Genomic DNA, 55,375 nt, shown 5'->3' on the forward strand with positions numbered 1-55,375 from the left:
CTGCGGTGCGTTCTGACCGGGAATGCCCTGCGGGAAGAAGTGCTGCGCGGCGGGAGACAACTGCTGGGCACCCTGAGCCGGAGGACCCGCCGCCGGACCACCTGCGGCCGGACCACCTGCAGCCGGGCCACTGCCGTAGCCCGAGCCGTGGAAGGACGAACCACCAAAGACCGGCGCACTAGTGCCCTCGGCAGCACCCGGTGCCTGGTCGTCGCTGTCAGCCTTGGCCTTGTCGGTCTCGTCCGGCTCACCCGCCGGCTGTGTCCACGAGCTGCTCGACTCCGTCGCCGGCTGCGCCCAGGAGGGAGCGGGCGGGACCTCCGGCTGCTGACCCCAGGAAGACGGCTGGGGGCTAGCGGGCTGGGACCACGAGTCGCCCGGGAAGTCCGGGGACAGCGCGTCCGGCTTCTCGTCGGCGTCGGCCACGGACTCGGGGTCGTCCGCGGGCACCTGGTTGGGGTCGGGCTGGGTCCAGGAGGGGGTCGGTTGCCACATTCTCCGGACCTCGGCCGCCGCCGCTTCCCGGTCCTTGTGCTGTCCGGAGTTGTGCGAGTCGGTCACGACCTGGATCCCCGATTCTGTGAAAGGGGGCGCGGTGGCCCCCGAGGTTTCTGTATCGATTCCGGAGGTGAGGTCTCCGGGAGACGTCCACTATCCCATGACCGGGTGTCCACACGGCGTCACCACCCGGAGCGTCGGACGACCACCGTCCCAGGCGGTCAGCTGGCGACCAGACCGGCTTCGTAGGCGACGATCGCGGCCTGCACCCGGTTCTTGACGCCGAGGCGGAGCAGTGCGGCGCTGACGTAGGCCTTGACCGTGCCTTCGACCAGGAACAGACGCTGGGCGATCTCCGCATTGGACAGGCCCGCGCCGACCAGGCCGAGCACCTCCAGCTCACGAGGGGTCAGTACGGCGACCTGCTCCTTGGCGGCCGCGGCCCGGGCCATCGCTCCGCCGCCGGCACCGGCGCTCAGCTCGGCGATCACCCGCTGCGCCACCCGGGGCGACAGGTACGCGGCACCTTCCGCGACAGCTTTCAGCCCGGCGATCAGTTCCCGGGGATCGCCGGACTTGAGCAGGAAACCGCTCGCCCCGTCGCCCAGAGCCCGGGCGATGTACGCGTCCTCGGAGAACGTCGTCAGGATCACCACCGCCGTGTCGGGCATCGTGCGCCGGATCTCCGCGCCGGCGGCCAACCCGTCCATCCGCGGCATCCGGATGTCGAGCACGGCCACGTCCGGCCGATGCCGCCGTACCGCCTCGACCGCCTCGATGCCGTCCGCTGCTTCGGCAACGACCTCGATCTCGTCGTCGGTGCCGAGGATCGCCTTGACTCCGGCCCGCACCATCGCCTCGTCGTCAGCCAGCAAAACCCTGATCACGCAGTCATCCAGTCTCTGTGGTCGGAGCAACGGAACCGGTCTGGACGATGCTCTTCGCGACCAGGGCACCATCGGCGAAGCAGAGCCGGTAGGCGTAGTTGATCGAGAATGTCCCGTCCGGACGGTAGTAGCGACAGGTCCAGCCGGCCGGCGGCGTGTACCCGTCGGCGGGTGAGTCGATCATCTGCATCGCGGGGAGGATCTTCTCCACTTCACGCTCGGGCTGCCCGATGGTCAGGCCGTCGTACTGACTGGGACGCAGGATCGAGCTGTAGCCGGCGATCAGGTAATAGCCCAGGGCAACCACACCGACGACCGTACCGAGGATCAGCGGGGCTGCGACGGCGGTGATCAGACCGCGACGGACGCTGCGCCGTACGGTGGCCTGTTCAGCAGCGGCACCGGACACCGGCGGCTCCACCGACTCCGGCTCTGGTCGGCCACCTGCCCGGGGCATCGTCGCCACGACCTCGAAGCCCTCGTTCAAGGGCCCCGCGGTCAGCGTCCCGCCCGCGAGCCGGACCCGCTCACGCAACCCGTCCAGCCCGCGACCCGATGACGGGACGGACGACGGCACCGGCCGCACGGCTCCGGTGTCGACGATCCGCACCCGTACGTCGTCCTCACCTGACGTCACGGTCACCGTCACCGATGCACCCGGCGCGTGCTTGCTCGCGTTCGTCAGCGACTCCTGTACGACGCGGTGCACCGCGCGATCCACCATCGGCGACAACTCGGCGTCGCCCTCCTGGATCAGCCGCACCGAGAGCCCCGACGCGGCCGCCCGGTCGACCAACGTCGGCACGTTCTCGTCCCGTGGGACCAGCGGTGCATCCGTGTCCCGCAGTACGCCGATGACGTCGCCGAGCCGATCGGTCGCCGTACCCGCCATCTCTCGCAGCTCGGACGCGGCCCGGCGATGCTCCTCCGGCAGGGACGGATCCAGCTCGAGCGCGGCGGCCCGCAAGGCAATCAGGCTCAGCTCGTGGCCGACCGAGTCATGCATGTCCTGTGCGATCCGGGAACGCTCCCTGAGCCGCTCCTGGTCGATCGCCATCCGATGCTCGCGCTCGATCCGCTCAGCCCGGTCCCATCCGGCCGAGGTGAGCAACGCCTGCTGCGCGCGGTACCGGCCGATCAGCCACGGCAGCACGACCAGCAGCAGCGCGAGCAGCAGCATCACCAGCCAGGTCAGCACCGCCTCCGTCGCCTGTTCCTCACGGCGCACGATCAGGCTGAGCAGCAGCATCCCGGTCAACGACCAACTGCACACCAGGACGAAGTGTTTGAGTTGCGTCTCCCGCCGCCCGGCCAGATAGCTCAGCAGCGAGATCGCTGGAACCAGGGCGACCTGCACGCCGTGCGACGTACCGAGAGCGAAGGCGAGAATCACGATCTCCGCCCAGGCCACCACCGTGAACGCAAGCAGCGGCCACGCCCGGCGCAGGAAGACGCCGGCGAACAGTACGGCGACACAGGCCGCCCGCACCCAGTACGGATCGCCGCGGGCACCACTCTCTGCGAGCACGAGGAAGCTCAGCCCGGCCCAGAGGCCGACGTCTCCCACGCGTCGCCAGTTCATGCCCCAGACGCTACACAGTCGCGCCGACAGCGCCGTACTGCCGAAAGTCAGGTCTTCAGTTGCCTTCGGCATCGACGAGCTCGAACGGCACGATCGACAGGTTCGGCACCGTCTCGCCGCGCAACTGGGCCAGCAACAGGTCGACCGCGCGCTTGCCCATCTCCCGCTGATTCTGCCGGACATGCAGGTACGGCGGTCCTCCGATCGAGTCGCCCGGAGAGTCGAAACAGGCGACCAGGTGCTCGCCGTTCAGCGCCCGGTCGACCATCCGGGCCAGGTTGTACTCACAGGCGATGTACGCCGTCACATCCGGCACGCGCTCACGGAACGCCCGGATCACGTCGACATCCGCCCGGATGCTCTCGGTCGTCGTCGATCCGGGAAGCGTGCTGCGCAACTCGGTCAGCTCATAGGCCTGACCGCGACCCTCGAAGGCGGCCCGGAACCCCTCCAACCGGTCCTCGATCGACGACGTGTTCACCGGCGGCGGGGAGACGAACGCGATGTGCCGATGCCCTCGATCGAGCAGCCGGGACGTCAGCGCCCGCGACGCCGCCACGTTGTCCGTGTGCACCGCCGCCACCGGGATGCCCGACAGGTGACGGTCGACGAGGACCACCGGGTACCCGTCCAGCACCTGCCGCAGCAGGCTCGCGTTGTAGAAGTCGCCGTGCACCGGGAAGACGATCAGCCCGTCCACCTCACCGGTCGCCACCAGCGAGTCCACGGCCTTCTCCTCATCGGCTTGCCGGCCGTGCGTCCGCCGTACGACGAGATGAGCGCCGTACTCCGCGCATCGCTCCTCGATCGCGTTGAGCAGATCCAGCCCGTACGCCTCGGACATGTCCGGTACGACGAACGCCACCGACCGGGCCTCGTTCTTCGGCCGCTGCACCCGACCCTTGAGCGGGACGGTGACCCCGGTGAGGTCGGGCAGGTTCCGTACGACGAATGTGCCCTTGCCGCGGATCCGCTCGACCAGGCCGGCCTCCCGCAGTACCTCGAGCGCCCGCTTGGACGTGATCCGGCTGACCTCGAACTGGGTCGCGAGCTCCATCTCCGAGGGCACCCGATCGCCGGGCCGGAGAGCACCGCGGCGGATCTGCTCGAGCACATGCGTGCTGAGCTGCTCGTACAGCAGGCCTGTTGACATACCAACATCATCCCGCACTTGTCGGTGGACGATGGAAACGTGGGTCCTGGAGGTGATCGAACATGCGGATCGACGGGAAACTCGCGGTCGTCACCGGAGCCGCGGTCGGCATCGGCCGGGCGATCGCGCAACGGCTGGCGGCAGAGGGCGCCGAGGTGGTGGTCGCCGACATCGACGCGTCCGGCGGGATGCAGACCTGCGACTCGATCGGCGCCAAGGCACGCCTCGTCGAGATCGACCTGCGCGACGACGATGCGGTCGTGGACCTGATGGCATGTCAACCACAGATCCTGGTCAACAACGCCGGCGGCGGGCCCTCGCTCCGGCCCTGTTTCCCGGAGGCATCGGTCGAGCGCTGGTCGGCGTCACTCGACCTCAATCTGCGGGCGCCGATGCTGACCACCCAACTCGCTCTCGCGGCCATGCGACAGGCCGGCGGTGGGGCGATCGTGAACGTCGGATCGACCGCAGGGTTGGGATTCGGGCCACATGTGTCACCGGAGTACAGCGCCGCCAAGGCCGCGCTGGTCCGATTCACCACGACGCTCGCTCCGCTCGTCGCCAGTCATGGAGTTCGGGTCAATTGCGTGGTGCCCGACTGGGTCGCCACCGAGCGCGGCCTCCGGGAGCGCGAGGAGCTGCCCGAGGCCGAACGCGGCCCCTCATTGGTCTCCCTCGAAGACCTGACCGACGCCGTCGTTCGCTTCGTCGAGGACGACAACCTGACCGGCCGGATCCTCCTCCTGGATCGCGACGAACGGCCCTTCTTCCTGAACTGAACGCGGTTGAGGCCGCTTGGCACGCCTGTCGACGTATTGGATGCTCCCCCGGGGTGCTGCGATGGCGCGCAAGTTGCTGCGGAGCGTCTTCATGAAAGGGCTCGCGCTGGTGATCTGCGAGGCGGTCGAGGCTGGGCGGGCCGCGGGTGACGAGGAGTGGATCCGGGCGGAGATCGTCCGGCAGCTCGCGGGTGACGGGCAGGCGGTGATCGACCGCTTCCTGACCGGTACGTCGACGCACGCCGTACGTCGAGCGCAGGAAATGCACGACACGGGTGCCTACCTGGACGATCTCGGTGTGTCGGCTGAGATGACGCGCGCGACCGAACGAAGCCTGCGCCGGTACGTGGAAAAGTCCGCCTCAGTTCCTGGTTAGTTCCTGGTCCGGGACCCGGCTGGCTGACAGCATTCCGACATGACAGCCACTCGCCCGCCAGTGCCCGCGTTCGCAGCCGTTCCTGTGCTGTCGGTCGCGGCCGTTGTCGCGGTTGTACTCACGGCGCTGTCCGGGCGGTACGGGTATCACCGGGACGAGCTCTACTTCATGGTGGCGGGTCAGAAACTCGATTGGGGGTACGTCGACCAGCCGCCGCTCACGCCATTGCTGGCGCGGATCTCTGTGGAGGTGTTCGGCAATACGCCGATGGGGCTGCGGGTGGTGTCGACGCTGACTTCGGCGATCACGGTGGTCGTCGTGGCGTTGATCGCGCGAGAGTTCGGCAGCTCGCGCCGCGGGCAGGTGCTGGCCGCTGGGTGTGCGGCGGTTTCCGGGTTCTTGCTGGGCGTGGGACATCTGGTGTCGACGGCGACGTACGACCTGCTGGCATGGATGCTGATCTGCCTGTTCGCGGTGAAGCTGCTGCGGACGAGTGACGGGCGCTGGTGGCTGGCGCTCGGTCTGACGGCGGGTATCGCGTTGGAGAACAAGTACCTGGTCGTCCTGCCGGTCGGTGCGCTATTGATCTCCCTGCTGATCGTCGGGCCACGTGGTGTGCTGCGGTCCTGGTGGTTGCTGGCCGGCGTCGCTGTAGCCGGGGTCGTGGCGTTGCCCAATGTGCTGTGGCAGTTCCAGCACGACTGGCCGCAGCTCACTGTCGCCGGCGGCATCAGCGAGGACGACGGCACCGAGAACCGGATCATGTTCATTCCGCTGCAGTTGCTGCAGTTGTCGCCGTTCCTGGTTCCGGTCTGGGTGCTGGGGTTCCGGCGGCTGTGGCGGATGCCTTGGGCCTGGTCGGTGGCGTTGGCGTATCCGCTGCTGTGCGTCGCCGTACTCGCCGTTGGCGGGAAGTCGTACTACGCCCTACCGCTGCTGCTCGTCCTGGTGGCGGCCGGTGCTGAGCGGATGGTGTCGTGGTCGCGCACCACGCTGGCGGTCGGTCTGGGGCTGACGGCGATCACTTCGGCGATCTTCACGTTGCCGGTGCTGCCGGCGTCGGCCGTCGACTTCGTGATCCCGGTCAACAAGGAGCAAGGCGAGCAGATCGGCTGGCCCTTGATGGCTGCCACCGTCACCGCTGAGTGGGACCGGATCCCCGCCGACCAACGCGCGACGGCGACGATCTTCACCGGCAACTACGGCCAGGCCGGGGCTCTTCGGCGTTTCGCCCCTTCGCTACCGGTGTACTCGGGTCACATGAGCTTCGCCGACTGGGAACGTCCGGCCGACACGCAGACCGGCCCGGTGCTGCTCGTCGGGATGGGACGCACCCCGTCGTTCGAGGCATACTTCCGCGACTGCGAACAGGTCGGCACGATCGACAACATCGTCTCCAATGACGAAGACGGCACGATGCTGGTCCGGTGCGACTCCCCCGCCGAGCCGTGGTCCACCCTGTGGCCGAAGCTCCGGCGCTACTACTGACGTTCCGTAAGGTTGCCGGATGCAATCGATGGTCGACATCCCGGCCGGAACCATCGCCCTCCGCGACGACCGCCTCGGCACCCGCTGGCAGGTCGAACTCCCCGCGTTCCGCCTCGCCCGCTACCCGGTCACCGGCGCGGACGACGTACCGCGCACCGGCCTCAGCTGGTACGACGCCATCGCCTTGTGCAACCAGTTGTCCATCGACGCCGACTTGACTCCTGCCTACGTGATCGACGGCTTGGAGGTGACGTGGGACCGGGACTCTTCTGGCTACCGCCTGCCGACCGAGGCCGAGTGGCAGTACGCCTGCACCGCCGGTACGCCGGCCTATCGTTACGGACCACTCGACGACATCGCCTGGTACGCCGACAACTCTGCTGGGCAAGCACAGACAGTCGGACTCAAGGCACCCAACGCGTGGGGACTGCACGACATGCTCGGCAACGTGTGGGAGTGGTGCTGGGACCTCTACGACCCGGCGACGTACGGCTCCTATCGCATCTTCCGCGGCGGCGGCTTCGCCGACCCCGAACGCTCCATCGGCTCCACCGTCCGCCGCCGCTCCCACCCCACCTTCACCATCGAAGACCTGGGTCTCCGGATCGCCCAGTCCTACTAGGGCTTGAGTGCTAGCTTGCCGATCGTTGCCCGTGCCTCCAACTCGGCTAAAGCCTTCGGACCATCCGCCAAGTCATAGACCGTCGGCTCGCCAGGCGGGTAGACCCCAGCCTCGATCAACCTGGACAACTCCGCCATCAGCTCGGCGAACATCTCCGGCGCGTGCTGACTCAGTACGCCGATGTGCAGCCCGATCACGTGCACCTGGTGCTTGAAGTTCAACTCCCAGTTGCTGACCGACGCCTCACCCCCGGCAACGCCGTACACAACGACCTTCCCGGTCACCCGCTTGGCCACCTCGAGACTCTTGGCGAACGTCGCCCCACCCACCGACTCCAGCACGACATCCACACCCCGGTTGTCCGTCAGCCGCAGTACCTCTTCGGTGACGTCCGAGGTCCGGTAGTCGACCACATGATCGGCTCCAAGCCGCCGTACCACGTCATGCTTGTCTCCAGACGCCGTACCGATCACCGTCGCCCCGTAATACTTGGCCAGCCGCACAGCGGCCTGCCCCACCGCACCCGCCGCCGCGTGCACCAACACGACCTCGCCAGCGCTGATTCGCCCCAGTGGTTTGAGCGCCGCCAACGCAGTCGCCCAGTTCAGCACCAACCCAAGCGCCTGCTCATCCCGCCACCCCTCCGGCACCAGCGCCACGCCGTCCGCCGCCATCACCATGTACTCCGCGAACGCCCCAGGCCCCGTCCCAATCACCCGAGCCCCGACCAACCCCGAATCAACATCGTCGCCAACAGCAACAACCTCCCCCGCCCCCTCAAACCCAGCCACATAAGGCACCCGAGGCCCGCCGTCATACGTCCCCCGAGCCTGCATCACATCCGCAAAATTCACCCCAGCCGCCCCCACCTTCACCAACACTTCCCCCACCCCAGCCACCGGCGCGGGCACATCCTCCACCACCCGCATCCCCCGAACCCCCTCCAAACTCCCCTGCACCAACGCCCGCACCACTCACCCCTTATTCGACCCTCATCAAACTTCGACCAGCATCGTACAACAACCCCCACAACCACTAGCGCAGCCCAAACGCCGCGGCCCGCGGTGACGTCGCCGGACCGGCCGCCGGATGCGTCCAGCAGGCGGGCATTCTGACGGCAGACCGCCTCCCCGTCTCCGCGCGAGCCCGAGCCGGAGTCCGGCTCCGGCACTGCCCCCGTCGGCTTCGCACCAACCTGGCGAGTCACCACCGGAGTACTCACACCCGCCAGCTTCCGCAGCGGGGCTCACCCCATCCGCTCACCTCCCCCGACATCAGGTCGCCCGCAACCGAGTCGGCCCGCCCCGCCGCCGCGCCCAACTCGCCGCCGCCCCGAGTCGCCGGCTTTGCGGATGCTCTGGTTCCACAGGCGGCACCTAGATTCCGAAGATCGGTGGGCGCCGACGCTCGCAGCCTTTGCTGGGCGCCTTTCGAGGCAGAGCGTTGCCCACTCAGACAGGGGGTTGCCCACTGAGGCAGGTGTCCAACGAGGCAGGGGGCTTGCCCACTGAGGTCGGGGGTTGCCCACTGAGATTCTGAGCGGGCAACCCCCGACGTGAGTAGGCAACCCCCGAGCCGGGGTTGCACTCGTCAGCCAACCGCCGCGAGGTCGTAGCCGTCGACGTACGTCCCCCAGGCCCAGGAGCTCACCGGCGCAGCGATTCGGCGGCCATGTCACGGCCGACGCCGCACCGGCGGCCAGCTACTAGAGGGACGAGTACTGGAGGGGCGAGGCTTCCAGCTCGATTCGGGTGAACGCCCTCCCCAGTCCGCGGGACCGGCGCAACGCCGACCCCGGGTGGCAAGCCAACCGCGGCGAGCAATCCAAGCCGGAGACCCAACCGCAGCGCACAACCCTGGTCCGGCAAACGAACTGCGGCGCGCAACCCAAGCCGGTCAGCCGACCGCCGGGGGCAACCCAGCCGGACAGCAAGCGAGCACCCCAGCCGGTCGCCCAACCGGAGTGGGCACCCCGAGCCGGAAACCAAACCGCGGCGAGCAACCCAAGCCGGACAGCCAACCGCGGCGGGCAACCCAAGCCGGAGAGCAAACTGTGGTGCCCAGCCCCAGCCGCCGAGCGAAGCGACGGCGCAACACCCGACTGTGGCGCCCAGCCCCAGCCGCCGAGCGGAGCGAAGGCGCCAGGGGGTGCGGGTGGCGGAGCCCCCGCCGCGCGGCAAGCGAAGCGCAGCCGCACAAACGACGAAGGCGACCCGGTCCGCGCTGTCCGCGGACACGAGTCGCCTATCGCCTTCGTGGACGATACTGGGATCGAACCAGTGACCTCTTCCGTGTCAGGGAAGCGCGCTACCGCTGCGCCAATCGTCCAAACCTGTACTGAGGGTTTCGAGGTGGAGACGGGATTCGAACCCGTGTACACGGCTTTGCAGGCCGTTGCCTCGCCTCTCGGCCACTCCACCAGTGAGAAGAAAGCTGGCCTGCCGAACCCTCTCCGAGCGGACGACCGGGTTCGAACCGGCGACCTCAACCTTGGCAAGGTTGCGCTCTACCAACTGAGCTACGTCCGCATCGCGACCGGGTTTTTCGTTCCCCCGGCGCGAGAAGAACATTAGCCCATCTCCGCCGGAGTTCAAAAATCGGGGTCCCCCAGAACGTCGACCCACCGTCATCAAACGGTCACCTACGGACGGGCCGATCGCCCTGGATCGCCTTAGCACTAAGGTGTTCTGCGGAAGGAGCACCAATGCGTATCTGGCTGAACGGCACCCTGCAGGACGACCAGGCGGTCGTCTCGCCACTCGATCACGGGCTCACGACGGGCGACGGGGTGTTCGAGACGATCAAGATCGTCGACGGGCGTCCGTTCGCGGTCACCAAGCACCTGGAGCGGCTGGTCCGGTCGGCGGTCGGCCTCGGTCTGCCGGAGCCGGATGTCGCGCAGATCGAGGAAGGCATCGCGGCCGTGGTGAAGGCCGACCCGGACATCCCGTTCGGCCGGCTGCGGATCACGTACACGGGTGGTGTCTCACCGTTGTCATCCGATCGCGGTACGTCGGGTCCGACGATCGTGGTCGCGTCCCAGGCGATCCAGCGCCCCGGCCCGACCTCGGCGATCGTGACGGTCCCCTGGGTCCGTAACGAACGCAGCGCGGTGGCCGGCCTCAAGACAACGTCGTACGCCGAGAACGTCCGCGCCCTCGCCTACGCGAAGGAACGCGGCGGCAGCGAGGCGATCTTCGCCAACACGGTCGGCAATCTCTGTGAGGGCACGGGTTCGAACATCTTCTGCGTGTACGACGGGGAGCTCGTGACGCCGACCCTGGAGTCGGGCGCGCTGGCCGGGGTGACTCGTGCGCTGGTCCTCGCGTGGTTCGGTGCGGTGGAGCGCGACGTACCGCTGGAACGCCTCCACGAGGCCGACGAGATCTTCCTCACATCCACCACCCGCGACGTCCAGGCGATCAACCGCGTCGACGACCGCGACCTGCCCGCCCCCGGTCCGATCACCACCGAGGTCGCCCGGATCTTCGCCACCCGCTCGGCCGAGGACCTGGATCCCTAACCAGTGCGGCGGCCGCGGCCAGACGCGCCGTACCAGCGTAAGAGCCGGGCATGCAGAACAGCTCTCCGCTTACCGCTGCGGAGAGCTGTTCGGAGGCCATCTACTCGCCTGAGGCCTTGCGGCGTTCGCGGTACGCGGCGACGTGCAAGCGGTTGCCGCAGGTGCGGGCGTCGCAGTACCGCTTGGAGCGGTTGCGGGACAGGTCGATCAGGGCGTCGTCGCAGTCCGGGGCCTCGCAGCGGCGGAGGCGTTCGCGTTCGCCGGCCGAGATCACCTGGGCAAGCGCGATCCCGCACTCCACCGTGATCCGGCACGCCAGCGACGCACCATCACGGGAGTAGTGGATGTGCCACGGGTGACCGTCGTGGTTCGTCAACCGCGGCGTCGTCGTACCGCGGGCGACGATCGCGTTGATCATCGCCGCCGCCGACGCATCGGAATCCGTGGTGAAAACCGGCGAGAACAACGGCCGCAGATCACGGACCTCGGCCAGGTCCTTCTCCGTCAGCGTGCCGACCGCGCTGAACTCGCGCTCCTGGACGAACTTCTCCAGATCCTCGAGCGCTTCCATCGTGTCGACCTGGCTGTTCGGCCCGGGCAGCGTGTTCACCAGCCGGACCAGCGTGCCGAGCGCCTGCTCGGTGTCGTGCGAGAAAGTCACAATCACGTCTCCAACGCGACGGGGTCTCCGTCTTGCAGCAAGAGTAGCCCGGTCGGATTAGATCGTCGCTGAATGATGCGCTAAGGTTTCACCCGCAAGGCACCACAAGCAACACCAACAACACCAGAGCGGGCGATTGGCGCAGTGGTAGCGCGCTTCGTTCACACCGAAGAGGTCACTGGTTCGAACCCAGTATCGCCCACGAAGCCGATAGGCGACTCGTGTCCGCAGACAGCGCGGACGGGGTCGCCTTCGTCGTTTGTGCGGCTGCGCTTCGCTTGCCGCGCGGCGGGGGCTCCGCCACCCGCACCCCCTGCGCCTTCGCTTCGCTCGGCGGCTGAGGTGCTCGCCGCTGTCGGGGGCTGCGCCTTCGCTGCGCTCGGCGGCTACGGTCACCCGCCGCTGTTGGGTGTTGCGCCTCGCTTCGCTCCACGGCTGGGGTGCTCGCTGCGGTTTGGTAGCGCCTTCGGTTCGCTTGGCGGATGGGGTTGGTCGCCGCGGTTGGCTTTCCTGCGTGCCCTCATGTGTACGACGGTGTCGGCAGCCCGGTTCAGCACATAAGGCCAACCCCCGTTCACTGACTGCGCTCTCGGGTTGGCGGCTTGGAGGGGTGGGGGCGGTGGGCGATCGGGTGGGCACTTTGGGGTTATCGCGTTGGGGGGTGGGGCGGTTTAGCGTGAAGAGGTTCCGGTGCGGGGAGGTGCCGGGCGGAAAGGGGGACGGATCATGTTGAGGTTTGTTGTACGGCTTGGGGCGGTGCTTGTGTTGGGGGCGGCGTCGGTGCTGGGTGTGGGGGCGATTGCGGGTGCGGATCCGGGTGGGTCGCCGCGGTCGTTCGAGGTGTTGCTTGTGTGTGACAACGGGGAGAGCTATGAGCTCATCCTGAACGGGAATGGTGAGTTCGCGGTCGGGCATGACAGTGCCAGCGACTCGATCATCGTGCCGACGGCGTTCGGGCCGTTCCACGGTGTCCTGACCGATGCCGCTGGCAACGTGGTCGACGAGTTCACTGATCCGGCGGTCGCGAAGGGCAACTCGACCAAGGATCGTGGCACGTCCACCGAGTGCACGTTCGAGTTCGACGAGACGTTCACCGATCCGGTGCTCGGCGTTCTGCATTTCCACGGTGAGGGCACTGCCACGGTCTTCGTGACGCCGGCGAACTGATCGCCGTACCAGCACCGCCGCAGCTACACGAGCCAGGTGCTGTCTCGCATCAGGGTTCGGGTGGCTAGTTCGTTGACTTCGCGCCAGGACTGGATCTTGGTCGGGAGGAGGCGGAAGTAGAGGTACGGGGACTTCAGGGTTCGGGGGTCGAAGCCGGTCTTGGTGGCGAAGGTGTCGCCTTCGGACTCCGTGAGGGCTTCTGGCGGGATCACCGCGGTGGTGGTCGCGGTGATGTGGGTGACGTCTCGGGTGTGGCCGAGGGTCAGGTGGGTGGTGGGGTTCTTCTGGAGGTTCTGGGCGGTCGGGTTGCCGGCCGCGGTGGAGATGAGGAGCGACTCGCCGTTCCAGAGGAAGGACAGGGGCATCAGGTACGGCGTGCCGTCGTCCGACGCGGTCGCGACCCAGAGGTCGACGTCCTCTTCGAGGCGGCGCAGCGTGTCCTGCTTGCGCACGGGCAGAGGGCGGGCCGGCTCTGTCATGGTGAACTCCTCGGGGTGCGGGGGCCTGCAGTGTCACATGTACGGCGGATTGCTCGTCACACCCATGACGGCGTCGGGCCGGAAACGTGACAGGCGGAGAGGGACGTGGTGCAGATGAGTGAACACGACTGGCTGGCGGAGCGGTTCGAGGAGAACCGCGAGCACCTGCGCGCGGTCGCGTTCCGGATCCTAGGCTCCGCACCCGAAGCCGAGGACGCCGTACAGGAGGCCTGGTTCCGGCTCAGCCGGTCCGACGCCGACGCGATCGAGAACCTCGGCGGTTGGCTGACCACGGTGGTCGGTCGGATCTGCCTGGACATGCTGCGGGTACGGCGCGGGCACCCGGAGCAGCCGGTCGGCGACCACTCCCCCGTGCTCGCCGATGTCGACGTACCCGATCCCGAACTCGAAGCGGTGCAGGCGGATTCGGTCGGTCTTGCGCTGCTCGTCGTACTGGAGACGTTGACGCCGGCCGAGCGGCTGGCGTTCGTGCTGCACGACATGTTCGCCGTACCGTTCGACGACATCGCGCCGATCGTGGGCAAGTCGCCGGCCGCCGCGCGACAGTTGGCAAGCCGGGCGCGGCGGCGGGTGCAAGGTACGCCGGAACCGCCCGACACGGACTCGAGTCGGCAGAAGGAGATCGTCACCGCGTTCCTGGTCGCGTCGCGGGGTGGGGACTTCGAGGCGCTGCTGGAGATCCTCGATCCGGAAGTCGTACTGCGCGCCGACGAGGCGGTCGTGGCACGCGGCGCGAACGCGCTGGTGCGTGGCGCGGTGGCCGTCGCCGGGAACTTCTCCGGCCGGGCGCAAGCCGCCAGGCTCACCCTGGTCGACGGTCTGGCCGGCGCGGTCTGGTCGCACCGAGGCGAGCCGCAGGTCGTCTTCAACTTCACCATCACCAACGGCCGCATCACCGCCATCGAACTCCTCGGCAACCCCGACTACCTCGAGGACGTCGACCTGACCCCACTGGAGGCGTGAGAGTCCCGCCGTACGACGGCTCGAGGCGTACGGATCGGGGTCGCCGACGGGTGGGGCTGGTGGTGCGGGTGGGGTGAAAATCACGCTGGGCGGGTCCGGATCGCGACACCCCGGAATCTGGTTTTTGCAGACGCGAAAAGTGCGCTACTGTTCTGCTCTCGCACCGAGCGGAAACACTCCGCCGGAGCGATGCGGACGTAGCTCAGTTGGTAGAGCGCAACCTTGCCAAGGTTGAGGTCGCCGGTTCGAACCCGGTCGTCCGCTCGGAGAGGGTTCGGCAGGCCAGCTTTCTTCTCACTGGTGGAGTGGCCGAGAGGCGAGGCAACGGCCTGCAAAGCCGTGTACACGGGTTCGAATCCCGTCTCCACCTCGAAACCCTCAGTACAGGTTTGGACGATTGGCGCAGCGGTAGCGCGCTTCCCTGACACGGAAGAGGTCACTGGTTCGATCCCAGTATCGTCCACGAAGGCGATAGGCGACTCGTGTCCGCGGACAGCGCGGACCGGGTCGCCTTCGTCGTTTGTGCGGCTGCGCTTCGCTTGCCGCGCGGCGGGGGCTTCGCCACCCGCACCCCCTAACGCCTTCGCTTCGCTCGGCGGCTACGGTCACCCGCCGCTGTCGGGTGTTGCGCCGTCGCTTCGCTCGGCGGCTGGGGCTGGGCACCACAGTTTGCTCTCCGGCTTGGGTTGCTCGCCGCGGTTGGCTGTCCGGCTCGGGTGGCCCACTCCGGTTGGCTGACCGGCTTGGGTTGCTCGCCGCGGTTGGCTGACAGTCCCCCAGCTCGGGGGTTGCCCACTCGGATCGGGGGTTGCCCACTCGAGTCGGGGGTTGCCCACTCGGATTGGGGGTTGCCCACTCGAGTCGGGGGTTGCCCACTCGGGTTGAGGGTTGCCCGCTCAGAATCTCAGTGGGCAACCCCCTGCCTGAGTGGGCAACCCCCTGCCTCGATAGGCGCCCCAGCAAGGGCTGCGACCGTCGGGTCCCGGCGGTCTTCGGAATCTCGGTGCCGCCTGGGGGTTCAGAGCATCCGCAAGCCCGACGACTTGGGGCGTCGGTGGGCGGGAGTTACGGGCTGTTGGGGGTGGCTACCTGCGGGTAATGTCGGGGTATGGGTGTTGATAGGCGGGCCGCTGGGTGGGGGTTGCTGGTTGCGGTGGCTCAGGGGCGGCGGCGGGTTGGGGATGAGCGGTTGACGCGGGCTGTTGGTGGGCGGGTTGTGTTGGTGACGGGGGCGTCGTACGGGATTGGGGAGGCGACAGCAAGAAGGCTGGGGCGGGCTGGGGCTCGGGTTTTGTTGGTGGCTCGGACTGCGGAGCGTCTCGAGGAGGTGGCTGGGGAGATTCGGGCGGCGGGTGGGGAGGCCGACACGTACGCGGTGAACCTGGCTGATCCGGTGGCGGTTGAGGGGTTGGTGCGGGACGTGCTGGCGGAGCACGGGCGGGTTGATGTGCTGGTGAGTAATGCGGGGCGGTCGATTCGGCGGTCGATCGCGGATTCGTATCAGCGGTTTCACGACATCGAGCGGACGAACGCGATCAACTATCTCGGGCCGGCAAGACTCGTGCTCGAGTTGCTGCCGTCGATGCGGGAGCGCGGTTCCGGCCACATCGTGAACGTGTCGACGGCCGGCGTGCGGACACCGCCGATGGCGCGTTGGTCGGCGTACCTGGCGTCGAAGAGCGCGTTCGACGTGTGGTTGCGGTGTGTCGCGCAGGAGATCCGCGGCGATGGGGTAACCGTGTCGACGGTGTACATGGGTCTGGTGCACACGCGGATGAGCGAGCCGACGCCGGTGCTGAACAAGATGCCCGGGCTGACGCCTGAGCAGGCCGCCGATCAGGTGTGTGCGGCGATCGCCGACAGGACGCATAACATCACGCCGCCGATGGTCCGGCCGGCCGAGCTGCTGGGCAACCTGTTTCGGATCCCGACCGATCGGCTATTGGAGCAGTACTTCCGGATCAGCTCCAAGCGCAAACGGACCACAAGAGACGAGGAATCGTGAGGACTCCCCGACCGATCGGACCGATGCGACCGCCCGAGTGGCTGGTGCAGGCGGCGGCCGAGGTCGGCGGTGTGTCGCTCGCGTTGATCAAGTCCGGCGTCTGGCGTCCCGCCCGGCCGTCGCACCTGGTCGGGATCGAGCGGGCGCTGCGCCAGTGGGGTCAGTCGATGGCCGCGCTCGGTGCGATCGCCGCGATCCGGTTCCCGGATCGTCTGGCGGTGATCGACGAGGACGGCGGTACGACGTACGCCGAACTCGACCGCCGGTGCGAACGTATCGCCGCCGCCCTACATGCCGACCACGGGATCGTTGCCGGAAGCAAGGTTGCTGTGCTGTGCCGGAACCATCGCGGCTTCCTGGAGGCGACGCTGTCGGCGTCCCGGGTCGGCGCGGACGTGCTGTTCGTGAACACCGAGTTCGCTCCCCCGCAACTGAAGGCCGTCCTCGAGCGGCACAAGCCGGACCTGCTCATCCACGACGCAGAGTTCAGCCCAGGGGCGGACCTCCCCACCGTGATCGAGCTCGATGAGCTTGCGGACTCGAAAGCACCGGCAGCGCCCAAGCCAGAGACGCCCGGACACATCACGATTCTCACGTCCGGTACGACGGGCACACCGAAGGCGGCGCCTCGAGTGCCGACGGCCGCCGGACTCGCGGGACTGACTGCGAGTGCCCTCAACCGGTTCGGCCTGCGGGCGGGTGAGCCGATGGTGATCTGCCCGCCACTGTTCCACGGACTCGGCCTGCTCACCTCGATGCTCGCCCTGTTCCTAGGATCGCCGCTTGTCCTCCTCCGCCGGTACGACGCCCTCGCCGTACTGACCCAGGTCGAGCAGACCCGCGCCGGCTCGATCGTCGCCGTACCGGTCATGCTTCGCCGCATGCTCGACCTCGGCCCGGCCGAGATCGCGCAACACGACCTCCGCTCGCTCCGCGCGGTGATCTCCGGCGCCTCGACCTTGGGCGCGCCGCTGGCCGAGCGGTTCATCGCGCAATTCGGCCCGGTGCTCTGCGACGCGTACGGCTCCAGCGAGATCGGCATCGCCACGATCGCGACCTCCGCCGATCTGATCGCGGCGCCCGGGACCGTTGGCCGGCCGTGTCTCGGCAGCACGGTCCGGATCCTCGACGACCAGGACCGGCCGGTGCGCGTTGGCGAGACCGGGCGGATCTTCGCCGGCGGCGGGCTCGTGTTCGGCGGCTACTCCGACGGTTCGTCCAAGACGGTCGTGGACGGCCGGATGAGCACCGGCGATCTCGGGCATCTGGACCGGGCCGGGCGGTTGTTCGTCGACGGGCGCGAGGACGACATGATCGTCTCCGGCGGCGAGAACGTGTACCCGGTCGAGGTCGAGGCCTGTCTCGCGAGTCATCCTGCGGTCGCCGAGGCGGCGGTCGTCGGCGTACCGGACGAGGAATTCGGTCAGCGGCTGATCGGGTACGTCGTACTGCGCGAGCCGGCCACCGAGGACGAGCTGCTCGACCACGTCCGGACGAACCTGGCGCGCTACAAGACGCCAAGGCAGATCGTCGTACTCGACGAGTTCCCCCGCAACGCGACCGGCAAGGTACTCCGGAGCAAGCTCACTCCCCCGTGATCACGCGGCCCACGTCAGATCCAGCTTCTGAGGAGTTCGGCGAAGCGGTCCGGGTGTTGCTGGTGTAGGTAGTGGCTGGTGCCCGGCCAGACCTCGATGGTCGAGCCGGGCGCCCACGGGATGGAGCGTGCGAAGGCGGCTGCGTACTCGTTCGAGTAGAGGCTGAGGCAGCGTTTGCCGACCGTCGGGAGGAAGGCGCGAGCCGCCGGCCTCGCGCCGATGCCGCCCGGTGCGAGGTACATCGACTGGTAGAGGTCAGCCAGCACCGGCCCTGGTGTGCGCGCCATCTGCTCCCGGGCATCCAGGTGCAGTGGACTCCCGTACGCGTCGGCGAACGCACGGTCGACGAACTCCACTCCCGACTCGGCCCCACGCGTCCGCAGCTCCTCCAGTACGGCGGGACACCGGTCCATCTCGGCGTCGTCGGCGCCGTACGCCGGATCGATCACGACGATCCGATCGACCAGCGACGGATACCGCACCGCGAGCCAGGCGACGAGTTGCCCGCCCATCGAGTGGCCGACCGCAACAACCGGTTCGGTCAGCCCGGCAGCGAGGTCGTCCACCAGCGCGTCGACGGTGAGATCACGTTCGTCCGTCCGCTCACCATGGCCGGCGAGGTCGGGCGCGAGAACGTCGGCCCATGGCTCCACCAGCTTGATGATCTCGTTCCACGACTGGCGATCCGCGCCCCACCCGTGGACCAGTAGCAACCGGGTCACAGTTCCACAGCCTGCGTGAAGCGACTCATCCGGTCCAGTGCGCCGGCCTCGTCTCCGAAGGACAGTGCCAGCGTCTCGGCACCTGCCTTGATGAGTTCGTGCGCGAGTTCGACGACCGGCTCGATGTCACCGCTCGACCAGTCCAGGCGGGTGCCGACCTTGATCGGGCGAGCAGCCTGGGCCCGAAGCCTGGCGACCGCGGCCGCAAAGCCCAGGCCGTCCAGTCCCAGCCCCTGCCACTCATCTCCGAACCGTGCGGCTCGGCGCAACGCAGGCCCCGTCGTACCACCGATCATGATCGGCAGCGGCGCCCGCAGCTTCGGCTCGAACACACCACCGCGGTCCTCACCCGCGAACAGACCACGGATGATCTCGAGGCTCTCGTCGGTACGGCGGCCGCGCTCGGAGAACGAGGCACCTACGGCGGCGAACTCGGTCTCATCCCATCCGGCACCGATCCCGAGGATGACCCGCTCACCCGAGAGCCGGTGCAAGGTCGCCGCCTGCTTCGCGACGACGTACGGGCTGCGCATCGGCAGCACGAGCACGGACGTGCCGAGCCGGATCCGCGTCGTCCGCGCCGCCAGGAACCCGATCGTCACCAGCGGCTCGTAGACCCCGCCGTACGTCGGGCCGAACTCCCCCGGTGGCAGCAGATGGTCGGGCAACCACGCCGTCCCGAAGCCGAGTTCCTCGGCGGCAATTGCGAGCTCGGTCAGACGCTCCGGGGGCATGGATGCGGACTCATCGGGCAGGACGACTTGCAGCTCAACCATGGACCCGACGCTACAAGGCCGGACTACTCCGGCTGCAATGAGCGCGGTGGGTGGCCGGTGTACGTCGGGATGATGCCCTTCGGAATCGGGCCCTTGATCCGGGTGCCTTCCTGTTGCTGCTCGTGCGCGTGCGCAAGCAGGCCGACCGAGCGGGACAGGATGAACAGCCCGCGGGCGAGCTCGGCGGGCAGGCCGAGCTCGGCGTAGGTGCCGCGGCCGTTGCTGTACGGGGGGATCCTGGTGATCGCGTGTCTCGGGGTGTACTCGCTGTCGGGGTCCGGCTACGAGGTACTGATGGCGCTGCTGATCCGGTGTGGTCGGATTCTTCATGCGGAAGCTGGACTTCCCGATCGCGCCGGTGATCCTCGGCGTCATCCTCGGGCCGACGATGGACGAGCAGTTCCGCCGGGCGCGGACCTGAGCCACTCACCAAACCCCACGCTGAGCCGCAGTGGGGCTCCGGCTGAGCGTGGGCAGCCCGGGCGGAGCGTGCTTGGTGAGTGGGGCAGGTCCACGATGATGGGAGAGTAGGGCTGTGAAGATCCTGGTCGGTTATGTGCCAACTCCCGAGGGCGAGGCCGCGCTGGCGGCCGCGGCTACCGAGGCGGAGCTGCGCGGCGCGTCCGTGCTGCTGCTCAACACCAGTCGCGGCGACGCCTACATCGACGCCCGCTACGCCAACGCCGACGAGCTGGCCGCCGCCGAGGCCGCCCTGCGCGAGCGCGGGGTCGAGGTAACGGTCCAGCAGGCGGTCTCCAGCGGCGACGTGGCCGGCGAACTCCTGAAAGCGGCCGCCGCCGAGGACGTCACGCTGATCGTCCTCGGCCTCCGCCGCCGCAGCCCGGTCGGCAAACTCATCCTCGGCAGCACCGCCCAACGAGTCCTCCTCGAGTCCCCCGTCCCGGTCCTCGCCGTGAAGGCCCCAGCGACCCGGGAGTGATTTGGCGGACGCCCAGGCCATCACAATCGGCGCGCCTCGGCCCGCGCCCCCGTGGGGCGCCGCGTCCGGCGCGGTTGTGATGGGCTGGGCGTCCGCTAAACCCAGGTGAGGGACTGGGTCGGGCCGCCTAAACTGGTCTGGTTATGCCTGATGCCCGGACCGAGTCGTCGAGTCCCACCCCAGCCACCGGTCCCGCCCAGGACCCCGCGCGCCGTCGGCGCCCCCGCCGCCGCAAACCGTCCTCCGGTACGCCGGGCGCTCAAAGCGATCGTGGTACGACGGGTGCCGCCCAAACCAGCCCTGGTACGACGGACGCCGTACCGGATGGACCGACGCTGGCCGAGGTGTTGCCTCGGCTCGACGGCTTGATGGTGCACGACCGGGAACAGCTCGGGCGGCGGTTGGAGCGGGTTCGAGGGACGCAGGACGCCCGGAAGCGGGGTCAGGCGCTGCTCAGTGTCGTGGGCGCGATCGAGCAGGCTGAGCGACGGGTGGAGTTGCGCCGGCTCGCCGTACCGGAGATCACCTATCCGGAAGAGCTGCCGGTCAGCCAACTGAAGGACGACATCGCGGACGCGATCCGGGCGCACCAGGTCGTGGTGATCGCGGGTGAGACCGGGTCCGGGAAGACCACGCAGATCCCGAAGATCTGTCTCGAGCTGGGGCGCGGTGTGCAGGGCATGATCGGGCACACGCAGCCGCGGCGGCTGGCGGCGCGGACGGTCGCCGAGCGGATCGCGGAGGAGCTCGGCACCGAGCTGGGCGAGACGATCGGGTTCGCAGTCCGGTTCACCGACAAGGTGAGCGACCGCTCGCTGGTGAAGCTGATGACGGACGGCATCCTGCTCAATGAGCTGCAGCGCGACCGCGACCTGACCCGGTACGACACGCTCATCATCGACGAGGCACACGAGCGCAGCCTCAACATCGACTTCATCCTCGGCTACCTCAAGCAGCTCCTCCCCCGCCGACCCGACCTCAAGGTGATCATCACCTCGGCGACCATCGACCCGGAGCGATTCGCCGAGCACTTCAGCGACAGCCAGGGCAACCCGGCGCCGATCGTCGAGGTGTCCGGCCGGACCTACCCGGTCGAGACCCGGTATCGCCCGATCAACGACCCCGACGACCCGAGCACGATCGATCGCGACCAGACCCAGGCGATCCTGGACGCCGTCGACGAACTCGAGTACGAGGCGTCCGGCGACGTACTGGTGTTCCTCAGCGGTGAACGGGAGATCCGCGACACCGCCGACGCCTTGAACGACAAGTTCGCCCAGCAACGCGGTCGGCCGGGCGCGGTCGAGGTGCTGCCGCTGTACGCGCGGCTCTCGAACGCCGAGCAGCACCGGGTCTTCCAGCCGCACGCCGGTCGCCGGATCGTGCTGGCGACCAACGTCGCGGAGACCTCGCTGACGGTTCCGGGGATCAAGTACGTCATCGACCCCGGTACGGCGCGCATCTCGCGGTACAGCCATCGCACCAAGGTCCAGCACCTGCCGATCGAGCCGGTCTCGCAGGCGAGCGCCAACCAGCGCAAGGGCCGCTGCGGCCGGACCAGCGACGGTATCTGCATCCGGCTGTACTCCGAGGAGCACTTCGAGAGCCGGCCCGAGTTCACCGACCCGGAGATCCTGCGCACGAACCTGGCGTCCGTCATCCTGCAGATGACGGCGATCGGGCTGGGCGACATCGCCGCGTTCCCGTTCATCGACGAGCCGGACAAGCGCAGCATCACCGACGGCCTCCAGCTGCTGACCGAGCTCGGCGCGATCGAGTCCGCCAAGGCAGGTGAGCGGCATCGCCGGCTCACCCCGGTCGGCCGCCAGCTCGCCCAGATCCCGTTGGATCCGCGGCTGGCGCGGATGATCGTCGAGGCGGACAAGCACGCCTGTGTCCGCGAGGTGATGGTGATCGCGGCCGCATTGTCGATCCAGGATCCGCGCGAACGCCCGACCGAGGCCGAGGCGCAGGCACAACAGGCGCACGCCCGGTTCCGCGACCCGAACAGCGACTTCCTCGGGTTCCTGAACCTCTGGAACTACCTGAAGAAACAGCAGAAAGAGCTGTCCGGAAACCAGTTCCGCCGGATGTGCCGCAGCGAATACCTGAACTATCTCCGGGTTCGCGAGTGGCAGGACATCTTCGCCCAGCTCCGCCAGGTCGCCTCGCAGATCGGCGTCACCCTCAACAGCGGCGAGCCGGCCGATCCGCAGAGCGTGCACGTCTCACTGATGTCGGGACTGCTGAGTCATCTCGGTATGAAGGATCCGGCCAACCAGCACCAGTACCTCGGTGCCCGCGGCGCCAAGTTCGCGATCTTCCCCGGCTCCGGGCTGTTCAAGAAGCCGCCGCAGTTCGTGATGGCCGCCGAGCTGGTCGAGACGTCGCGGCTGTGGGCCCGGGTCAACGCGAAGATCGAGCCGGAGTGGGCCGAGGACATCGCCCAGCACCTGATCAAACGCACGTACTCCGAGCCGCACTGGGAACGCAAAGCCGGCGCGGTGATGGCGTACGAGAAGGTCACTCTGTACGGCGTTCCGATCGTTGCCAGGCGCAAGGTGAACTACGGCAAGGTCGACCCCGAGGTGTCGCGCGAACTGTTCATCCGGCATGCCCTGGTCGAGGGCGACTGGGACACCCACCACAAGTTCTTCCACGAGAACCGCAAGCTGATCGAGGAAGTCGAGGAGCTGGAGGAACGCACCCGGCGCCGTGACCTCCTGGTCGACGACGAGACCCTGTTCGCCTTCTACGACGAGCGGATCGGCAGTGAGGTCGTCACCGGCCGCCACTTCGACACCTGGTGGAAGAAGGCCAGGCAACGCGACGCGGATCTGCTCGACTTCGAGCGGTCGCTGGTGGTCCGCGAAGGTGCGGAGGTCAAGGCAGAAGAGTTCCCGCTCACCTGGACGCAGAGCGGGATGACCTTCGACCTGACCTACGCCTTCGAGCCCGGTACTGATGCCGACGGCGTGACTGTGCATCTCCCGCTCCTGGTGCTGAACCAGGTCACCGCCGACGGGTTCGAGTGGAGCGTGCCCGGCTTCCGTGAGGAACTGGTCACCACCCTGATCAAGTCGTTGCCGAAAGCAATCAGGCGGAATATCGTGCCGGCCCCGGACCATGCCCGCCAGGTCCTCCCCCGGCTGGACCCGGCCTCCGGTCCGCTGACCGACGCCCTGGCCCGCGAGCTGCGCAACCTCCGCGATGTGGTCATCGAGCCGGGCGACTGGGACTGGAGCCGGGTGCCCGAGCACCTGCGCATGACGTTCCGGGTGGTTGACGACAAGGGCAAGACCGTGGCCGAGGGCAAGGATTTGGCCAGGCTCAAGGAACGGCTGAAGCCGAGGACGACAGCCGCGATCTCCAAGGTCGCGTCGAAGGCGGTCAGCGGGCTGGAGCGGTCCGGCCTGACCGACTGGACCTTCGGCGACTTGCCGCGCAGCTTCTCCGAGCACCGCAACGGCCTGACGGTCGCCGGCTACCCAGCACTCGTCGACGAGGGCAAGACCGTCGCGATCCGGCTGCAGGAGACCGAACGCGATCAGGCCGCCGCGATGTGGAACGGCACCCGCCGGCTCCTGTTGCTGACGATGCCGTCGGTGATCGACGTGGTCCAGCGGAACCTCACCAATCAGCAGAAGATGACGCTGATGGCCGGCCCGCACCGCAATGTCGGGGAGCTACTCGACGACGCGATCGCCGCGGCCGTCGACCAGCTGATGGCCGCGGCGCACGGCCCGGCGTGGAACCTGACCGCCTTCTCCGTACTGCGCGACGCCGTACGGTCGGAGCTCGCGGACACCGTGCTGACAATCCTGCAGCAGGTCGAGCAGGTGCTGTCACATGCGCGGGCCGTGGATCGGCAGATCTCGCGGGCGTCGAGTCCGGCGCTGCTGGCGACGCTGTCCGACGTACGCGGACAACTGGAAGCTCTCGTGCATCGTGGTTTCATCACCGAGACCGGTGCCCGGCGGCTGCCTGACGTGGTGCGCTACCTGAAGGGCATCGAGCAGCGGTTGGACAAGGTCGGCGCGAACGCGATGCGGGATCGTTCGGGGATGGCGATCATCCAAACGCTCGACGCCGAGTACCAGGCCCGGCTGAACGCCGTACCGACCGGAAAGTACCCGAGCCCGGAGCTGCTCGAGGTCCGCTGGATGCTCGAGGAACTCCGGATCAGCCTCTTCGCCCAAACCCTCGGCACGCCCTACCCGGTCTCGGAAAAGCGCATCCGCAAGGCCCTCGCAACGGCTTGAGTGCGCGCGCGGCTACGGGACGAACGCTCGTTGGGAGCGGCGGCGGAACTCGCGGGGTGAGAGCTGGTGGGCGTTCGCGAAGCAGCGGCTGAAGTAGGACTGGCTGGCGAAGCCGCAGCGGGCGGCGATGGCGGCGACCGGCTCGTTTGTTGCTGCGAGCAACGATGCGGCGTGCTCGAGGCGGAGGTCGGTGACGAAGTCGGTGGGGGTCACGCCGTACGCCGCTCGCATTGATCGGGACAGGTGGGCGGGGCTGACGCCGGCGAGCTCGAGCAGTCTGGGCACGCCGGCTTGGAGGTTGTCCTCGGCGCGCATCGCCGTACAGGCCTTTGCCAGCCAATCCGGTGTTCCCACGCGGACAGTCAGTTCGGCTGGGGAGACCAGCGGGATCAGGTCTATCCAGAACCGCATCAGGTCGTACGGACCCGGCTCGTCCTGGAAGCGTTCCAGCGCGTGTTCGAAGACGGCGATCGCGTCCGGCGCGTGGAAGCCGACGGGGCCCCGCACCGACGCCCAGCTGGCACTCGGGTTGGTCCGGGTCAGGTCGAGGAACCCTTGCCAGGCCGAGCTCGGGAACGCCACGTTCACGAACTCCAGCCCATCGGGTGCCGAGCCGCGGACCGCGTGCCTATCGCTCGGCCGGACCAGAACGACATCGCCGGCCCGCAGTTGCTCAACCCCACTGGTCAGCAAGTGTTCGCCGGCACCGGACACGACGCCCATGAACTCGTGGAAGTCGGCATGCGTGTGCAGCTCGGTGTCGCGGGCACGCGCTGGGATGCGGACCCGAGCAGCGTGAAAGGGCCGGCCGAAGGCATGCGACTCGAACCGCAGTACCTGATTCACATCAACAAGCTACAAGTTCTCGTCAGCTCGTTGCTAGTTGGCCGCTGGGTCCGGACAGCAGCATGAAGACATGTATGAGAGCGATGGATATGTCATCTTCCGCGATGTGATCGACGACCAACTGATCAAGGAAGTGAACGATCATGTCGAATGGCTGCAGGATCGGCATCCCGACGTACGGCCCGAGCAACTCGGGCACATCTACCTGCGCGACGACCCGTTCTGGCTGCGACTGGTGAGTGACGACCGACTGCTCGACATCGCCGAGCGGTTCGTCGGACCGGACATCGCACTGTTCGCGTCGCACTACATCTCCAAGCCGCCGTACTCCGGCCAGCCCGTGCTATGGCATCAGGACGCTGCGTTCTGGCCGCTCGAGCCGATGAAGGTGGTGACGCTGTGGCTGGCGATCGACCACTCGACGCCGGAGAACGGATGCGTGCGGGTGATCCCCGGCAGCCACCGGTCGGAGGTCGCCGGGATGCGCGACAACACGGACGTGGAGAGCGTGCTGGGCAAGGAGATCGCGGTCGAGGTCGACGAGTCGAAGGCCGTCGACATGGTGCTGGCGCCGGGTGATGTCGAGGTGCATCACCCGAACATCGTGCACGGGAGCAACGCGAACACATCGCCGCGGCGGCGCTGCGGCCTGACGATCCGGTACATCCCGACGTCGACCCGGATCACCGATCCGGAGACGCCGTACCCGAGCGCCTTTCAGCTGCGCGGCGAGCCGGGCGTGAACAGCTACCAGCCGCGGCCCCGGTACGACGAAAGCCGGCACTTCCCGTTTTCGGGAAGTGCCGACTGGGGGTGATATCCGGCCCGCCCCGGCCGCGAAGGCCGGGGCGGGCACGGGCAGGCCTACTCGAGGCAGATCCGGAACGGGTGACCCGCGGGGTCGGCGTAGATGCGCCAGCCCCGGGCGTCGTCGGCGGGTGGTGGGTCCAGGGGGTCGAGTGGTTCGGCCCCGAGCGCGGTCACGCTGGCGTGGCCGCTGGAAAGGTCCTCGACGATGAGGTCGAGATGGAGATCCTGCGCGTCGGTGCCGGGCCATGTGGCCGGCACGTACTCCTCCGAGCGCCGGAAGGCCAGCGTCGAGAACCCGAGCGACGAGCCGGGGCCGGTCAGGCTCCGCCAGTCGTCGTCACCGTTCTCGTCGATCTCCAGCCCCAGCAGCGCCGAGTAGAACTGGGCGAGCTCGAGTGGGTCCGGGCAGTCCAGCACCACCGAGCCGAGCCGCCCGGCAGTACTGCCCGGCTGCTCTGCCACCTGCGTCATCTGTCCTCCAACTTCTGTTTCGACTGCCCACCCCTGTCAGGGGCAGGACCGGCCAGGCCCGTCGTGGTCGGAAGGCCCGGCCGCCTACGATGACAGGTCGGACGGACAGTTCGCATCTTTCGACACGCCTTGTTGACAGGTCACCCGATCGCGGGCGGTGAGCAGGAGGGCGTCGTACCGGCTAATCGGTCAGACAGTGGAAGCGGAACGGCGCCGGGCGCTCAGCTTGCGGATCTTCGCCTGGGTCCCGCAGTCGTCCATCGAGCACCAGCGGCGCGACCCGTTCCGGCTGCGGTCGAGGAACAGGAAGCCGCAGCCGCCGTCGGCCACCGGACACGCGCGCAACTGTCGGAGCTCGACGGTTCGCAGCAGTTCGACCGCGGCGGCGACCAGGCGATCGGGGATCATCAGCGCCGGCGACGTACCGACCCGTAGCTCGGCGACGCCCGGGCCCCTGTCCCTCGACACCAGCATCGAGCGGGCGGACGCGGCAGCCCAGCGCAGCATCAGCCGCTCGAATGCCGGCCCCTGTTCGTGCTCGAAGTTCGCCGGCTTCGGGCCTACTCCGGACGCACGCTGGGCGAGCACGGTGTAGGTCGCTTCGCGGATCTCGACGGTCGCGCGCAGGGCTGTCTCGGCCAGGTCGGGCGTGCTCCCCCACACTGCCTCGACAGCAGCCGCCTCGGCCGGGTCGACGATCTCGATCCGGCGGCTCCACGCGAGCAGCGTGGCGGCATCGGGCAGGTAGTCCCGCCCACCGGTTTCACCGGGCACGCGGGGCGCCACTGTGTTCACCAGGTCCAGGGCAGGATGACCACCCACGATCCGGAGTTCGTCGCGAAAACTGTCGGTCATGGGTGAGACGCTACCACCATACGATCCAACACTGGAATCGCAGGTGAAAGATGTCCATCACGTCCCGCCGCGCCAACGCCGCACTGGTGATGCTCGCACTCAGCACGTTCTCGTACGTCACCATCGAAGTGCTGCCGATCGGCCTGCTCACGGTGATGGCCGACGACCTCGGCCGCTCCCGCTCCGAAGTCGGTCTCCTGGTCACCGGGTACGCCGTCATCGTCGTCCTGGCCTCCATCCCGCTGACCCGACTCACTCACCACCTCCCTCGCCGACTCGTACTCGGCAGCACACTGGGTGTCATGGCGGTGGCGACCACGGCCGCTACCGTCGCACCGACGTACGAGGTCCTCTTCGGTGCGCGACTGGTCACCGCGCTGTCGCAGGCACTCTTCTGGTCGATTGCCCCGCCGATCGCGACCAGCCTGTTCCCGCCGGAGGTCCGCGGCCGAGTGGTCGCCCGTCTGGCGATCGGTACGGCGCTCGCACCGGTGCTCGGCATCCCACTCGGTACCTGGCTGGGTGAGCAGGCGGGCTGGCGCGCTCCCTTTGCCTTGATGGCCGGCCTGGGCGCTGCGGCCTCCGTGGGCATCGCATGCCTCCTCCCGGCTGTGGAGGTCCGCAACGGTGCCTCCGGACGCGGCAGCGCTCCGGACGTACGTCGGTACGCCATACTGCTCGTCGCCTCGGCAGTTGGGGTGACTGGCTTTCTGACCTTCAACACCTACGTCACGCCGTTCCTGCTCGACATCACCGGCTTCACCTCCAGTGCACTCGGTCCGATCCTGCTGGCGAGCGGACTGGGCGGCCTGACCGGGACTCTGCTCGTCGGCCGCGTTCTCGACCGTTACCCGTGGGGAGCAGTGGTCGTACCGCTTGCAGTGATTGCTTGCGCACTCGGCGGGCTCTACGTCCTCGGGCAATGGAAGGCGCCCACAGTGCTGCTCATCGCGACCGCAGGCCTGGCCTTGAGCGGGCTGGCCGTCGCACTGCAGAGCAGAACACTGCAGGTGGCTCCCGGCAGCACAGACATGGCATCAGCCGGCAGCAGCTCGGCGTTCAACGTAGGCATCGCTGCAGGGGCCTTCATCGGCGGCGTCCTGATCGCCGGCGCCGGCGTGCGCAGTGTGGCCTTGGTAGGCAGCCTGCTGGCGGCCGTGGCAGCTGTGGTCATGTTGAGCGAGCCGGTGCTGGCTCGGCGTTGGGTGCGGATGGCAGAGTGCGAACATGACCGTCCTGGGCGACAGGTTTGTGAAGAGGCGGCATGACGCGCCACCAGGGTTCTTCGAGGTCGAGGCCGCCGGGCTGCGGTGGCTCGCGGTACCCCGTGGGGTGCCGGTTGCGGAGCCGCTGGACGTCTCCCCCAGCGAGTTGAGCACAGTCAAGCTCGAGCTCGCTCCACCGACCGGTGCCGCGGCTGACGAGTTCGGACGGCGGCTGGCAGTCACTCACGACGCCGGGGCCCGGCACTTCGGCGTACCGCCGGATGACTGGGACACGGACGGTTACATCGGCACGATCGGGCTGCCACATGCCCTGGAGCCGGTGAAGTCGTGGGGCGAGTTCTACGCGAACCTGCGGATCCGGCCCTACCTGCGGTCGGCGTACAACCAGGGCACAATCGACGGCCACCAGTTGCACGTGTTCGAGCAGGTGTGCGTCCGTCTGGAGGCCGGGGTGTACGACGACCCGTCCGAGCAGCCGAGCCGGATCCACGGCGACCTGTGGTCCGGCAACGTGCTCTGGTGCACCAACGGCGTACACCTGATCGATCCGGCCGCGCACGGCGGACACCGCGAGACAGACCTCGCCATGCTCGGCCTCTTCGGCCTGCCACAGCTCGAACGCGTGCTCCGCGCGTACGACGAGGCACATCCACTCGCCGACGGGTGGCGCGACCGGGTCGGGCTGCACCGGCTGCACCCGCTGCTGACCCACGTGGTGCTGTTCGGCGAGAGCTACGTGCCGCAGGCGATCGCGATGGCCCACAAGTACAGCTAGAGAAGTTTGGTTGGGACCCTAGCTCTGGAGCACGCGGTCGAGCAGCCAGGCTGTGGTCTCGTCCAGATCCTGCTCGGCGACCGTGAGGTGCGTGGCATCCGTATCCGGGGTGTCACGCACCTCCACGCGGTACACGTACCGGTCGGGCTGTGGACGACCGGAACCGAGTCGCGCGGGGTCGAGGGCCTGCAGGGCCGCCTCGAGCCGGTCCGCGTCGGGCTGGCCGGTGGTGTCGAGCTCGCCGTGGGCCATCAGGCCGGCGAAACCTCCGCTGCGGGTTACTTTGACGATCAACCGTGCCTCCTTCGGGGCCACCATTGCGTGCCGTGCAACGAATGTCCAGAGTCGTGCGACACGCCGGAAAAATCGATCAGGTTCGCGCGTCCATCACCCGGCGTACCGGCGCCTTGTGCCACGTTGGAACGGCCCGGATCCCGGTCCGGACGGCGAACCAGCAGGTCGGCGCGGGATTTCGTGGTCCCGGCGGCAGGTTTCGGTGCCGGAGTGGGCTGTTCACAGAGCGTGGCAGGCGGCGACAATCAGCGACACGTGTTCGTGGTCACCCCTTCCACAAGGCCTCAGATCGGCTACAGTTATCGCGTTGCACTTTTGGACTCCCACTGACTTTCGCTGTGCTGCATGGCCGGTTCTGTCTTCTGGGGCCTTTCGGCGACACGTGGCTCATGAGGTGTGGGTCGCGGTTTGTTACAAGCCATCAAGGAGATAGACACAAATGGCTGTCGGTACTGTCAAGTGGTTCAACGCTGACAAGGGCTTCGGCTTCATCACCCCGGATGACGGTGGCGCGGACGTGTTCGCGCACTACTCGGCCATCCAGACCTCGGGCTTCCGCTCGCTGGACGAGAACCAGCGCGTCGAGTTCGAGATCACCCAGGGCCAGAAGGGCCTGCAGGCGGAGAACATCCGCCCGATCTGATCACTTCAGATCACCCTTCTCGAAACTGAGACGAAGGGGCCGTACACCGATCGGTGTGCGGCCCCTTCGCCGTTTACCGACGGGTACCGTCAGAAACATGACCGAACCTGAGGCTCGGTACGACCGCGACGGTGAGGACGAGGCGAAGAAGCTCGACCGGCACTGGAACGAGCTGCTGCAGGAGCTCAGGCTGGCCCAGACCGGCACCCAGATCCTGTTCGCGTTCCTGCTCAGCATCGCGTTCCAGGCGAAGTTCCAGGAGGCGGACACGTTCACCCACGACGTGTACGCCGGGACCCTGATCGCCTCCGCCCTCGCCGTCGGCCTGTTCCTCGCGCCGGTGTCGTTCCACCGGCTGGTCTACCGGCAGAAGCTGCGCGACCGGATGCTGCCGATCGCCGGTCACATGACCTCGGCAGGACTCGTCTTCCTGATCATCGCGATGGCCGGTGGTGTCCAGCTCGCGCTCGACGTCGTACTGCCCCGGTCGCTCGCCATCGTCATCGCCGCACTGGTCCTGGCCTGGTTCGCCGTCTTCTGGTACGTCATCCCGGCCTGGGTCCGCGCTAACTCCAACGAGGAATGACCTCGGCCGCCACCTTCTCGAGGACTTCCTCGGAGCCGGCGTATACGCCCTCGGCGCGGGGCCAGTGCGTGATCACATCGGTGAAGCCGAGCTCGGCCGCGCGTCCCACCACGTCCTCGAAGGCGTCCACGCTGCTCAGCGAGAAGCGCGCCGAGTCCAGCGCGAGGTAGCGGTCGAACGGCCGGCCCTCTAGTACGTCGTCCAACCGCCGGCTCAGGTCGACCACCGTCGCGAACCACGTGTCGAAGTCGGGTGACTTCACCCCGGTCGTCACCCAGCCGGCGCCGTACTTGGTTGCCAGTCTCAGCGACCGCGGCCCGTTCGCGGCCATGATGAACGGCACCCGCGGCTGCTGCACACACCCTGGCAACGTCCGCCCGTTGCGCGTCTCGAAGTACTCACCCTTGAAGTCGACCCGATCCGTGGTGAGCAGCTTGTCCAGCAGTATGACGAACTCGGAGAACCGATCCACCTTCTGCCGCGGGCTCAGGTCGTCGCCGCCCTGGATCGTGGTGTCGATCCCACCGCCCGACCCGAGACCGCAGAGGAACCGGCCGTCCGAGACGTCGTCCAGCGCCAGGATGTCCCGGGTCAGTGCCAGCGGGTGACGGAAGTTCGGCGAGATGACGAAGCTGCCCAGCTTGATCGTCGACGTCACCAGCGCCGCCGCGGTCAGCGTCGGCGTCGTCCCGTACCACGGTGAGTCCTGCAGGCCGCTCCAGGTCAGGTGGTCGTACGTCCAGGCGTGATCGAAGCCGAGCTCCTCCGCCCGCCGCCACCGCGGCGCTGCCTCGCTCCAGCGGTACTCCGGAAGGATCGTGATACCGAATCGCATGGCCGCACCCTAAGCCGAGTGTGGCCGAAACCACGATTGTTGCGTTTTGCCACGAACTTCGACACGGTCTTAAGGCAGTCCCCCTACCAAATCGAAACGGAGGCGCGCCGAAGCGAGGCGTGATTCACCTGTGGCGATCGACATCGACAGCCCGGCAGAGAACACGAACCACGACCATGCAGAACACCCCGCAATCGCAGCACCCCCACCGCCCGGCAGCCGAAGTCGCGGCTCCGGCCTCGACCGCGTCGTCTTCGGCGTCACCGCGGTCATCGCCCTGGCCTTCGTCGCCTGGGGCTTCGCCGACGCCACCGGTCTCGGTACGGCGTCCACCTCGGCCCTGACCTGGGTCGAGACCAACACCGGCTGGCTGTTCGTCCTGCTGGCCTCCGGCTTCGTCGTCTACGTGATCTGGCTGGCGGCCAGCAAGTACGGGCGGATCCCGCTCGGCGCCGACGACGAACAGCCCGAGTTCAAGACCGTGTCCTGGGTGGCGATGATGTTCAGCGCCGGCATGGGCATCGGCCTGATGTTCTACGGCGTCAGCGAACCGCTGAGCCACTTCACCAGTCCCCCGCCCGGTACCGTCGAGGCCGGTTCGTCCGCAGCCCTCGAGACCGCGATGGCGACGACACTGTTCCACTGGACCCTGCACCCGTGGGCGATCTACGCCGTCGTCGGCATAGCCATTGCCTACGGCACCTTCCGGCGCGGGCGGTCGCAGTTGATCAGTTCCGCGTTCGCTCCGCTGCTCGGCCGCCGTACCGAAGGACCGATCGGCAAGGTCATCGACAGCCTCGCGATCTTCGCGACGCTGTTCGGCTCGGCCGCGTCGCTCGGGCTGGGCGCACTCCAGATCGGCTCCGGCGTACAGATCCTGGGCTGGCTCGACAAGACCGGTAACGCAGTGCTCGTCGGCGTGATCGCCGTACTGACTGCCGCGTTCGTCGCGTCGGCGGTGTCCGGGGTCGCGAAGGGCATCCAGTGGCTGTCCAACATCAACATGGTGCTGGCCGTCGTACTGGCGCTCTTCGTCTTCGTCGCCGGGCCGACCGTGCTGATCCTCAACCTGGTCCCGACCGCGATCGGCGACTACTTCCGCGATCTGTCCGAGATGGCGGCGCGGACCGAGGCCAGCGGCGGCGACGCGATGGCGAAGTGGCTGTCCGGCTGGACCGTCTTCTACTGGGCCTGGTGGATCTCCTGGACGCCGTTCGTCGGGATGTTCATCGCGCGGATCAGCCGCGGCCGGACCATCCGGCAGTTCGTCACCGGCGTCCTGCTGGTGCCGTCGCTGGTCAGCCTGGTCTGGTTCTGCATCTTCGGCGGTACGGCGATCGACCTGCAGCGCAACGGGGTCGACATCGCCGGACAGGCCACCACCGAAGGCCAGCTGTTCGGGATGCTGGATCACATCCCGCTCACGGCGGTGACGACGATCGTGGTCGTCCTCCTGGTCGCGATCTTCTTCGTGTCCGGGGCCGACGCCGCGTCGATCGTGATGGGCACGCTGTCCGAGCGTGGCGCGATCGAGCCGAGGAAGCCGGTGGTGATCTTCTGGGGCGTGCTCACCGGAGCCGTCGCGGCGGTGATGCTGCTGGTCGGCGGTGGCGGGGCCAAGGCACTCCAGGGCCTGCAGAACCTGACCATCGCGGCCGCACTCCCGTTCGCGGTGGTGATGGTCGGGCTGGCGGTCGCGCTGGCCAAGGATCTGCGGACGGATCCCCTGATGCTGCGGCATGCGATCGGCTCGGAGGCGGTCGAGGCTGCGGTGATCGAGGGCGTCAGCAACCACGGCGACGACTTCTCCCTGGTCGTCGCCGGCAACGGGCACGACGCGCGGACCGAGATCCCTGAGTCGCCGCAGCCGAGGGGTGAGGTGCCACCGCCGAAGCCCGGGCTCTGATGGGCTAGGAATAAATTGAGGGTTCAACTACATTGGAAGGAGCATGACTTCCGAGAAGGTGAGGCCCTCGATGACCGGGCAGATGCCGGTTCTTTACCTCAGCCATGGCGCACCGCCGCTGGCCGACGACCGTCTGTGGACGGCCGAGCTGGCGGCGGTGTCCGCCGGGATGACACGCCCGACCGCGATCCTGATCGTGTCGGCGCACTGGGAGGCCGCACCGCTCACCCTCGGCGCGACCGAGACCGTGCCGCTGCTCTACGACTTCTGGGGCTTCCCGGAGCGCTACTACCAGGTGACGTACGCCGCTCCAGGCGCACCGCAGCTCGCCGAGCAGGTCCGCAAGCTGCTGCACTCCCCCGCCACTCCCGTGTACGACGACCCGCAACGCGGGCTGGATCACGGTGCGTACGTACCGCTGAAGGAGATGTACCCGGAAGCGGACATCCCCGTCCTCCAGGTGTCGATGCCATCTCTGGACCCGGCCGAGCTGTTCCGGATCGGTCAGAAGCTGGCACCGCTCCGCGACCAGGGCGTCCTGATCGTCGGCAGCGGCTTCACCACCCACAACCTCCGTGAGATGAACCTGGGTGCAGCAGCCGACGCACCCGCGCCGGCCTGGTCGATCGAGTTCGACGAGTGGACCAAGCGGATGCTCGAGGCCCAGGATGTCGACTCCCTCATCGACTTCCTCCACAAGGCCCCGGCCGCCACCATCGCCCACCCGCGGACCGAGCACTTCGCTCCGCTCTTCGTCACCCTCGGCGCGTCCGAGGACAAGCTCCGCTCGGCCGACACCGTGGTCGACGGCTTCTGGTACGGCCTGTCCAAACGCTCCTGGAAGATCGGCTGACGCCCTCCGTCCGACCGGTTGCCCCTGGCAATCGTTAGGCTTCCCGGCCATGGCTGGGTTCGAGGTTGTCAGGTGAGCGGACGCGTCATCTACGCGGTCAAAGAGCCCGAGGCGCCGGGTGGGGGTCTCCGGGTCATCGCACGCCACGTCGAACTGCTCCTCGACGCCGGCATCGAGGCGGCGATCTGGTGTCGCACCCCCGGCTACCGGATCCCGTGGTTCGCGAACTCGCTGCCCATGGTGTCGGGTGACCACCTCGACCTCACCGCGGAAGACCTGCTGGTGGTGCCGGAGCTGTATCTCCTGCCGGGAGTCGACCCGGCACCCGGCGCGCGGAAGGTCATCTTCAACCAGAACCACTTCCTGACCTTCTGGTCCTGGCGCGACACCGAGGGCTACCCGGGCTGGGACCCGGAGCCGCACGTCTGGGCAGTGTCCCGGGAGAGCATGGATGTGCTGGCCAGAGTGCACCTGCATCTGCCGCTCAGCCACATCCCCAACCCCGTGGACGGTGAACTCTTCCGGCCCGGACCGCGCGACGTACGACGCATCGCATGGATGCCACGCCGCCGTCCACTGGAGGCAACGATCGTGGAGCGAATCCTGCGCAACGACCCGCGGACCAAGGACGTCGAGCTCCTGTCACTCTCGGGTCTGAGCGAGGAGCAGGTCGCCGACGCGCTCGGGCAGACCTCGGTCTTCATCGCGCTGGGCATCTCGGAAGGGTTCGGGCTACCCGTCGCCGAGGCGTTGTCAGCCGGCTGCCTCGTCGTCGGCTACCCGGCCGGCGGCGGCGTCGAACTGTTCGAGGCGCCTGGTGCTTGGGCGATCCCGGACGCGCGACCTCACCTCCTGGCCGACCGAGCCCTGGCTTTGGCCGACGTTCCGGCAGACGACCCGCTTCGACTTGCTGCGAGGGAATGGATCGGCGCACGCTACAACGCCGACATCACCCGGCAGGCGTTGGTAGCAGCGGTTACCGCAGCCCGCACCCAACCCGGCGAAGCCACTACCGCCACCCATCCCACCGTCTGGCCCGACAACCCCCACGGCCCATCCGCCGAACGCGCCCACCCCTGGACGCCTCACGAATCTGCGGTGACGCGGCGCCCGGGGGTGTAGGTGCGATTCAGCGGGGTGGGGTGGGGAAGGTGGCGAGGGTGCTGGCGCCGATGCTGCCCAGCCAGACCTTTCCGTCGCGTTCGCGGACCCCGGTGGGCATGTGGAAGTCGGGGTGGTGCGCGCGGAGGTCGTGGATCAGTGTGCCGTTGTCGTCGTACGCCTGGATCTCGATCACGTCGGCCGGCTTCGGCTTCAGCGCCTCGGGCAGGTTCCAGACGATCGTCCGCAGGAACGGCTGCTTCGGCAGCAGGAAGTCCAGCAACGCATTCCGTGGCGAGCCGATGGTCACCCAGATGAGGCCGTCGGAACCCCGGGCGATGTTGTCCGGCAGACCCGGGATCGCGGCGACCAGCTCCGGCTCGGCGCCATCGGTCGTGAGGTCGAGCTTGTAGAGGCCGTACGTCGCGCTCTCGGCCCAGAAGAGGGTACGACGGTCTCCGCTCAGCGCGACGCCATTCGGGAAGGCCCGGTCCGTGGCCAGTCGCGTCAATTCACCATCCGGGGTCAGCCGGTACACGCTCCCGGTCGCGGAATGCTCGAGCAGATCCGCCATCCACTCATCGATGCCGAACCGCGTCGACGAGTCGGTGAAGTAGATCGTCCCGTCCGGCGTCACGTCCGCGTTGTTGCAGAACCGCATCGGCCGGCCTTCGACCTCGGACAGCAGGGTCGTGACCCGCCCGTCCTTGTCGAGTGTCAGCAGCCCGCGATTGGCGTCGCAGATCAGCACCTTCCCGTCCGGCAACCACTCCAGCCCGAGCGGCCGCCCACCCGTGTCGGCGAGCGTCGTGATCGTCTTCCCGTCCGCACTGACGCGCAGGATGCGTCCGTCGTAGAGCCCGGTGAGCACACTGCCGTCATCGTCGATCAGCGTGTCCTCAGGCCCCTCCCCCGGCAACGCGACAGTCTCAACGTCGATGCGCGTGGGTTCCCGGCGAGGCGGCGCAGGCGGAGGCGTCCAACGGACCGGAGCAATCCTCGATCTCATGCCGCCGACCCTAGCGCTCCCCTTCCGGGCCGACCACTTCAACTGAGTCGTTCAGCTACGACCGCACGCAGACCACATCGGTGCCGGTGAGCGAGAGCACCGTGAAGCCCATGCTGGTCAGCTCTGCGCGCAGGGCCGACGGCGTGAGATGGCGGCGGTAGGGCAGCTCGCCCCGGTAGCAGATACCCGTCGCTGGGTCGTACCGAAAACCGTCGCCGTACACCCGATCCGGGTCGTACAACGCGGTCGAAATCAGGTAGTGGCCGGCCGGTCTGAGCCGATCACGTACGCCGCGAAACAACGCCGCCCGGTCCTCGTCGAGAACGATGTTCTGAAGGCAGTAGCTGTCGAGGACAAGGTCATACCGCTTCTCGACGGCCTCCGGCCACCGACACACATCCTGTACGGCGAAGTTCACCCGGAGCCCACGCTCGTGTGCAAACCGGCGAGCCAGCTCGATCGCCTCCGGGATCAGGTCCACCGCGTCGACCCGCAGACCCCGTTCGGCGAGGAAACATGCGGCCGGGCCGGTGCCGCACCCGTACTCGAGCACATCGCCGAGCTGACCGAGCTCGGGAAGCACCCGTTCGAGGAACGCCCGGTTCGGGAACTCGTCGAACCCGCCACTGTGCTCGGGCGCGAAGACATCACTCCACTGGGTTTTGTGCTCGCGCGCCACCTGCCGATACACGGCCTCAGGCTCAACCTCGTAGTAGCGCATCTAGCCGGCCGATCCTGGGTAGATGCCGGGGACGGCGGACGGCGGTGGGGTGTAGTTCGGGACGTTTCCGCTTGTCGCGCCGAGGAGGCGGCGGGTGAGGGCGTCGCGGGATGACAGGAGCTCGGCTACCGCTGTCCGTAGGTGGTCGGCTGACGGGACGACTCCCGACTCCGCGGCCAGCAGCACGGTTCGCCGTACCAGCTCCTTCATGAAGGAGGCCGTCGTACCTTCCGTCTGCGTAACGACCTCGTCGACGACAGCTGGCGGAAGGTTCAGACTCGGGCCGTAAAGGTCCAGCAGGCGAGCGCGACCGACGGCGTCCGGTAGGGGCACCTCGACCGCGAGGTCGACGCGGCCGGGGCGCTGCATGAGGGCCGGTTCCAGGAGGTCGGCGCGGTTCGTGGTGAGCAGGAATGCCACGTCAGCGTCCTCCGCCAGGCCGTCCATCTCGTTGAGGACCTGGAACAGCAACGGGTTCTCCATCCCGTGCGAGTAGTCGCGAGCCTCTGCCACCAGGTCGCAGTCCTCCAGCACCACCAGCGCCGGCTGCAGCAACCGCGCCAGCGCACACGCCTGCGAGATGAACCCGATGCTCGTCCCCGCCAGCAGTACGACGGTGAACGACGGCAGCCGCGACAGCAGGTATCGCACCGTGTGCGTCTTGCCCGTCCCAGGCGGACCGTAGAGCAGCACCCCACGACGCAGGTGCTGGCCGGCATCGAGCAGCGTCTGCCGGTGGTCGGCAATCCCGATCACCTCACGCTCAACCCGCTCGAGAACGCCTTCCGGCAGTACGACGTCCGCACGCCCGATCCCCGGTCGCGGATGCAACCGGAACGGCCCCACTCCCTGCCCGAACTCGTGTCCCTCGAACGACACCACCTTCCCGCGGAAGATGTTGTGCTCCCGGATCAACTCGGGCAGCGCATCCAGGAAGCTGTCGGCCTTGGTGGTCGCCAGCACCTCCAGGTCGACGCGCATCCGGCCGTACTGCGGATTCGCCGCGCGCAGCAGAGCGACGTACCGATCCTCACCCCGGACACCGAGGTAGAACCCGAACGCGACGCAGTCCATCTCCTCGTCAACGTCGATCTGCAGCCGCTGATAGTCGACCGCCCCGATGCCGAACCGGTCGTACTGCGCGAGTTCGAGGAGCTCACCGAGCGAGTGGTGACCGCGATTCGACCCGGCCAGCCCGACCACCTCGTAGGAGTCGAACCACGCCTCGACCGCGAGCCGGACGTTCGGCAGGTCGTACGACGGGAAGCTCGACGCGACCACCGGCAGCTGATCGGGTTCGACGCCGAGATGATCGCGCAGCCGGTCCTGCAGGCTCTCCCGGCCGCCGGCCGGCCGATGCTGCTGCATCCGCTCCAGGAACCCGGTGAACAGTCGCGCGAACTCGTCGATCTCGGCCTCGTTCGGCATCCCGCCGTACCCCCTCGGTGTTCGGATACCGGCCCGATCCGGAGGCTCCTCCGAAACGGCCGATAGGATATCCACCATGACAGATTCCGAGTCCACCGACCGTCCGTACGCCGCCTTCCCGGTGCGGATCGGCCTCCAGATTCAGCCCCAGCATGCCCAGTACGCCGATATCCGGCGGACCGTCGCAGCGGCCGAGGAGATCGGCGTCGACGTCGCCTTCAACTGGGATCACTTCTATCCGTTGAGCGGTGAGCCCGAGGGCCTGCACTTCGAGTGCTGGACCATGCTCGCCGCCTGGGCCGAGGCGACCGAGCGGATCGAGTTCGGCGCCCTGGTCACCTGCAACTCCTACCGCAACCCCGACCTGCTCGCCGACATGGCCCGCACGGTCGACCACATCAGCGACGGCCGGCTGATCTTCGGCATCGGCTCCGGCTGGTTCGAGAAGGACTACGACGAGTACGGCTACGAGTTCGGTACGGCGGGCGGCCGGCTGGACGCGCTCGGCGAGGCGCTGCCGCGGATCGAGCAGCGGTGGGCCAAGCTCAACCCGAAGCCGACCCGCGACATCCCGGTGCTGATCGGCGGCGGCGGCGAGAAGAAGACGCTGAAGCTGGTCGCCCAGCACGCGAACATCTGGCACGGGTTCGGCGATGCGGAGACGATCGCGCACAAGCACGCCGTACTGGACGAGCACTGCAAGACGATCGGCCGCGACCCGGGCGAGATCGAGCGCTCGGCCGGCGTCGGCACGAAGCGGCCGGAGGAGATCGGCAAGGCGCTGTACGACGTCGGCACCCGGCTGTTCACCATCCACGCCTCCGGCCCGGACTACGACCTGAGCCTGCTGCGTGAGTGGGTCGCCTGGCGCGACGAGCTCAACGCCCGCTGACCGCTCGTTGCGTCCGAAGAATTGAGGGCTACAGCCCACAGTTCTTCGGACGCAACGGTGTCTGGGTAGGATTTCCGGCATGTCTACGTTGCCTGCTGACGGTTCGGTGCGGCCCATCACCCGCTGGGGTGAGGACGTCATGCACCGGGTCAACAAGCCTGTGACCGAGTTCGGCGACGAGTTGCAGAAGCTCGTCGCCGACATGGTCGCGACCATGAACGCGGCCGAAGGTGTCGGCCTGGCCGCGAACCAGGTCGGCGTGGACCTGCAGCTGTTCGTGTTCGACTGCCCGGACAAGGACGGCAACCGGGTCCAGGGCGTCGTCTGCAACCCGGTGATCGAGCTCCCCGAAGGCAAGGACCGCCGCCTCGACGAGGGCGACGAGGGCTGCCTGTCGCTGCCCGGCGCGTTCACCAAGTGCGCCCGTCCCGACTTCGCCCGGGTGACCGGCGTCGACCAGCACGGCGAGCCGGTCGCCTTCGAAGGCACCGGCCTGCTGGCGCGCTGCTTGCAGCACGAGACCGACCACACCCAGGGCACAGTCTTCGGCGATCGCCTCTCCCGCAAGTACCGCAAGCGCCTCTTCGGCGAGGCCGAGGAGCTGGCCTCCGACTACCCGGCCGACTGGCCCGTCTCCCCGATGGTCGAGCACGAAGACCACCACGAGGAGACCCGGGCGACCTGAGGTCTACCAGCGGGCCTTCGGCAGGTCCGCGAGAATCGCCTCGACAGACTCCGCCGGCGACTGGCTGCTCGTATCCAGCCACAACCCCCGGCGCGGAGTCCTGTCCAGGTAGACCTGAAACGCACTGACAGCGTCCGTCAGACTGCCGGTCTCCTGCCAGTCGCGGTAGGAGTTGTTGCCACCGCGCCCCAACTCCCGCTCGACCACGGACTCGACGGTCGGCGCCAGCACGACGAGGTAGGTCTCGACGTCGTGGAGCTTCCCGAACCACCGCTCGAGGTGGTGCTCGAGGATGATGTCACTGCAGACGAAGTCGAATCCGGCGTCGGCGTAATGCTGGGCGATCAGCGCGGAGGCGTCGTACCGAAGTTCCAACTGACGCACGGCCTCGGGTGACGGGTCGGGCGTCATGATCTCAGCACCGGCGACGACCCCGCGAAAGAAGACGTCACCGTCCAACGTCGCCGCGGGCGGACCTAGCCTGGCGGCCAGCAGCGGCGCGATCGTCGACTTTCCGGCGGCCTGCATCCCGGTGACGAGCACAACCTTCGGCATGCGCCCATCACATCACCCGCGTCCACCGGTTTTCTTGCTCCAGGCCGCGGCCGTCATCGAGTAGATGGTGGCGTCGAACAGTACGCCGTCCTCCTCCAGCTCCGCCTCGTGGTCAAAGCTCATGCCGAGCCGGCGCATCACGCCGATGCTGCGCAGGTTCGGAGTATCCGTGACGGAGATGACGCGCGGGAGCCCCATCGTCGCGAAGCCGTGCTCCAGCCAGGACGACGCCGCCTCGGTCGCGTAGCCGTGACCCCAATACGCGCGGGCCAGCCGCCAGCCGATCTCGAAATCCGGGTACCACGGGGTGAACTGCAACCCGCACGCCCCCATGAACGCTCCATCGGTGCGACGCTCGATCGCCAGGAACCCGGTGCCGTCGGTCGCGTACCGCTTGTTGACACCCGACGCGATCCGGTCGGACTCCTCCCGGCTCAGCGGCACGCCGCCGAGGTACCGCATCACCTCGGGATCCGTGTTCAGCGCGGCCCACGGCTCCAGGTCCTCGTCACGGAACGGGCGCAGTACCAGGCGTTCCGTCGTACGCATGTCTCCCCCTAAACGACAGGTCGCGTGGCGTAGAAGGCCACTGCTGCCGAGGATGCCACGTTGAGGGAGTCGACGCCGCCTGCCATCGGGATGCGCACGGTCAGGTCTGCCTTTTCGAGCACGTGCGGTTTGAGCCCGTGCCCTTCCGTGCCGAAGATCAGCGCCAGCCGCTCGTCCCGCCGCGCGGCCAGGTCATCGAGCGTGATCGAGTCGTCGGTGAGCGCGAACGCCGCGGCCACGAAGCCTTGCTCCTGCAGAGTTTCGAGGTCGCCCGGCCAGGACTGGAGGCGGGTCCACGGCACCTGGAAGACCGTGCCCATCGACACCTTGATCGACCGCCGGTAGAGCGGATCCGCGCAGGTCGGCGTCACCAGGACCAGCTCGACACCCATCGCCGCGGCCGCCCGGAACCCGGCACCGACATTCGTGTGATCCACGATGTCGTCGAAGATCGCGATCCGCCGTACGTCTTGCTCGAGCAATTCGTGAAGCGGGACCGCGGGCTGACGCTTGTACGACGCCAGCGCGCCGCGGTGCACGTGGAAGCCGGTGACCTGCTCGGCCAGTTCCTCGGAAACGACGTACACGGGCGCTTCGGGCCATTTCGCGAGGACGTCGTTCAATGACTCCAGCCACCGTGGCGCGAGCAGGAACGACCGCGGTTCGTATCCGGCGTCCGCGGCCCGGCGGATCACTTTGTCGCCCTCGGCAATGAACAGCCCGTGCTCCTCCTCCAGGAGGCGGCGCAGGCTCACCTCCCGCAGCTGGACGTAGTCCGCCAGCCGCTGGTCGGCCGGATCGTCCAGCGGGACGAGCGGACTCATGTCGATCGCACTTGTGCCGCAACCTCCACCACGTTGCCGATGACAACGATCGCTGGAGCGCCGACGCCCTCGTCGGCCATCGCTCGAGCGATCCCGGCCAGGTCGGACGTCACCATCCGCTGGCCCGGAAGGGTGCCGTCGGCAATCGCCGCGGCGGGTGTGGTGGCTGGGCGACCGGCGGCGATCAGCCGCTCGGTGATCGCGGGCAGGTTCTCGACCGCCATCAGCAGCACCAACGTGCCGGACAGCTGCGCCAGCGCGTCCCAGTTGATCAACGAGTCCGGATGCGACGGCGGGATGTGCCCCGACACGACGGTGAACTCATGCGTCACGCCGCGATGCGTGACCGGGATTCCGGACACCGCCGGCACCGAGATCGAGCTGGTGATCCCCGGCACGACCGTCCACGGTACGCCGGCCTCCGCACACGCCAGGGCCTCTTCGAAACCACGGCCGAACACGTACGGGTCGCCGCCCTTCAGCCGTACGACGACCTTCCCCTGCCGACCCCGATCGACCAGGATCCGGTTGATCTCCTCCTGCTGCGCCGCCCGGCCCCTCGGGAGCTTGGCGGCGTCGAAGAGCTCCACGTCGGGGTGCAGCTCGTCCAGCAGCTGCTGCGGGGCGAGCCGATCCGCCACGACCACGTCGGCCTCGGCGAGCAGCCGCCGTCCGCGGACGGTGATCAGGTCCGGGTCGCCCGGTCCCCCGCCGACGAGGTACACGCCGGGCTTCCTGTCGACCTCACGCGCAGCCAGCTCACCGGTCCGCAGCTCTTCCAGGATCGCGTCGCGGACCGCGGCCGAACGCCGGTGGTCGCCACCGCCGAGTACGCCGATCGTCACGTTGTCGTGCTGCCCCGACGCCGGCGTCCAGGCCGTCGCGCGGGATCGATCGTCGGACCGGACGCAGAAGATCCGCCGCTCCTCGGCTTCCTGGGACACCTGGTCGTTGACCGCGGCGTCGTCGGTGGCGACGACGACGTACCAGGCGCCGTCCAGATCGCCGTACTGATAGCCGCGTTCGGTCCAGTTGAGCGACGGGTTGGAGAGGAGGCCCTCGATGGTCGGGGTGATCGACGGCGAGATGAGGTCGATCTGCGCACCGGACTCGAGCAACCGTGGCAGCCGACGCTGGGCGACTCCGCCGCCTCCCACGACCACCACTCGGCGCCCCTCGAGGACCAGGCCGGACAGGTACTGACTCGTCACGAGCTGATCCCCGCGGACTCGAAGGTGGCCATCTCACCGAGCGCACGGACCGCACAGGTGAGGATCGGGTACGCCAGTACGGCGCCGGTCCCCTCACCCAGCCGCAGGTCGAGGTCGACGAGCGGCTGCAGACCGAGCGTCTTCAGCGCCACCGCGTGGCCAGGCTCCGCCGACCGGTGCCCGGCGACGCAGTAGTCGATCACGGCGGGGCTGAACGCCTGCGCGACGAGGGCTGCGGCGCCCGCGATCACCCCGTCCAGGATGACCGGCACCTTGTTCGCCGCTCCGCCGAGGATGTACCCGGCCAGGGCAGCGTGCTCGAGGCCGCCGTACGCCTGGAGAGCCTTCAGTGGCTCCGACGCCGGTACGTCGTGCAGCGCGAGAGCGTCCTCGATCACTTTGGTCTTGTGGGCCAGTGTGGCGTCGTCGATGCCGGTGCCGCGGCCGGTCACGACCTGTGCGGTCGAGCCGGTGAAGGTGGCGATCAGCGCGGCCGAGGCGGTCGTGTTGGCGATCCCCATGTCACCGGTGAGCAGGCAGCGGTAGCCGTCCTTCACCAGCGAGTCGGCCAGATCGAACCCAACCGCGATCGCCGCTCTGGCCTCGTCCTCGGTGAGCGCCGGCTCGGTGGACAGGTCCCGGGTGCCCGGGCGGACCTTGGCGTGGACGATGTCCAACTCGTTGACGTCCGTCGCCACGCCGACGTCGACGACGCGCACATCGACCCGGTTGTTCGCCGCGAACGCGTTCACCGCGGCACCCCCGGCCGCGAAGTTCGCCAGCATCGCGGCGGTCACTTCCTGCGGCCAGGGCGACACGCCCTGTGCGTGCACACCGTGATCGGCGGCGAAAACAGTCACCACGGCCGGCCCCGGGACCGCGGGCGGACAACTGCCGACCATTCCGGCGACGCGGACCGACAGCTCTTCCAGCACCCCGAGGGAACCGGCCGGTTTCGTCAACACGAGCTGCCGCTCCGTGGCAGCCCGCATCGCCGCCTCGTCCGCCGGACCGATCCGGGCCAGGTACTCCTCCACCGCACGTCCTCCACTCGTCGTGTGGTCCGATCTTCGCATCCTCGAGCGGGTGCCCCGAGACGTATCCGTGTGATGTGGACAGTAATGTCGGAATCACCACACGTCGCGAGATCCCGGAGGATCACAGATGTCCCTCGATCGGCCCGTCGCACCGGACCCGTACGAACTCCTCCCGAAGGCCGGCTCCTTCACCGTCACCAGCACCGACGTGGCCAACGCCGAGCCGCTGTCGGACGACCACGCCTTCGCGGGCGGCAACACGTCACCGCAGCTGAGCTGGTCCGGGTTCCCCGAGGAGACCAAGGCCTTCGTCGTCACCTGCTTCGACCCGGACGCCCCGATCGTGTCCGGCTTCTGGCACTGGGTCCTGGTCAACCTCCCCGCGACCGTCACCTCGCTGGACACCGGCGCCGGCACCACCGAGCGCCTCGACAACGGCGCCTTCCACGTCCGCAACGACTTCGGCACCAAGAGCTTCGGCGGCGCCGCCCCGCCCGCAGGCGACCAGGTCCACCGCTACTACTTCGTCGTACACGCCATCGACGTAGACGCCCTAGACGTCGACTCCGACGCCACCCCAGCCGTAGTCAGCTTCAACCTAGCCTTCCACACCCTCGCCCGAGCCATAATCACCCCCACCTACCAGATCCCCGAGTAGTTCGCCCCACGCGCCGCTACGCCCGCTCCTGCCGTCGCGTGCTCGCCGCCGCTCCCACTCATCCCGGGCGCGTGCTGCAGCCCGCTTGATCAACGGCCCACGCGGAGTCGCCTCAACGCAAACCCCCGAGGCGACTCCGCACGGAACGGACTGTCGTCAGGGGAACAGCAGGTCCTCAAGACAAAGGCCAAACACGAAAACACCCATCGCCATACCGACGATGGGCACCCTTTTGAGTCGACGGACGTGAACATCCCGATCGAGATCCGTAGCCTGGCCACTCCGGATGAAGCCCTCGACGATCCGATTCACTACCCAGTCGGTCTGCCCGAACCAAGAGAACGCGACGACAATCGGCCCCAGGATCAGCCCCGCCACGGCTTAGCCAGTCGTCAAAGCGATCAGGGCGCTCATTTGATCCTTCGTGCTTCGACTCTGTCGAAGGCGCCGGCTGGGTAGACGAACACTCGCTTGACCGTCTTGATCGGTTCCTTGGCACCGAGGATCGCGGTTCCCTTCGCGCCCGGGTGCAGGTAGAAGTTGCTGGCGTTCGAGAGTTCGATTCCCTTGGTGTATTTCTTGATGTCGCCGCCCTCTCCTGCGAAAGCGTTGCTCCAGGCGTCGACGTAGTTGCTGATCGAGGTTGCCTCGATCTGCTGACCGGCATCGGTCACGATGACAACCTCGTACATATTGATCGTGTCGTCCGATTGATTGTCGACTTGGGCGATCACGTAGGTAATAGCCGGGGCCTTGGCCAGCCTGCGATAGTCGCCGTACCTCTCCAAGCGCGGGTCCATGATGGACGCCGGGATCTGGATCGTTCCGACAGCACCCTGGTACGCAAAGGAGTACACGCCGGGTCCGGTCCAGGGCTTGGGTGATGCGCTCGGGCTGGGCTCAATTGCTTCAGATGGCGCCTCTGTCACGGAAGCCTTGGCTGTCGCCGACACCTGAGGTGTCGTCGGCGCGGAACTTTCCGGCGTGACATTAGGCGCGTTGACGATACAGCCGGTGCACAGCGCCGGCAGAACGCATATCGCGACTGCCGTCGAGCGCAACCATGCACAACGATTCTTCATGACCCTCCCCCGTGACGCGATCTCCGGCGTCGCGTCCCCTCCCCCTGTGCATTATCAACACTCCTGGATACGGCGTCACTGCCAGAGCGCCTTGGCTGTGTGTTGTTGTCTTCACAGGCGGGCGGGGTGACGCCACAGTGAGCGCATGGCTGGTGGATCCTGGCTGGAGTCGGTTCGGGGTGGCCGTAGCGCGTTGATCGTGGCTAGTACGGCGTACCAGGACCCCGGGCTCAGTGAGCTGCGGGCTCCGTCTGCGGATGCTGACGCCTTGGCGGCGGTGTTGAGTGACCCGCAGATCGGCGGGTTCGACGTCCAGACGCTGCTGAACGAGCCGGCCCACGTGGTCAACGAGGCGGTGGAGGCCCGATACCGGCCCGCAACCGGTCAGCCAGGAAGACCTGAAGGCAGCCTTCATCCCTGGCGCTGGTTGGAACATCGTCGCGATCATGTCGGAGCGGCTCCGCACAAGATTCCACGACGCCAACGGTGCCCCGGCCTGGCTCGCCACGATCCGCCGCGCCTAGAACGCCGGGCTAGTCTGCTGGAGTGACGTCTGCGTTGGGTACGGCGTGAGTACCGCTGACTGGACCATGGGGTCGAACACCTCCCGGCAACAGATAGTTGATCCTCGCCACACCTTGATCGCTGAGGTGGCCAGCAGCGGTGCGCTGATGTACGCACCGCGCACATTGCGACTGCTGATCGGTGCGGACGCCATCTGTGTCCGAGGTCTCGACGGCCGGCTGATCTGGCTGGAGACGACCGACTCGAGTGCCTTCACCGCGGCTGACGGTCAGGTCCGCGAATGCGCACACAACGGCGAGGAAGTCCTCATGGTGCCTCGCGACACTGCGGCTGAGGCTCAGGCGCTCGTCAGCCTGTCTGCTGCACTGGCGTGGTCCGCGGCCACGCTCCAGCCCGGCAGTCAGCAAGCCGACCCCGAGCAGTTCGAGCAACGACCCGCCGACATCCGAACCGCAGCCACCGATGACGGTCGGCTACTGCAGATCGTCATCGACCGCGACACAGGTGTAGTCCTCGCGATCGCCGGCGAGTCGCTGCACGGCTCGTTCGAGCTGAAGCTGCAGTCGGTGCAGGTGGTTGACAGCACTCCCGACCACTTCGCCGCTCGACACCTCTGACAGGCTTGTTCTGATCCTTGGTCGGCTAGTACTCCGGCCCTGACCTCGTGATCAATGGAGCGGATGCGTTCGGTAGCTGTGGTGCGGCGCTCCCAGTTCCAGAGCGTTCTCATCGAGGGCGTTGCTGATCGTCATCCGTTCGTCGGCGAAGACGAAACTGACCGCGACCATGCCGTCGGCGACGTCGCCACCAGTCCACTCGAGCAGCTCGACAGCTGTCAGCTGCCGGCCTTCGAGGACCGCCAACTCGGGCCGGGCGTCATGTCGCCAACCCAGATGAAAGGTGTAGACCTCCGGGTCATCGTCGCCATTCGACCAGGTCGCCTGCCCGACGGGGTCCACGGTGTTCCAGGTGATGGACAGGTCGCTGAACTTCTGGTGGTTGACCTCCACTTGCTCTCCGCCGAAGTCCAACAGCACCGGGCCAAAGGCAAACCACTCGTCGGCACCGCGGTCCCAAACCAGCCAGACGCGGTCGAGGCGACGTCCGACCAGCGCACCAAGCCGCCGACCGTGGGCGTCGGCGACCGCGCGGCGGCCGTTGAGCCACCGCGGTTGGTAGCCCTCGATATCGAAATACGACACCCACCGATTATCCAGCGCACCCCGACGTAGAACCCAGCCTCACCTTGGAGGGTTGGAGTTTGTGGTTCGGGTGTTTGCAGTTCGTTCGCCGATCAGGCCGGCCGGGTGCGCGGCGCGGCCGGCGGGGAGCCTGGTGGACTCCCCGCCGGAGCTTCTCAACTCGTTGGTGGACTTGGGTTGATGTGGTCACACAGCTGGGTCGCGCCGATCACACCGGCCCGTGGTCTGGTCGGCGGCGCCGACGGAGCCGGCCAACAGGACAGCCGCCGCCGGAGGCTGTGTCCTTTTCGGGCCTCAGTCTTTGATGCCGGATTGGGTTACTCCTTGGATCAGGTAGCGCTGGAGGAAGAGGAAGATCAGGACCAGCGGGAGGATCGAGACTGCGGCGGCCATGAAGAGTTCGTGGATGTTGATGGTTTGGGCGGTGACGAACGTCGACATCGCGACCTGGACCGTCCACGAGGATGAGTCTTGGCCGATCACCAGGGGCCAGAGGAACGAGTTCCAGTTGCCGATGAAGGTGATCGCGGCCAGGGCCGCGAAGAACGGCAGGGAGTTCGGTACGACGATCCGCCAGAAGACCCCGAAATGCCCGGCACCGTCCACCCGGGCGGCCTCCTCCAACTCTCGTGGGAAGTTCAGGAAGTACTGCCGGAACAGGAACGCCGCGAACCCACTGAACAGCGTCGGAATGATCAACCCCCGCAGCGAGCTGACCCACCCCAGCGACGAGACCACGATGAACGAAGGAATGAACGTGACCGCGCCCGGGATCATCAAGGTAGCGATGATCGCGTAGAACACCTTGTCCGCGTGGCGATACGGGATCCGGGCCAGGCCGTACCCCGCCATCGATGCCAGCAGCAACTGTCCCGCCGTCCCCAGAACACCGACCACGGCCGAGTTGTACAGCGACCGCGCCATCGGCACCTGGGTGTCGTTGAACAGCTCACTGATGTTCCCCCACTGCAAGTCGCGAGGGAACAACGTCCAGTCCGGCGCCGTGATGTCGGCCTCGGTCGACAACGCGTTGCGCAGGATCAGGTAGAACGGCAGGAGGAACAACACCACCGCGATGAACAGCGCGATCCACCGCAGCACCAAACCGACGCGGCCGGCCGCGCTCCGGCTGAACCCGATCGGCTGCGGCGTTCCCGTCGTACGCTCCGAAAGGGCCATCAGTCACCGGCCTTCCCGAATCCGAAGATCCTGTTCTGCAGCAGCGTGACGAGCATGATGATCACCGCCAGAATCAGGGCGCCGGCCGAGCCGTGGCCGAGGTCCTGGATCGAGCCCAGCGAGATGCCGTAGAGGTACACCAGTGGCGGCCGGGCAAAGCTCGCGTTGCCGATCAGGTTGTAGAACTCGTCGAACGCCTGGTACGCCGCGATCAGATTGAGGATCAGTACGGCGACCGACGTGGCACGCAACTGTGGCAGCGTGATGTAGCGGAACACCTGCCAGCCGGGTTTGGCACCATCGACGTACGCCGCTTCGTACAACGTCGGCGAGATGCGCTGGAGCCCGGCGATGAACAGGATCATGTAGAAGCCCAACTGCAGCCACAACCGCACCGTGATGAGCGGGATCCAGTACCACGGCGGCTCGATGGTCGACAGCCAGGCGATGTTGTCGATACCGAACCAGCCGAGCACCGTGTTGGCCAGGCCGAACCGGACACCGTTGAAGATCGACAACTTCCAGATCAGCGAGGCCACCACGTACGAGCACGCGGTCGGCAGGAAGAAGACGGACCGGAAGAACGCGCGCGCGACCTTCACCTGGTTGACCAGCAACGCCAGCGCCAGCGACAACGCGAACGTCAGCGGCACGATGAACAGCGCGAAGACCGAGAAGGTGCCGAGACTGGACAGGAAGGCCTGGTCGGTCAGCATGTCGACGTAGTTCTGGAACCCGACGAACTTCGACGGCGTGACCGTGTTGTAGGCCTCGAAGAAGCTGAGGACCAGGCTCCAGATGATCGGCAGGTAGGAGAAGATCAGCAGGCCGAGGACGAACGGCCCGACGAAGATCCAGAACCAGCGGGTGTTCCCCGCGATCCCCTGCCTGCGCCGCCTGCCCCGCCGCTCACCAGTGGCGGCGGGACCGACGACCTTCGGAGATGTCGTACTGGTCATCCGAACAGCCGGGTCAGTTCGGTGTTGACGGTCTTCTCGGCTTTCGGGATCTCCGTGGCGGGGTCGGCTCCCTTCCGGATGATGTTGGTGAGCATGTCGTTGAACGCCGTGTTCATCTTCGGAGTCCAGGCCGGGTCATCGGTGTGGCCGTAGTCCTGGGTCAGCTTGACCGTGTCGGCCGCGACACCGCTCTGCAGCTTGGACGCCTTGGCGGCCAGGCTCTTCCGCGGCGGGATGTGGAAGCCGTAGTTCAGCGACCAGTCCTCCTGGAAGTCCTCCTTGTCGATCCACAGCCACTTGACGTACTTCTTCGCCGCGTCGATGTTCGGGCTCTTCGCCGAGACGAACTGCGTCCAGCCGCCGGAGTAGACGGCCGGCTTGCCCTCCGCGTCCAGCTTCGGGAACGGGATCACGCCGATGTCGTCACCCAGCACCTTCTGCATGCCCGGGACCGCCCACATGCCGATCCACTGCATCGCGACCAGGCCCTGGTTGATCGCCCCCGGATCCCACCAGTCCGTCGGAGCCCCGAGCAGCACGCTCTTGTCGGCGTACAGCTGGTGCAGTTTGGAGAACGCCTGGGCCGCACGCGCGTTGTTGAAGCCTGGCTTGTGGTCCTCGGTCAGGCGGTCGCCGCCGGACGACCACAGCGCCGGTGCGCCCATCGCGAGACCGCCGTCGTTGCCGACGAAGATGCCCTTCACCTTGTTCGTGGTGAGTTCCTTGGCCGCGGCGATCAGGTCGTCGATCGTCTCCGGCGGCTTGATTCCGGCCTTGTCCAGCAGGCTCTTCCGGTAGTAGATCACCTGCGGGTCGACGATCATCCGGATGCCGTAGACCTTGCCGTCGACGGTGTTGGTGGCCAGGTCGCCCGGCTGGAAGTCGTCCTTCACGTCGGCGATGATGTCGTCCAGCGCCACCACCTGGTTGCTCTTGACCATGCCGATGTTGAGCTGGCTCTCGAAGACGTCCGGCCCCTTGTTGGACAGCAGGCCGGACGACAGCTTGCTGGCGTAGTCGCCCGGGGTCCACTGCACGGCGACGTTCGCGTCCGGGTACGCCTTGGCGTACTTGAGGGCCGCTTCCTTCGTGCCGGTCTCGCCGTACTGGTGGTACCACTGCGACAGCGTGACCTTGGCGCCGCCGCCTTCTCCCCCGCCGCCGGACGGTCTGCCGGTATTGCCCCCGCAGGCGGCGGTGAGCGCGGCCAAGGCCGCCAGACCGCCGGTCCGCTTGAGCAGATCCCGCCGGGTCAAGCCGGCGTTCGGAACATGAGCAGGCATAACTTCCACCTTCCCGAGAGCGGCGCCGCAGGGGTACGACGCCGACGGTTCCGAGTTACTTAACTCCGTTAAGCATCTCCGATTTCGCACACGGTACAACTCGAGCGAACAACGCAACAGCCTTCGGCACATGACGTTTCGGGCACGGAGTTCCGCACCCGACGATTCCGGCGCCCAGGTCAGTCAGGTGAATCGTTGGAGAAGTGCTAGCACGATCGCTCAAAAGCGCGCCCGGCGCAAGACCGGGCGCGCTGCTATTTGTTCGAATGTGTGGGTCGGTGTCGCTGCGTGGTCAGCTGAAGATCTCGCCGGCCTCCGCCTTGCGGACCAGCAGCGCGGGCGGCTCGAAGCGCTTCCCGTACGACGCCGCCAGTGAGCGCGCCCGGGTCACGAACGCCGGGAGCCCATACGCGTTGATGTACTGCAGAGCACCACCGTGCAGCGGCGGGAACCCGATGCCGAAGATGGATCCGATGTTCGCGTCGGCGACAGAGCGTAGTACTCCCTCGTCCAGGCACTTGACCGTCTCGAGCGCCATCGCGAACGTCATCCGCTCCTGCAGATCGATCACCGGTACGGCGCCGCCGCGCGGGAAGGCCTCCCACAGACCCCGCCAGAGACGCTTCGGCCCGTCCGACGGGTAGTCGTAGAAGCCCGCACCGGCCGCCTTCCCGCGGCGGTCGAACTCGTTGACCAGCCGGTCGGTCACGACCATCCCCGGGTGATCGTCGAAAGCACCCGCGTTGTCGCCCGCGGCCAGAGCCGCGTCGCGGATCTTCTGCGGCAGCGTCAGCGTGACCTCGTCGAGCATCGCCAGCGGCGGCGCCGGGAAGCCCATCTGGGTCGCGGCCCGCTCGATCATCACCGGGTCCACGCCCTCGGCAACCATCGCGGCACCCTCCATCACCAGGGTGCCGAACACCCGCGAGGTGAAGAAGCCGCGGCTGTCGTTGACCACGATCGGCGTCTTCTTGATCTGCCGGACCACGTCGTACGCCCGGGCGATGGCCCGGTCCGAGGTCTTCTCCCCCACGATCAGCTCGACCAGCGGCATCCGGTCGACTGGCGAGAAGAAGTGCATGCCGATGAAGTCGTCCGGCCGGTCGATCCCGTCGGCGAGCGAGGTGATCGGCAGGGTCGAGGTGTTCGAGCAGAGCAGCGCGTCCGGCTCGACCACGCCGGCGATCTCGGCGAAGACCTTCTGCTTGAGCTCCTCGCTCTCGAACACGGCCTCGATCACCAGATCGCAGCCGGCCAGGTCGTTCGGGTCCGCGGTCGGCGTGATCCGGCTGAGGAACTCCTCCACCTGGGCAGGCGTCGTCCGGCCCTTCTGCACCTGCTTCGCGAGCAGCTTCTCGGAGTACGCCTTCCCCCGAGCCGCCGCCTCGAGCGACACGTCCTTCAGGATCACCTCGATGCCGACCTTCGCGCACACGTAGGCGATCCCGGCGCCCATCATGCCCGCGCCGAGCACCCCGACCTTGCGGGCCTTGTACTTCGGTACGCCGCTGGGCCGCGAAGCGCCGGCGTTGATCGCCTGCAGGTCGAAGAAGAACGCCTGGATCATGTTCTTGGCGATCTGCCCGGTCGCCAGCGACACGAAGTACCGCGACTCGATCCGCGACGCGGTGTCGAAGTCGACCTGGCTGCCCTCGACCGCGGCACTCATGATCGCCCGCGGCGCCGGGTACGGCGCACCCTTCAGCTGCTTGCGCAGGTTCGCCGGGAAGGCCGGCAGGAACGCGGCCAGCTTCGGCGAGGACGGCGTACCGCCGGGGATCTTGTAACCGTCGCGATCCCACGGCTGCTTGGCGTCACCGTCGTACGACGCGATCCACCGGTAGGCCGCGTCGAGTAGATCGTCGGCGGGGACCACCTCGTCGACGATGCCGACGGACTGGGCGTGCGCGGGCTTCATCCGCTGGCCCTGGAGGAGCACCTTCATCAGGGCGTCCTGCAGGCCGAGCATGCGGACGGAACGGGTCACACCGCCGCCACCCGGGAGCAGGCCGAGCGTCACCTCGGGTACGCCGATCTCGATGCGATTGTCATCGGCAACGATGCGGTGGTGACAGGCCAGCGCGATCTCGAGCCCACCACCGAGGGCGGCACCGTTGATCGCGGCAACGACCGGGATGCCCAGGGTCTCCAGAGCACGCAGCTGGCGCTTGACCTCTTCGAGCGTGTCGAAGACTTCAGAAGCCTGCGACGGCTGGATCTGGGACAACATCTGCAGGTTGCCGCCGGCAAAGAACGTCGGCTTGGCGCTGGTGATCACCACGCCCTTCAACGCATCCTTCTCCGCCTGCAAACGTTCGATGGTCTGCCCCATCGCGGCGATGTAGGCCTCGTTCATGGTGTTGGCGGACGCGGAAGGATCATCCATCGTCAACGTGACGACACCCTCGACGTTCTTCCAGGAGATCATGCGGCAAGCCTCTCGATGATCGTCGCGACGCCCATTCCGCCGCCGACGCACAGGGTGGCCAGTCCGTACCGGAGCTCACGCCGCTCCAGTTCGTCCAGCAGGGTTCCGATCAGCATGGCGCCGGTGGCACCGAGGGGGTGGCCGAGCGCGATCGCGCCGCCGTTCACGTTCACCTTCTCGTGCGGTACGCCGAGATCCTTCATGAAATGCATGACCGCGGCGGCGAACGCCTCGTTCATCTCGAACAGGTCGATGTCACTCACCTCGAGGCCGGCCTTGGCCAGCGCCTTGCGGGCGGCCGGCGCCGGACCGGTGAGCATGATGGTCGGGTCGGCGCCGCTGACGCCGGTCGCGACCACCCGGCCGCGGGGTGCCTGGCCGAGCGCCTCGCCGGCCTTCTCGTTGCCGACAGCAACCAGGGCGGCGCCGTCGACGATGCCGGACGAGTTGCCTGCGTGGTGCACGTGCTCGATCCGCTCGACCGTCAGGTATCTCTCCAGCGCGACCGCGTCGAATCCGCCGTGCTCCCCGATCGCGGCGAACGACGCAGGCAGTCCGGCCAGCGTATCGACCGTCGTCCCCGGGCGGACCAGTTGGTCGTGGTCGAGGATCTGGAGGCCGTTGCGGTCGTTGACCGGGACCACCGAGCGGGCGAAGTAGCCGTTGGCCCAGGCCTTGGCGGCCCGCGCGTGCGACTCGGCGGCGTATGCGTCGACGTCGGTCCGGGAGAAGCCGTCGAGGGTCGCGATCAGGTCGGCGCTGATGCCCTGCGGGATGAAGTTCGCCTCGAGCGCGGTCTCGGGGTCCATCGCCCAGGCTCCGCCGTCGGAGGCCATCGGCACTCGCGACATCGACTCGACCCCACCGGCGAGGATGAAGTCTTCCCAACCGGATCGGACTCGTTGAGCCGCTTGATTGACAGCCTCCAGACCGGACGCGCAGAAGCGGTTGAGCTGCACGCCGCCCGTCGTCTCCGGATAGCCGGCCGCGAGAACCGCCGTACGGGCGATGTCCATGCCCTGGTCGCCGATCGGGGTGACGACACCGAGAACGACGTCGTCGATCGTCGCCGGGTCGAGGTCGGGATGCCGGTTGCGCAGCTCGTGCAGCAGGCCGGTGATCAGCTGGATCGGCTTGACCTCGTACAGCGCACCGGCCGGTTTGCCCTTGCCACGTGGCGTGCGGATCGCGTCGTACAAAAAGGCTTCACTGGTCATGATGATCCCGTCAGCTCGAGTCGTCCCCCTGATTGTGACAGTTCTGGTGTCACGATAGTCAAGGGGCCTCGTTATGATCTCCGCCATGTCTGAAGTCACGGGGGACGAGGCGACCCTGACCGTCGACGAGTTGTCGACGCGGGTCGGGATGACAGTGCGGACATTGCGGTTCTACGCCGGCCGCGGGCTGATTCCGCCGCCGATCCGGCGCGGGCGGGTCGGATACTA

The 55,375-nt window shown here is 67.7% G+C and carries 55 protein-coding genes and 7 tRNA genes (2 of these 62 running past the window's edge); 29 read left to right on the plus strand and 33 right to left on the minus strand.

The window, feature by feature from the left end; all coding sequences use genetic code 11:
* The 4 genes from V9K99_RS16965 to V9K99_RS16980 form a co-directional block, all read right to left on the minus strand.
* Window positions 1-561, minus strand: the 5' portion of a protein-coding gene (locus V9K99_RS16965; protein ID WP_337000019.1) for a MinD/ParA family ATP-binding protein. The gene continues 945 nt to the left of window position 1, outside the view; 561 of the gene's 1,506 nt are visible here — the first part of the coding sequence; its start codon is at window positions 559-561; its stop codon lies off the left edge, out of view.
* A gap of 158 nt (window positions 562-719) precedes the next feature.
* The gene (locus V9K99_RS16970) at window positions 720-1,385 is read right to left on the minus strand and encodes a response regulator transcription factor (RefSeq protein ID WP_337000018.1); all 666 of its coding nucleotides are present in this window, start codon (window positions 1,383-1,385) and stop codon (window positions 720-722) included.
* 4 nt (window positions 1,386-1,389) lie between these two features.
* Window positions 1,390-2,967: a sensor histidine kinase gene (locus tag V9K99_RS16975; protein ID WP_337000017.1), complete on the minus strand. Its 1,578-nt coding sequence runs from the start codon at window positions 2,965-2,967 to the stop codon at window positions 1,390-1,392.
* 55 nt (window positions 2,968-3,022) lie between these two features.
* Window positions 3,023-4,120 carry a GntR family transcriptional regulator gene (locus V9K99_RS16980; protein WP_337000016.1) on the minus strand — a complete coding sequence of 366 codons (1,098 nt, stop codon included), beginning with the start codon at window positions 4,118-4,120 and terminating at the stop codon, window positions 3,023-3,025.
* 62 nt (window positions 4,121-4,182) lie between these two features.
* Here V9K99_RS16980 and V9K99_RS16985 point away from each other — a divergent pair, with 62 nt between their 5' ends.
* The 4 genes from V9K99_RS16985 (at window position 4,183) to V9K99_RS17000 (ending at window position 7,385) form a co-directional block, all read left to right on the plus strand.
* A complete protein-coding gene (locus V9K99_RS16985) occupies window positions 4,183-4,899 on the plus strand; it encodes an SDR family NAD(P)-dependent oxidoreductase (protein WP_337000015.1) in 717 nt (238 codons plus the stop codon).
* Window positions 4,900-4,960: 61 nt separating this feature from the next.
* Window positions 4,961-5,275 (plus strand): DUF1932 domain-containing protein, encoded by a 315-nt coding sequence (locus V9K99_RS16990; RefSeq protein ID WP_337000014.1) that lies wholly within the window; start codon window positions 4,961-4,963, stop codon window positions 5,273-5,275.
* Window positions 5,276-5,314: 39 nt separating this feature from the next.
* The gene (locus tag V9K99_RS16995) at window positions 5,315-6,763 is read left to right on the plus strand and encodes an ArnT family glycosyltransferase (RefSeq protein ID WP_337000013.1); all 1,449 of its coding nucleotides are present in this window, start codon (window positions 5,315-5,317) and stop codon (window positions 6,761-6,763) included.
* A 19-nt stretch (window positions 6,764-6,782) separates the two neighbouring features.
* On the plus strand, window positions 6,783-7,385 hold the full coding sequence (locus tag V9K99_RS17000; protein ID WP_337000012.1) for a formylglycine-generating enzyme family protein: 603 nt from the start codon (window positions 6,783-6,785) through the stop codon (window positions 7,383-7,385).
* On the opposite strand, the gene V9K99_RS17005 is transcribed toward V9K99_RS17000, so the two are convergent.
* The 4 genes from V9K99_RS17005 to V9K99_RS17025 form a co-directional block, all read right to left on the minus strand.
* A complete protein-coding gene (locus V9K99_RS17005; protein ID WP_442914691.1) occupies window positions 7,382-8,314 on the minus strand; it encodes a zinc-binding dehydrogenase in 933 nt (310 codons plus the stop codon). The genes V9K99_RS17000 and V9K99_RS17005 overlap by 4 nt on opposite strands.
* A gap of 1,327 nt (window positions 8,315-9,641) precedes the next feature.
* Window positions 9,642-9,713 (minus strand) — tRNA-Val (locus V9K99_RS17015).
* Between the two features lie 21 nt (window positions 9,714-9,734).
* Window positions 9,735-9,805 (minus strand) — tRNA-Cys (locus tag V9K99_RS17020).
* A 35-nt stretch (window positions 9,806-9,840) separates the two neighbouring features.
* Window positions 9,841-9,913: transfer RNA gene (locus V9K99_RS17025), tRNA-Gly, on the minus strand.
* 176 nt (window positions 9,914-10,089) lie between these two features.
* Here V9K99_RS17025 and V9K99_RS17030 point away from each other — a divergent pair.
* On the plus strand, window positions 10,090-10,908 hold the full coding sequence (locus V9K99_RS17030) for an aminotransferase class IV (protein WP_337000011.1): 819 nt from the start codon (window positions 10,090-10,092) through the stop codon (window positions 10,906-10,908).
* 100 nt (window positions 10,909-11,008) lie between these two features.
* Here V9K99_RS17030 and V9K99_RS17035 read toward each other — a convergent pair whose 3' ends face one another.
* On the minus strand, window positions 11,009-11,575 hold the full coding sequence (locus V9K99_RS17035) for a CGNR zinc finger domain-containing protein (protein ID WP_337000010.1): 567 nt from the start codon (window positions 11,573-11,575) through the stop codon (window positions 11,009-11,011).
* Window positions 11,576-11,699: 124 nt separating this feature from the next.
* On the opposite strand from V9K99_RS17035, the gene V9K99_RS17040 reads away from it, so the two are divergent.
* Window positions 11,700-11,771, plus strand: a tRNA-Val gene (locus V9K99_RS17040).
* Window positions 11,772-12,295: 524 nt separating this feature from the next.
* Entirely contained in the window at window positions 12,296-12,736 is a 441-nt protein-coding gene (locus V9K99_RS17045; RefSeq protein WP_337000009.1) for a hypothetical protein, read from the plus strand.
* Between the two features lie 23 nt (window positions 12,737-12,759).
* Here V9K99_RS17045 and V9K99_RS17050 read toward each other — a convergent pair whose 3' ends face one another.
* On the minus strand, window positions 12,760-13,215 hold the full coding sequence (locus V9K99_RS17050) for a pyridoxamine 5'-phosphate oxidase family protein (protein WP_337000008.1): 456 nt from the start codon (window positions 13,213-13,215) through the stop codon (window positions 12,760-12,762).
* A 114-nt stretch (window positions 13,216-13,329) separates the two neighbouring features.
* Here V9K99_RS17050 and V9K99_RS17055 point away from each other — a divergent pair, with 114 nt between their 5' ends.
* From V9K99_RS17055 to V9K99_RS17080, 6 genes are all read left to right on the plus strand, one after another.
* Complete coding sequence (locus tag V9K99_RS17055) at window positions 13,330-14,199, plus strand: sigma-70 family RNA polymerase sigma factor (RefSeq protein ID WP_337000007.1); 870 nt, start codon at window positions 13,330-13,332, stop codon at window positions 14,197-14,199.
* Between the two features lie 191 nt (window positions 14,200-14,390).
* Window positions 14,391-14,463 (plus strand) — tRNA-Gly (locus V9K99_RS17060).
* Between the two features lie 35 nt (window positions 14,464-14,498).
* A tRNA-Cys gene (locus V9K99_RS17065) sits at window positions 14,499-14,569 on the plus strand.
* A gap of 21 nt (window positions 14,570-14,590) precedes the next feature.
* Window positions 14,591-14,662: transfer RNA gene (locus V9K99_RS17070), tRNA-Val, on the plus strand.
* 645 nt (window positions 14,663-15,307) lie between these two features.
* Window positions 15,308-16,204 carry an SDR family NAD(P)-dependent oxidoreductase gene (locus V9K99_RS17075; RefSeq protein ID WP_337000006.1) on the plus strand — a complete coding sequence of 299 codons (897 nt, stop codon included), beginning with the start codon at window positions 15,308-15,310 and terminating at the stop codon, window positions 16,202-16,204.
* A 23-nt stretch (window positions 16,205-16,227) separates the two neighbouring features.
* Window positions 16,228-17,802, plus strand: coding sequence for an AMP-binding protein (locus V9K99_RS17080; protein ID WP_337000005.1), 1,575 nt, complete (start codon window positions 16,228-16,230; stop codon window positions 17,800-17,802).
* 14 nt (window positions 17,803-17,816) lie between these two features.
* Here V9K99_RS17080 and V9K99_RS17085 read toward each other — a convergent pair whose 3' ends face one another.
* Complete coding sequence (locus tag V9K99_RS17085) at window positions 17,817-18,524, minus strand: alpha/beta fold hydrolase (protein ID WP_337000004.1); 708 nt, start codon at window positions 18,522-18,524, stop codon at window positions 17,817-17,819.
* Complete coding sequence (locus tag V9K99_RS17090) at window positions 18,521-19,300, minus strand: LLM class flavin-dependent oxidoreductase (RefSeq protein ID WP_337000003.1); 780 nt, start codon at window positions 19,298-19,300, stop codon at window positions 18,521-18,523. Before V9K99_RS17090 ends, V9K99_RS17085 begins: the two co-directional genes overlap by 4 nt.
* A gap of 535 nt (window positions 19,301-19,835) precedes the next feature.
* Between V9K99_RS17090 and V9K99_RS17095 the strand changes: the two genes are divergently transcribed.
* Together V9K99_RS17095 and hrpA are read left to right on the plus strand one after the other, a co-directional pair.
* Entirely contained in the window at window positions 19,836-20,240 is a 405-nt protein-coding gene (locus V9K99_RS17095; RefSeq protein ID WP_337000002.1) for a universal stress protein, read from the plus strand.
* A gap of 143 nt (window positions 20,241-20,383) precedes the next feature.
* A complete protein-coding gene (gene hrpA, locus V9K99_RS17100) occupies window positions 20,384-24,502 on the plus strand; it encodes an ATP-dependent RNA helicase HrpA (protein WP_337000001.1) in 4,119 nt (1,372 codons plus the stop codon).
* 12 nt (window positions 24,503-24,514) lie between these two features.
* On the opposite strand, the gene V9K99_RS17105 is transcribed toward hrpA, so the two are convergent.
* Window positions 24,515-25,348, minus strand: coding sequence for a helix-turn-helix transcriptional regulator (locus V9K99_RS17105; protein WP_337000000.1), 834 nt, complete (start codon window positions 25,346-25,348; stop codon window positions 24,515-24,517).
* 70 nt (window positions 25,349-25,418) lie between these two features.
* On the opposite strand from V9K99_RS17105, the gene V9K99_RS17110 reads away from it, so the two are divergent.
* Window positions 25,419-26,165 (plus strand): phytanoyl-CoA dioxygenase family protein, encoded by a 747-nt coding sequence (locus V9K99_RS17110; RefSeq protein ID WP_336999999.1) that lies wholly within the window; start codon window positions 25,419-25,421, stop codon window positions 26,163-26,165.
* Between the two features lie 47 nt (window positions 26,166-26,212).
* Here V9K99_RS17110 and V9K99_RS17115 read toward each other — a convergent pair whose 3' ends face one another.
* On the minus strand, window positions 26,213-26,629 hold the full coding sequence (locus V9K99_RS17115; protein ID WP_336999998.1) for a VOC family protein: 417 nt from the start codon (window positions 26,627-26,629) through the stop codon (window positions 26,213-26,215).
* Window positions 26,630-26,818: 189 nt separating this feature from the next.
* Window positions 26,819-27,484 (minus strand): CGNR zinc finger domain-containing protein, encoded by a 666-nt coding sequence (locus V9K99_RS17120; RefSeq protein WP_336999997.1) that lies wholly within the window; start codon window positions 27,482-27,484, stop codon window positions 26,819-26,821.
* A 50-nt stretch (window positions 27,485-27,534) separates the two neighbouring features.
* Between V9K99_RS17120 and V9K99_RS17125 the strand changes: the two genes are divergently transcribed.
* A complete protein-coding gene (locus tag V9K99_RS17125) occupies window positions 27,535-28,752 on the plus strand; it encodes an MFS transporter (protein WP_336999996.1) in 1,218 nt (405 codons plus the stop codon).
* Entirely contained in the window at window positions 28,712-29,485 is a 774-nt protein-coding gene (locus V9K99_RS17130) for a fructosamine kinase family protein (RefSeq protein ID WP_336999995.1), read from the plus strand. The genes V9K99_RS17125 and V9K99_RS17130 overlap by 41 nt, the downstream gene beginning before the upstream one ends.
* Before the next feature lie 18 nt (window positions 29,486-29,503).
* Here the strand turns inward: V9K99_RS17130 and V9K99_RS17135 are convergent, their stop codons facing one another.
* Complete coding sequence (locus V9K99_RS17135) at window positions 29,504-29,779, minus strand: protealysin inhibitor emfourin (protein ID WP_336999994.1); 276 nt, start codon at window positions 29,777-29,779, stop codon at window positions 29,504-29,506.
* A gap of 439 nt (window positions 29,780-30,218) precedes the next feature.
* Between V9K99_RS17135 and V9K99_RS17140 the strand changes: the two genes are divergently transcribed.
* Window positions 30,219-30,422: a cold-shock protein gene (locus V9K99_RS17140; protein ID WP_012921273.1), complete on the plus strand. Its 204-nt coding sequence runs from the start codon at window positions 30,219-30,221 to the stop codon at window positions 30,420-30,422.
* A gap of 97 nt (window positions 30,423-30,519) precedes the next feature.
* Window positions 30,520-31,008 carry a DUF6328 family protein gene (locus V9K99_RS17145; RefSeq protein WP_336999993.1) on the plus strand — a complete coding sequence of 163 codons (489 nt, stop codon included), beginning with the start codon at window positions 30,520-30,522 and terminating at the stop codon, window positions 31,006-31,008.
* Here V9K99_RS17145 and V9K99_RS17150 read toward each other — a convergent pair.
* A complete protein-coding gene (locus tag V9K99_RS17150) occupies window positions 30,989-31,843 on the minus strand; it encodes an LLM class flavin-dependent oxidoreductase (RefSeq protein ID WP_336999992.1) in 855 nt (284 codons plus the stop codon). The two genes, V9K99_RS17145 and V9K99_RS17150, sit on opposite strands and share 20 nt — an antisense overlap.
* A gap of 130 nt (window positions 31,844-31,973) precedes the next feature.
* Between V9K99_RS17150 and V9K99_RS17155 the strand changes: the two genes are divergently transcribed.
* From V9K99_RS17155 to V9K99_RS17165, 3 genes are all read left to right on the plus strand, one after another.
* Window positions 31,974-33,749: a BCCT family transporter gene (locus V9K99_RS17155; protein ID WP_336999991.1), complete on the plus strand. Its 1,776-nt coding sequence runs from the start codon at window positions 31,974-31,976 to the stop codon at window positions 33,747-33,749.
* Window positions 33,750-33,819: 70 nt separating this feature from the next.
* Entirely contained in the window at window positions 33,820-34,602 is a 783-nt protein-coding gene (locus V9K99_RS17160) for a dioxygenase family protein (RefSeq protein WP_336999990.1), read from the plus strand.
* Between the two features lie 72 nt (window positions 34,603-34,674).
* Window positions 34,675-35,724 (plus strand): glycosyltransferase, encoded by a 1,050-nt coding sequence (locus V9K99_RS17165; protein WP_336999989.1) that lies wholly within the window; start codon window positions 34,675-34,677, stop codon window positions 35,722-35,724.
* 7 nt (window positions 35,725-35,731) lie between these two features.
* Here the strand turns inward: V9K99_RS17165 and V9K99_RS17170 are convergent, their stop codons facing one another.
* The 3 genes from V9K99_RS17170 to V9K99_RS17180 are packed head-to-tail and all read right to left on the minus strand — an operon-like array spanning window position 35,732 to window position 38,861.
* Complete coding sequence (locus tag V9K99_RS17170) at window positions 35,732-36,712, minus strand: SMP-30/gluconolactonase/LRE family protein (protein ID WP_336999988.1); 981 nt, start codon at window positions 36,710-36,712, stop codon at window positions 35,732-35,734.
* 55 nt (window positions 36,713-36,767) lie between these two features.
* Entirely contained in the window at window positions 36,768-37,433 is a 666-nt protein-coding gene (locus V9K99_RS17175) for a class I SAM-dependent methyltransferase (protein WP_336999987.1), read from the minus strand.
* Complete coding sequence (locus V9K99_RS17180) at window positions 37,434-38,861, minus strand: ATP-binding protein (RefSeq protein WP_336999986.1); 1,428 nt, start codon at window positions 38,859-38,861, stop codon at window positions 37,434-37,436.
* A 76-nt stretch (window positions 38,862-38,937) separates the two neighbouring features.
* Between V9K99_RS17180 and V9K99_RS17185 the strand changes: the two genes are divergently transcribed.
* Together V9K99_RS17185 and def are read left to right on the plus strand one after the other, a co-directional pair.
* Window positions 38,938-39,753: an LLM class F420-dependent oxidoreductase gene (locus V9K99_RS17185; protein ID WP_336999985.1), complete on the plus strand. Its 816-nt coding sequence runs from the start codon at window positions 38,938-38,940 to the stop codon at window positions 39,751-39,753.
* A 79-nt stretch (window positions 39,754-39,832) separates the two neighbouring features.
* A complete protein-coding gene (gene def / locus V9K99_RS17190; RefSeq protein ID WP_336999984.1) occupies window positions 39,833-40,438 on the plus strand; it encodes a peptide deformylase in 606 nt (201 codons plus the stop codon).
* Window positions 40,439-40,441: 3 nt separating this feature from the next.
* Here def and V9K99_RS17195 read toward each other — a convergent pair whose 3' ends face one another.
* From V9K99_RS17195 to cobT, 5 genes are read right to left on the minus strand one after another with little or no spacing between them, the layout of a single operon-like run.
* Window positions 40,442-40,993, minus strand: coding sequence for a phosphotransferase-like protein (locus V9K99_RS17195; RefSeq protein WP_336999983.1), 552 nt, complete (start codon window positions 40,991-40,993; stop codon window positions 40,442-40,444).
* 12 nt (window positions 40,994-41,005) lie between these two features.
* The gene (locus tag V9K99_RS17200) at window positions 41,006-41,542 is read right to left on the minus strand and encodes a GNAT family N-acetyltransferase (protein ID WP_336999982.1); all 537 of its coding nucleotides are present in this window, start codon (window positions 41,540-41,542) and stop codon (window positions 41,006-41,008) included.
* Window positions 41,543-41,550: 8 nt separating this feature from the next.
* The gene (locus V9K99_RS17205; protein WP_336999981.1) at window positions 41,551-42,366 is read right to left on the minus strand and encodes a TrmH family RNA methyltransferase; all 816 of its coding nucleotides are present in this window, start codon (window positions 42,364-42,366) and stop codon (window positions 41,551-41,553) included.
* On the minus strand, window positions 42,363-43,577 hold the full coding sequence (gene cobA / locus V9K99_RS17210) for a uroporphyrinogen-III C-methyltransferase (RefSeq protein ID WP_336999980.1): 1,215 nt from the start codon (window positions 43,575-43,577) through the stop codon (window positions 42,363-42,365). Before cobA ends, V9K99_RS17205 begins: the two co-directional genes overlap by 4 nt.
* A complete protein-coding gene (gene cobT / locus V9K99_RS17215; RefSeq protein ID WP_336999979.1) occupies window positions 43,574-44,614 on the minus strand; it encodes a nicotinate-nucleotide--dimethylbenzimidazole phosphoribosyltransferase in 1,041 nt (346 codons plus the stop codon). Before cobT ends, cobA begins: the two co-directional genes overlap by 4 nt.
* A gap of 127 nt (window positions 44,615-44,741) precedes the next feature.
* Between cobT and V9K99_RS17220 the strand changes: the two genes are divergently transcribed.
* A complete protein-coding gene (locus tag V9K99_RS17220; RefSeq protein WP_336999978.1) occupies window positions 44,742-45,272 on the plus strand; it encodes a YbhB/YbcL family Raf kinase inhibitor-like protein in 531 nt (176 codons plus the stop codon).
* Window positions 45,273-45,428: 156 nt separating this feature from the next.
* On the opposite strand, the gene V9K99_RS17225 is transcribed toward V9K99_RS17220, so the two are convergent.
* Window positions 45,429-45,650, minus strand: a complete 222-nt coding sequence (locus tag V9K99_RS17225; RefSeq protein WP_336999977.1) for a hypothetical protein — start codon at window positions 45,648-45,650, stop codon at window positions 45,429-45,431.
* A gap of 32 nt (window positions 45,651-45,682) precedes the next feature.
* On the minus strand, window positions 45,683-46,354 hold the full coding sequence (locus V9K99_RS17230) for a hypothetical protein (RefSeq protein ID WP_336999976.1): 672 nt from the start codon (window positions 46,352-46,354) through the stop codon (window positions 45,683-45,685).
* A 145-nt stretch (window positions 46,355-46,499) separates the two neighbouring features.
* Here V9K99_RS17230 and V9K99_RS17235 point away from each other — a divergent pair, with 145 nt between their 5' ends.
* Both V9K99_RS17235 and V9K99_RS17240 read left to right on the plus strand, forming a co-directional pair.
* Window positions 46,500-46,904, plus strand: coding sequence for a hypothetical protein (locus tag V9K99_RS17235; protein ID WP_336999975.1), 405 nt, complete (start codon window positions 46,500-46,502; stop codon window positions 46,902-46,904).
* Between the two features lie 121 nt (window positions 46,905-47,025).
* On the plus strand, window positions 47,026-47,496 hold the full coding sequence (locus V9K99_RS17240) for a hypothetical protein (protein ID WP_337336398.1): 471 nt from the start codon (window positions 47,026-47,028) through the stop codon (window positions 47,494-47,496).
* A gap of 51 nt (window positions 47,497-47,547) precedes the next feature.
* Here V9K99_RS17240 and V9K99_RS17245 read toward each other — a convergent pair whose 3' ends face one another.
* The 6 genes from V9K99_RS17245 to V9K99_RS17270 form a co-directional block, all read right to left on the minus strand.
* Window positions 47,548-48,081 (minus strand): hypothetical protein, encoded by a 534-nt coding sequence (locus V9K99_RS17245; protein ID WP_336999973.1) that lies wholly within the window; start codon window positions 48,079-48,081, stop codon window positions 47,548-47,550.
* A gap of 294 nt (window positions 48,082-48,375) precedes the next feature.
* A complete protein-coding gene (locus V9K99_RS17250; RefSeq protein WP_336999972.1) occupies window positions 48,376-49,260 on the minus strand; it encodes a carbohydrate ABC transporter permease in 885 nt (294 codons plus the stop codon).
* On the minus strand, window positions 49,260-50,219 hold the full coding sequence (locus V9K99_RS17255; protein WP_336999971.1) for a carbohydrate ABC transporter permease: 960 nt from the start codon (window positions 50,217-50,219) through the stop codon (window positions 49,260-49,262). The genes V9K99_RS17250 and V9K99_RS17255 overlap by 1 nt, the downstream gene beginning before the upstream one ends.
* Window positions 50,216-51,502 (minus strand): ABC transporter substrate-binding protein, encoded by a 1,287-nt coding sequence (locus tag V9K99_RS17260; protein ID WP_336999970.1) that lies wholly within the window; start codon window positions 51,500-51,502, stop codon window positions 50,216-50,218. Before V9K99_RS17260 ends, V9K99_RS17255 begins: the two co-directional genes overlap by 4 nt.
* A gap of 292 nt (window positions 51,503-51,794) precedes the next feature.
* On the minus strand, window positions 51,795-53,930 hold the full coding sequence (locus V9K99_RS17265) for a 3-hydroxyacyl-CoA dehydrogenase NAD-binding domain-containing protein (RefSeq protein WP_336999969.1): 2,136 nt from the start codon (window positions 53,928-53,930) through the stop codon (window positions 51,795-51,797).
* Complete coding sequence (locus tag V9K99_RS17270) at window positions 53,927-55,147, minus strand: acetyl-CoA C-acetyltransferase (protein WP_336999968.1); 1,221 nt, start codon at window positions 55,145-55,147, stop codon at window positions 53,927-53,929. The genes V9K99_RS17265 and V9K99_RS17270 overlap by 4 nt, the downstream gene beginning before the upstream one ends.
* An 85-nt stretch (window positions 55,148-55,232) precedes the next feature.
* Here V9K99_RS17270 and V9K99_RS17275 point away from each other — a divergent pair, with 85 nt between their 5' ends.
* Window positions 55,233-55,375: the beginning of a MerR family transcriptional regulator gene (locus V9K99_RS17275; protein WP_336999967.1), read on the plus strand. The gene runs 598 nt beyond the window's last position; 143 of the gene's 741 nt are visible here — the first part of the coding sequence; its start codon is at window positions 55,233-55,235; its stop codon lies off the right edge, out of view.

It is taken from the genome of Kribbella sp. CCNWLW201 (assembly GCF_037203805.1).
Lineage (GTDB): Bacteria > Actinomycetota > Actinomycetes > Propionibacteriales > Kribbellaceae > Kribbella.

Coding starts and splice junctions, on each gene's coding strand:
- V9K99_RS17175 (WP_336999987.1), bottom strand. CDS start 37,433: ATGCGCTACTACGAGGTTGAGCCTGAGGCCGTGTATCGGCAGGTGGCG.
- V9K99_RS16990 (WP_337000014.1), top strand. CDS start 4,961: ATGGCGCGCAAGTTGCTGCGGAGCGTCTTCATGAAAGGGCTCGCGCTG.
- V9K99_RS17230 (WP_336999976.1), bottom strand. CDS start 46,354: ATGAAGAATCGTTGTGCATGGTTGCGCTCGACGGCAGTCGCGATATGC.
- V9K99_RS16975 (WP_337000017.1), bottom strand. CDS start 2,967: ATGAACTGGCGACGCGTGGGAGACGTCGGCCTCTGGGCCGGGCTGAGC.
- V9K99_RS17270 (WP_336999968.1), bottom strand. CDS start 55,147: ATGACCAGTGAAGCCTTTTTGTACGACGCGATCCGCACGCCACGTGGC.
- V9K99_RS16985 (WP_337000015.1), top strand. CDS start 4,183: ATGCGGATCGACGGGAAACTCGCGGTCGTCACCGGAGCCGCGGTCGGC.
- V9K99_RS17200 (WP_336999982.1), bottom strand. CDS start 41,542: ATGCGTACGACGGAACGCCTGGTACTGCGCCCGTTCCGTGACGAGGAC.
- V9K99_RS17150 (WP_336999992.1), bottom strand. CDS start 31,843: ATGCGATTCGGTATCACGATCCTTCCGGAGTACCGCTGGAGCGAGGCA.
- V9K99_RS17120 (WP_336999997.1), bottom strand. CDS start 27,484: ATGACCGACAGTTTTCGCGACGAACTCCGGATCGTGGGTGGTCATCCT.
- V9K99_RS17160 (WP_336999990.1), top strand. CDS start 33,820: ATGACCGGGCAGATGCCGGTTCTTTACCTCAGCCATGGCGCACCGCCG.
- V9K99_RS17170 (WP_336999988.1), bottom strand. CDS start 36,712: ATGAGATCGAGGATTGCTCCGGTCCGTTGGACGCCTCCGCCTGCGCCG.
- V9K99_RS17240 (WP_337336398.1), top strand. CDS start 47,026: ATGTACGCACCGCGCACATTGCGACTGCTGATCGGTGCGGACGCCATC.
- V9K99_RS17250 (WP_336999972.1), bottom strand. CDS start 49,260: ATGGCCCTTTCGGAGCGTACGACGGGAACGCCGCAGCCGATCGGGTTC.
- V9K99_RS17045 (WP_337000009.1), top strand. CDS start 12,296: ATGTTGAGGTTTGTTGTACGGCTTGGGGCGGTGCTTGTGTTGGGGGCG.
- V9K99_RS17055 (WP_337000007.1), top strand. CDS start 13,330: ATGAGTGAACACGACTGGCTGGCGGAGCGGTTCGAGGAGAACCGCGAG.
- V9K99_RS17145 (WP_336999993.1), top strand. CDS start 30,520: ATGACCGAACCTGAGGCTCGGTACGACCGCGACGGTGAGGACGAGGCG.
- V9K99_RS17140 (WP_012921273.1), top strand. CDS start 30,219: ATGGCTGTCGGTACTGTCAAGTGGTTCAACGCTGACAAGGGCTTCGGC.
- V9K99_RS17265 (WP_336999969.1), bottom strand. CDS start 53,930: ATGATCTCCTGGAAGAACGTCGAGGGTGTCGTCACGTTGACGATGGAT.
- V9K99_RS16995 (WP_337000013.1), top strand. CDS start 5,315: ATGACAGCCACTCGCCCGCCAGTGCCCGCGTTCGCAGCCGTTCCTGTG.
- V9K99_RS17050 (WP_337000008.1), bottom strand. CDS start 13,215: ATGACAGAGCCGGCCCGCCCTCTGCCCGTGCGCAAGCAGGACACGCTG.
- V9K99_RS17080 (WP_337000005.1), top strand. CDS start 16,228: ATGCGACCGCCCGAGTGGCTGGTGCAGGCGGCGGCCGAGGTCGGCGGT.
- V9K99_RS17125 (WP_336999996.1), top strand. CDS start 27,535: ATGTCCATCACGTCCCGCCGCGCCAACGCCGCACTGGTGATGCTCGCA.
- V9K99_RS17205 (WP_336999981.1), bottom strand. CDS start 42,366: ATGAGTCCGCTCGTCCCGCTGGACGATCCGGCCGACCAGCGGCTGGCG.
- V9K99_RS17075 (WP_337000006.1), top strand. CDS start 15,308: ATGGGTGTTGATAGGCGGGCCGCTGGGTGGGGGTTGCTGGTTGCGGTG.
- V9K99_RS16980 (WP_337000016.1), bottom strand. CDS start 4,120: ATGTCAACAGGCCTGCTGTACGAGCAGCTCAGCACGCATGTGCTCGAG.
- V9K99_RS17110 (WP_336999999.1), top strand. CDS start 25,419: ATGTATGAGAGCGATGGATATGTCATCTTCCGCGATGTGATCGACGAC.
- hrpA (WP_337000001.1), top strand. CDS start 20,384: ATGCCTGATGCCCGGACCGAGTCGTCGAGTCCCACCCCAGCCACCGGT.
- V9K99_RS17090 (WP_337000003.1), bottom strand. CDS start 19,300: ATGGTTGAGCTGCAAGTCGTCCTGCCCGATGAGTCCGCATCCATGCCC.
- V9K99_RS17195 (WP_336999983.1), bottom strand. CDS start 40,993: ATGCCGAAGGTTGTGCTCGTCACCGGGATGCAGGCCGCCGGAAAGTCG.
- V9K99_RS17000 (WP_337000012.1), top strand. CDS start 6,783: ATGCAATCGATGGTCGACATCCCGGCCGGAACCATCGCCCTCCGCGAC.
- V9K99_RS17220 (WP_336999978.1), top strand. CDS start 44,742: ATGTCCCTCGATCGGCCCGTCGCACCGGACCCGTACGAACTCCTCCCG.
- V9K99_RS17180 (WP_336999986.1), bottom strand. CDS start 38,861: ATGCCGAACGAGGCCGAGATCGACGAGTTCGCGCGACTGTTCACCGGG.
- V9K99_RS17030 (WP_337000011.1), top strand. CDS start 10,090: ATGCGTATCTGGCTGAACGGCACCCTGCAGGACGACCAGGCGGTCGTC.
- V9K99_RS17185 (WP_336999985.1), top strand. CDS start 38,938: ATGACAGATTCCGAGTCCACCGACCGTCCGTACGCCGCCTTCCCGGTG.
- V9K99_RS17235 (WP_336999975.1), top strand. CDS start 46,500: ATGGCTGGTGGATCCTGGCTGGAGTCGGTTCGGGGTGGCCGTAGCGCG.
- V9K99_RS17260 (WP_336999970.1), bottom strand. CDS start 51,502: ATGCCTGCTCATGTTCCGAACGCCGGCTTGACCCGGCGGGATCTGCTC.
- V9K99_RS17005 (WP_442914691.1), bottom strand. CDS start 8,314: ATGCGGGTGGTGGAGGATGTGCCCGCGCCGGTGGCTGGGGTGGGGGAA.
- V9K99_RS17255 (WP_336999971.1), bottom strand. CDS start 50,219: ATGACCAGTACGACATCTCCGAAGGTCGTCGGTCCCGCCGCCACTGGT.
- V9K99_RS17115 (WP_336999998.1), bottom strand. CDS start 26,629: ATGACGCAGGTGGCAGAGCAGCCGGGCAGTACTGCCGGGCGGCTCGGC.
- V9K99_RS17130 (WP_336999995.1), top strand. CDS start 28,712: ATGACCGTCCTGGGCGACAGGTTTGTGAAGAGGCGGCATGACGCGCCA.
- def (WP_336999984.1), top strand. CDS start 39,833: ATGTCTACGTTGCCTGCTGACGGTTCGGTGCGGCCCATCACCCGCTGG.